Source organism: Nonomuraea sp. MTCD27, assembly GCF_041950495.1.
In the GTDB taxonomy this organism is placed as follows: domain Bacteria; phylum Actinomycetota; class Actinomycetes; order Streptosporangiales; family Streptosporangiaceae; genus Nonomuraea.
This window is the reverse complement of sequence record NZ_JBGNUW010000007.1, coordinates 1-54,784: the sequence shown is the minus strand read 5'-3', so window position 1 is coordinate 54,784 and position 54,784 is coordinate 1. Positions and strand designations below refer to the sequence as shown.

The 54,784-nt window shown below is 72.8% G+C and carries 56 protein-coding genes and 1 pseudogene (1 of these 57 cut by a window edge); 32 read left to right on the top strand and 25 right to left on the bottom strand.

Annotated features, from left to right (window positions below; translation table 11 throughout):
• The 5 genes from ACBJ59_RS21745 to ACBJ59_RS21725 form a co-directional block, all read left to right on the top strand.
• A protein-coding gene (locus ACBJ59_RS21745) for a MerR family transcriptional regulator (RefSeq protein ID WP_375112046.1) crosses the window boundary here: on the top strand, positions 1-371 show its 3' portion. 1 nt of this gene lie to the left of the window's left edge; 371 of the gene's 372 nt are visible here — the last part of the coding sequence; the start codon is cut by the window's left edge — 2 of its three bases fall inside, at positions 1-2; it ends in the stop codon at positions 369-371.
• A 22-nt stretch (positions 372-393) separates the two neighbouring features.
• Positions 394-1,017, top strand: coding sequence for a GNAT family N-acetyltransferase (locus ACBJ59_RS21740; protein ID WP_375112045.1), 624 nt, complete (start codon positions 394-396; stop codon positions 1,015-1,017).
• 247 nt (positions 1,018-1,264) lie between these two features.
• Positions 1,265-1,636 carry a hypothetical protein gene (locus tag ACBJ59_RS21735; RefSeq protein ID WP_375112044.1) on the top strand — a complete coding sequence of 124 codons (372 nt, stop codon included), beginning with the start codon at positions 1,265-1,267 and terminating at the stop codon, positions 1,634-1,636.
• Between the two features lie 108 nt (positions 1,637-1,744).
• Positions 1,745-2,587 (top strand): LLM class flavin-dependent oxidoreductase, encoded by an 843-nt coding sequence (locus tag ACBJ59_RS21730; protein ID WP_375112043.1) that lies wholly within the window; start codon positions 1,745-1,747, stop codon positions 2,585-2,587.
• A gap of 57 nt (positions 2,588-2,644) precedes the next feature.
• Complete coding sequence (locus tag ACBJ59_RS21725) at positions 2,645-3,424, top strand: TetR/AcrR family transcriptional regulator (protein ID WP_364133434.1); 780 nt, start codon at positions 2,645-2,647, stop codon at positions 3,422-3,424.
• 6 nt (positions 3,425-3,430) lie between these two features.
• Here the strand turns inward: ACBJ59_RS21725 and ACBJ59_RS21720 are convergent, their stop codons facing one another.
• The 3 genes from ACBJ59_RS21720 to ACBJ59_RS21710 form a co-directional block, all read right to left on the bottom strand.
• Positions 3,431-3,769 (bottom strand): DUF4180 domain-containing protein, encoded by a 339-nt coding sequence (locus ACBJ59_RS21720; protein ID WP_375112042.1) that lies wholly within the window; start codon positions 3,767-3,769, stop codon positions 3,431-3,433.
• 126 nt (positions 3,770-3,895) lie between these two features.
• A complete protein-coding gene (locus tag ACBJ59_RS21715) occupies positions 3,896-4,297 on the bottom strand; it encodes a helix-turn-helix domain-containing protein (RefSeq protein ID WP_375112041.1) in 402 nt (133 codons plus the stop codon).
• Positions 4,298-4,341: 44 nt separating this feature from the next.
• Positions 4,342-5,493: a winged helix DNA-binding domain-containing protein gene (locus ACBJ59_RS21710; protein WP_375112040.1), complete on the bottom strand. Its 1,152-nt coding sequence runs from the start codon at positions 5,491-5,493 to the stop codon at positions 4,342-4,344.
• A gap of 163 nt (positions 5,494-5,656) precedes the next feature.
• Between ACBJ59_RS21710 and ACBJ59_RS21705 the strand changes: the two genes are divergently transcribed.
• From ACBJ59_RS21705 to ACBJ59_RS21695, 3 genes are all read left to right on the top strand, one after another.
• On the top strand, positions 5,657-6,178 hold the full coding sequence (locus ACBJ59_RS21705) for a SigE family RNA polymerase sigma factor (protein ID WP_375112039.1): 522 nt from the start codon (positions 5,657-5,659) through the stop codon (positions 6,176-6,178).
• Entirely contained in the window at positions 6,175-7,347 is a 1,173-nt protein-coding gene (locus tag ACBJ59_RS21700; RefSeq protein WP_375112038.1) for a hypothetical protein, read from the top strand. Before ACBJ59_RS21705 ends, ACBJ59_RS21700 begins: the two co-directional genes overlap by 4 nt.
• 65 nt (positions 7,348-7,412) lie before the next feature.
• Complete coding sequence (locus ACBJ59_RS21695; RefSeq protein ID WP_375112037.1) at positions 7,413-8,897, top strand: dolichyl-phosphate-mannose--protein mannosyltransferase; 1,485 nt, start codon at positions 7,413-7,415, stop codon at positions 8,895-8,897.
• 3 nt (positions 8,898-8,900) lie between these two features.
• On the opposite strand, the gene ACBJ59_RS21690 is transcribed toward ACBJ59_RS21695, so the two are convergent.
• The 5 genes from ACBJ59_RS21690 to ACBJ59_RS21670 form a co-directional block, all read right to left on the bottom strand.
• The gene (locus ACBJ59_RS21690; RefSeq protein WP_375112036.1) at positions 8,901-9,368 is read right to left on the bottom strand and encodes an NUDIX hydrolase; all 468 of its coding nucleotides are present in this window, start codon (positions 9,366-9,368) and stop codon (positions 8,901-8,903) included.
• Between the two features lie 28 nt (positions 9,369-9,396).
• Positions 9,397-9,924, bottom strand: a complete 528-nt coding sequence (locus tag ACBJ59_RS21685; protein ID WP_375112035.1) for an SRPBCC domain-containing protein — start codon at positions 9,922-9,924, stop codon at positions 9,397-9,399.
• Positions 9,921-10,223, bottom strand: coding sequence for an ArsR/SmtB family transcription factor (locus ACBJ59_RS21680; protein ID WP_375112034.1), 303 nt, complete (start codon positions 10,221-10,223; stop codon positions 9,921-9,923). Before ACBJ59_RS21680 ends, ACBJ59_RS21685 begins: the two co-directional genes overlap by 4 nt.
• Before the next feature lie 88 nt (positions 10,224-10,311).
• The gene (locus tag ACBJ59_RS21675; RefSeq protein ID WP_375112033.1) at positions 10,312-11,196 is read right to left on the bottom strand and encodes an ABC transporter ATP-binding protein; all 885 of its coding nucleotides are present in this window, start codon (positions 11,194-11,196) and stop codon (positions 10,312-10,314) included.
• A 189-nt stretch (positions 11,197-11,385) separates the two neighbouring features.
• Entirely contained in the window at positions 11,386-12,204 is an 819-nt protein-coding gene (locus tag ACBJ59_RS21670) for a nucleotidyltransferase domain-containing protein (protein ID WP_375112032.1), read from the bottom strand.
• Between the two features lie 107 nt (positions 12,205-12,311).
• On the opposite strand from ACBJ59_RS21670, the gene ACBJ59_RS21665 reads away from it, so the two are divergent.
• From ACBJ59_RS21665 to ACBJ59_RS21635, 7 genes are read left to right on the top strand one after another with little or no spacing between them, the layout of a single operon-like run.
• Complete coding sequence (locus ACBJ59_RS21665) at positions 12,312-12,641, top strand: YciI family protein (protein ID WP_375112420.1); 330 nt, start codon at positions 12,312-12,314, stop codon at positions 12,639-12,641.
• Entirely contained in the window at positions 12,638-13,870 is a 1,233-nt protein-coding gene (locus ACBJ59_RS21660) for an RNA polymerase sigma factor (protein ID WP_375112031.1), read from the top strand. The genes ACBJ59_RS21665 and ACBJ59_RS21660 overlap by 4 nt, the downstream gene beginning before the upstream one ends.
• Positions 13,871-13,901: 31 nt before the next feature.
• The gene (locus ACBJ59_RS21655) at positions 13,902-14,486 is read left to right on the top strand and encodes an ArsR/SmtB family transcription factor (RefSeq protein WP_375112030.1); all 585 of its coding nucleotides are present in this window, start codon (positions 13,902-13,904) and stop codon (positions 14,484-14,486) included.
• 1 nt (position 14,487) lies between these two features.
• A complete protein-coding gene (locus ACBJ59_RS21650; protein ID WP_375112029.1) occupies positions 14,488-15,207 on the top strand; it encodes an SRPBCC domain-containing protein in 720 nt (239 codons plus the stop codon).
• Positions 15,183-15,563, top strand: a complete 381-nt coding sequence (locus ACBJ59_RS21645) for a GNAT family N-acetyltransferase (RefSeq protein ID WP_375112028.1) — start codon at positions 15,183-15,185, stop codon at positions 15,561-15,563. The genes ACBJ59_RS21650 and ACBJ59_RS21645 overlap by 25 nt, the downstream gene beginning before the upstream one ends.
• The gene (locus tag ACBJ59_RS21640) at positions 15,560-16,183 is read left to right on the top strand and encodes a hypothetical protein (protein ID WP_375112027.1); all 624 of its coding nucleotides are present in this window, start codon (positions 15,560-15,562) and stop codon (positions 16,181-16,183) included. The genes ACBJ59_RS21645 and ACBJ59_RS21640 overlap by 4 nt, the downstream gene beginning before the upstream one ends.
• Positions 16,089-16,556, top strand: coding sequence for a metallophosphoesterase family protein (locus tag ACBJ59_RS21635; RefSeq protein WP_375112026.1), 468 nt, complete (start codon positions 16,089-16,091; stop codon positions 16,554-16,556). Before ACBJ59_RS21640 ends, ACBJ59_RS21635 begins: the two co-directional genes overlap by 95 nt.
• Before the next feature lie 22 nt (positions 16,557-16,578).
• Here ACBJ59_RS21635 and ACBJ59_RS21630 read toward each other — a convergent pair whose 3' ends face one another.
• A complete protein-coding gene (locus ACBJ59_RS21630) occupies positions 16,579-17,622 on the bottom strand; it encodes an ABC transporter substrate-binding protein (RefSeq protein WP_375112025.1) in 1,044 nt (347 codons plus the stop codon).
• Between the two features lie 276 nt (positions 17,623-17,898).
• Between ACBJ59_RS21630 and ACBJ59_RS21625 the strand changes: the two genes are divergently transcribed.
• Positions 17,899-19,197 carry an FAD-binding oxidoreductase gene (locus tag ACBJ59_RS21625; protein ID WP_375112024.1) on the top strand — a complete coding sequence of 433 codons (1,299 nt, stop codon included), beginning with the start codon at positions 17,899-17,901 and terminating at the stop codon, positions 19,195-19,197.
• 124 nt (positions 19,198-19,321) lie between these two features.
• Here the strand turns inward: ACBJ59_RS21625 and ACBJ59_RS21620 are convergent, their stop codons facing one another.
• Positions 19,322-20,119: an endonuclease/exonuclease/phosphatase family protein gene (locus tag ACBJ59_RS21620; RefSeq protein ID WP_375112023.1), complete on the bottom strand. Its 798-nt coding sequence runs from the start codon at positions 20,117-20,119 to the stop codon at positions 19,322-19,324.
• Positions 20,120-20,272: 153 nt separating this feature from the next.
• Here ACBJ59_RS21620 and ACBJ59_RS21615 point away from each other — a divergent pair, with 153 nt between their 5' ends.
• Together ACBJ59_RS21615 and ACBJ59_RS21610 are read left to right on the top strand one after the other, a co-directional pair.
• Positions 20,273-20,761 carry a sigma-70 family RNA polymerase sigma factor gene (locus ACBJ59_RS21615; protein WP_375112022.1) on the top strand — a complete coding sequence of 163 codons (489 nt, stop codon included), beginning with the start codon at positions 20,273-20,275 and terminating at the stop codon, positions 20,759-20,761.
• Positions 20,758-21,342: a hypothetical protein gene (locus tag ACBJ59_RS21610; RefSeq protein WP_375112021.1), complete on the top strand. Its 585-nt coding sequence runs from the start codon at positions 20,758-20,760 to the stop codon at positions 21,340-21,342. The genes ACBJ59_RS21615 and ACBJ59_RS21610 overlap by 4 nt, the downstream gene beginning before the upstream one ends.
• Positions 21,343-21,366: 24 nt before the next feature.
• On the opposite strand, the gene ACBJ59_RS21605 is transcribed toward ACBJ59_RS21610, so the two are convergent.
• The gene (locus ACBJ59_RS21605) at positions 21,367-22,278 is read right to left on the bottom strand and encodes a LysR family transcriptional regulator (RefSeq protein ID WP_375112020.1); all 912 of its coding nucleotides are present in this window, start codon (positions 22,276-22,278) and stop codon (positions 21,367-21,369) included.
• 171 nt (positions 22,279-22,449) lie between these two features.
• Between ACBJ59_RS21605 and ACBJ59_RS21600 the strand changes: the two genes are divergently transcribed.
• A complete protein-coding gene (locus ACBJ59_RS21600) occupies positions 22,450-23,346 on the top strand; it encodes an SDR family oxidoreductase (protein WP_375112019.1) in 897 nt (298 codons plus the stop codon).
• 158 nt (positions 23,347-23,504) lie between these two features.
• Entirely contained in the window at positions 23,505-23,639 is a 135-nt protein-coding gene (locus ACBJ59_RS21595; protein WP_375112018.1) for a hypothetical protein, read from the top strand.
• Between the two features lie 262 nt (positions 23,640-23,901).
• Here ACBJ59_RS21595 and ACBJ59_RS21590 read toward each other — a convergent pair whose 3' ends face one another.
• The 3 genes from ACBJ59_RS21590 to ACBJ59_RS21580 all read right to left on the bottom strand — a co-directional run bounded on the left by ACBJ59_RS21590 (position 23,902) and on the right by ACBJ59_RS21580 (position 26,456).
• Positions 23,902-24,174, bottom strand: a complete 273-nt coding sequence (locus tag ACBJ59_RS21590) for a WGxxGxxG family protein (protein WP_375112017.1) — start codon at positions 24,172-24,174, stop codon at positions 23,902-23,904.
• Positions 24,175-24,306: 132 nt separating this feature from the next.
• Positions 24,307-25,683, bottom strand: a complete 1,377-nt coding sequence (locus ACBJ59_RS21585) for a lysophospholipid acyltransferase family protein (protein ID WP_375112016.1) — start codon at positions 25,681-25,683, stop codon at positions 24,307-24,309.
• Positions 25,680-26,456 (bottom strand): GNAT family N-acetyltransferase, encoded by a 777-nt coding sequence (locus ACBJ59_RS21580; RefSeq protein WP_375112015.1) that lies wholly within the window; start codon positions 26,454-26,456, stop codon positions 25,680-25,682. Before ACBJ59_RS21580 ends, ACBJ59_RS21585 begins: the two co-directional genes overlap by 4 nt.
• 388 nt (positions 26,457-26,844) lie before the next feature.
• Between ACBJ59_RS21580 and fusA the strand changes: the two genes are divergently transcribed.
• The 3 genes from fusA (at position 26,845) to ACBJ59_RS21565 (ending at position 31,116) form a co-directional block, all read left to right on the top strand.
• Positions 26,845-28,932: an elongation factor G gene (fusA, locus tag ACBJ59_RS21575; RefSeq protein ID WP_375112014.1), complete on the top strand. Its 2,088-nt coding sequence runs from the start codon at positions 26,845-26,847 to the stop codon at positions 28,930-28,932.
• Between the two features lie 445 nt (positions 28,933-29,377).
• Positions 29,378-29,998 (top strand): RNA polymerase sigma factor, encoded by a 621-nt coding sequence (locus ACBJ59_RS21570; protein WP_375112013.1) that lies wholly within the window; start codon positions 29,378-29,380, stop codon positions 29,996-29,998.
• Positions 29,995-31,116, top strand: a complete 1,122-nt coding sequence (locus ACBJ59_RS21565; RefSeq protein ID WP_375112012.1) for a CU044_5270 family protein — start codon at positions 29,995-29,997, stop codon at positions 31,114-31,116. The genes ACBJ59_RS21570 and ACBJ59_RS21565 overlap by 4 nt, the downstream gene beginning before the upstream one ends.
• A gap of 77 nt (positions 31,117-31,193) precedes the next feature.
• Here ACBJ59_RS21565 and ACBJ59_RS21560 read toward each other — a convergent pair whose 3' ends face one another.
• From ACBJ59_RS21560 to ACBJ59_RS21535, 6 genes are all read right to left on the bottom strand, one after another.
• The gene (locus ACBJ59_RS21560) at positions 31,194-31,697 is read right to left on the bottom strand and encodes a GNAT family N-acetyltransferase (protein ID WP_375112011.1); all 504 of its coding nucleotides are present in this window, start codon (positions 31,695-31,697) and stop codon (positions 31,194-31,196) included.
• A gap of 59 nt (positions 31,698-31,756) precedes the next feature.
• Positions 31,757-34,336 carry a M14 family zinc carboxypeptidase gene (locus ACBJ59_RS21555; RefSeq protein ID WP_375112010.1) on the bottom strand — a complete coding sequence of 860 codons (2,580 nt, stop codon included), beginning with the start codon at positions 34,334-34,336 and terminating at the stop codon, positions 31,757-31,759.
• A gap of 113 nt (positions 34,337-34,449) precedes the next feature.
• Positions 34,450-36,420 (bottom strand): M14 family zinc carboxypeptidase, encoded by a 1,971-nt coding sequence (locus tag ACBJ59_RS21550; protein ID WP_375112009.1) that lies wholly within the window; start codon positions 36,418-36,420, stop codon positions 34,450-34,452.
• A gap of 110 nt (positions 36,421-36,530) precedes the next feature.
• On the bottom strand, positions 36,531-37,586 hold the full coding sequence (locus ACBJ59_RS21545; RefSeq protein WP_375112008.1) for an alpha/beta fold hydrolase: 1,056 nt from the start codon (positions 37,584-37,586) through the stop codon (positions 36,531-36,533).
• A gap of 120 nt (positions 37,587-37,706) precedes the next feature.
• Entirely contained in the window at positions 37,707-38,507 is an 801-nt protein-coding gene (locus tag ACBJ59_RS21540; protein ID WP_375112007.1) for an IclR family transcriptional regulator C-terminal domain-containing protein, read from the bottom strand.
• 69 nt (positions 38,508-38,576) lie between these two features.
• A complete protein-coding gene (locus ACBJ59_RS21535) occupies positions 38,577-40,010 on the bottom strand; it encodes an amidohydrolase family protein (RefSeq protein ID WP_375112006.1) in 1,434 nt (477 codons plus the stop codon).
• A gap of 158 nt (positions 40,011-40,168) precedes the next feature.
• On the opposite strand from ACBJ59_RS21535, the gene ACBJ59_RS21530 reads away from it, so the two are divergent.
• The 5 genes from ACBJ59_RS21530 (at position 40,169) to ACBJ59_RS21510 (ending at position 44,424) form a co-directional block, all read left to right on the top strand.
• On the top strand, positions 40,169-41,329 hold the full coding sequence (locus tag ACBJ59_RS21530) for a CaiB/BaiF CoA transferase family protein (protein ID WP_375112005.1): 1,161 nt from the start codon (positions 40,169-40,171) through the stop codon (positions 41,327-41,329).
• A complete protein-coding gene (locus ACBJ59_RS21525) occupies positions 41,322-42,128 on the top strand; it encodes a citryl-CoA lyase (protein WP_375112004.1) in 807 nt (268 codons plus the stop codon). Before ACBJ59_RS21530 ends, ACBJ59_RS21525 begins: the two co-directional genes overlap by 8 nt.
• Positions 42,121-42,987 carry an extradiol ring-cleavage dioxygenase gene (locus tag ACBJ59_RS21520; RefSeq protein ID WP_375112003.1) on the top strand — a complete coding sequence of 289 codons (867 nt, stop codon included), beginning with the start codon at positions 42,121-42,123 and terminating at the stop codon, positions 42,985-42,987. The genes ACBJ59_RS21525 and ACBJ59_RS21520 overlap by 8 nt, the downstream gene beginning before the upstream one ends.
• Positions 42,984-43,346 carry a hypothetical protein gene (locus ACBJ59_RS21515; protein ID WP_375112002.1) on the top strand — a complete coding sequence of 121 codons (363 nt, stop codon included), beginning with the start codon at positions 42,984-42,986 and terminating at the stop codon, positions 43,344-43,346. The genes ACBJ59_RS21520 and ACBJ59_RS21515 overlap by 4 nt, the downstream gene beginning before the upstream one ends.
• A gap of 88 nt (positions 43,347-43,434) precedes the next feature.
• The gene (locus tag ACBJ59_RS21510; RefSeq protein ID WP_375112001.1) at positions 43,435-44,424 is read left to right on the top strand and encodes a zinc-binding alcohol dehydrogenase family protein; all 990 of its coding nucleotides are present in this window, start codon (positions 43,435-43,437) and stop codon (positions 44,422-44,424) included.
• An 83-nt stretch (positions 44,425-44,507) separates the two neighbouring features.
• On the opposite strand, the gene ACBJ59_RS21505 is transcribed toward ACBJ59_RS21510, so the two are convergent.
• The 3 genes from ACBJ59_RS21505 to ACBJ59_RS21495 are packed head-to-tail and all read right to left on the bottom strand — an operon-like array spanning position 44,508 to position 47,625.
• Entirely contained in the window at positions 44,508-45,155 is a 648-nt protein-coding gene (locus ACBJ59_RS21505; protein ID WP_375112000.1) for an aspartate/glutamate racemase family protein, read from the bottom strand.
• The gene (locus ACBJ59_RS21500) at positions 45,152-46,072 is read right to left on the bottom strand and encodes a hypothetical protein (protein ID WP_375111999.1); all 921 of its coding nucleotides are present in this window, start codon (positions 46,070-46,072) and stop codon (positions 45,152-45,154) included. The genes ACBJ59_RS21505 and ACBJ59_RS21500 overlap by 4 nt, the downstream gene beginning before the upstream one ends.
• Positions 46,073-46,104: 32 nt before the next feature.
• Positions 46,105-47,625: an L-fuculokinase gene (locus ACBJ59_RS21495; protein ID WP_375111998.1), complete on the bottom strand. Its 1,521-nt coding sequence runs from the start codon at positions 47,623-47,625 to the stop codon at positions 46,105-46,107.
• 61 nt (positions 47,626-47,686) lie between these two features.
• Between ACBJ59_RS21495 and ACBJ59_RS21490 the strand changes: the two genes are divergently transcribed.
• The gene (locus ACBJ59_RS21490) at positions 47,687-48,457 is read left to right on the top strand and encodes a DeoR/GlpR family DNA-binding transcription regulator (RefSeq protein WP_375111997.1); all 771 of its coding nucleotides are present in this window, start codon (positions 47,687-47,689) and stop codon (positions 48,455-48,457) included.
• Positions 48,458-48,633: 176 nt separating this feature from the next.
• Positions 48,634-50,946, top strand: a complete 2,313-nt coding sequence (locus ACBJ59_RS21485) for a rhamnogalacturonan lyase (RefSeq protein ID WP_375111996.1) — start codon at positions 48,634-48,636, stop codon at positions 50,944-50,946.
• Positions 50,947-51,003: 57 nt separating this feature from the next.
• On the opposite strand, the gene ACBJ59_RS21480 is transcribed toward ACBJ59_RS21485, so the two are convergent.
• Positions 51,004-51,573, bottom strand: a complete 570-nt coding sequence (locus ACBJ59_RS21480) for a hypothetical protein (RefSeq protein ID WP_375111995.1) — start codon at positions 51,571-51,573, stop codon at positions 51,004-51,006.
• A 326-nt stretch (positions 51,574-51,899) separates the two neighbouring features.
• Here ACBJ59_RS21480 and ACBJ59_RS21475 point away from each other — a divergent pair, with 326 nt between their 5' ends.
• Positions 51,900-52,799 (top strand): phosphotransferase enzyme family protein, encoded by a 900-nt coding sequence (locus ACBJ59_RS21475; RefSeq protein ID WP_375111993.1) that lies wholly within the window; start codon positions 51,900-51,902, stop codon positions 52,797-52,799.
• A gap of 929 nt (positions 52,800-53,728) precedes the next feature.
• Here ACBJ59_RS21475 and ACBJ59_RS21470 read toward each other — a convergent pair.
• Positions 53,729-54,187: a hypothetical protein gene (locus ACBJ59_RS21470; RefSeq protein WP_375111992.1), complete on the bottom strand. Its 459-nt coding sequence runs from the start codon at positions 54,185-54,187 to the stop codon at positions 53,729-53,731.
• A 396-nt stretch (positions 54,188-54,583) separates the two neighbouring features.
• On the opposite strand from ACBJ59_RS21470, the pseudogene ACBJ59_RS21465 reads away from it, so the two are divergent.
• Positions 54,584-54,784 (top strand): annotated as a pseudogene (locus ACBJ59_RS21465) (IS1380 family transposase); the annotation flags it as partial.

Sequence of the window (54,784 nt, the reverse complement as noted above, 5' to 3'; positions counted from 1 at the left end):
TGAGGATCGGGCAGCTGTCGCAGCGCACGGGCGTACCCACCCGCATGCTGCGCTACTACGAGGAGCAGGACCTCCTGCACCCCGAACGCGCCGGCAACGGCTATCGCCACTACCCCGAGTCGGCGGTCTACCGGGTCCAGCAGATCCGCGGCCTGCTCGACTCGGGCCTCACCACGGAGATCATCCGCCGGATCCTGCCGTTCCTGGAGCGGCCCGACGAGATCCACCTCCACCCGCAGTGCCTCACGCCGGAGCTGGCCGACCTGCTGGAGGCGGAGGCGGCCCGGATCCAGCAGCGCATCGACTGCCTGGCACGCAACCGCGACGCCATCCACGCCTACCTCGCCGCCGTACGCGCGCTGCGGACCTGAGCCCTTTACAATGTAGATCTATATGACATCCCTGACGGAGCTCCTCACCGACGCCCAGCACGGCCACTTCCCCCCGGCGGACGGCGGCCTGACGATCCTGCCCCAGCCCTCACCCCGCGACATGGGCGTCATCGCCTTCACCGCGCACACGGTGGTCTTCGCCGACGTCGAGCCGGCCTGGGTCCGCGAGCGGCTGCCGCCCGGCGACCTGTCCGCCCCCCTCTGCCCGCCCTTCCTCCAGGCCCTGGCCGGCCGGACCGGGCGCCGGGTCGGTGGTGTCGACCTCATCGCCCTGGCCGGGCCGCTGCCCGGCCCTCCCCCGGCCGGGCTGGAGGAGGTCACGGACAGCGACCATCCGCGGGTGGCGCGGGCCCGCCGCTACCGCGACGCCGTCCGCGTGTGGACCACCGGGGACGGCGACCTGCTGGCCGTGGGGCGCGGGGTGGCGGGGCGGTGGGAGGCGGCGGTCGAGGTCGACCCGTCGCGCCGCGGGCGCGGGCTGGGCCGGCTGCTGGCCGGGGCGGCCAGGCAGCTCGTCCCCGGACCCGTGTGGGCGCAGGTCGCGCCGGGGAACGCGGCCAGCGTACGGGCCTTCCTCGCGGCCGGGTACGTCCCCATGGGTGCCGAGGTGCTCCTCGCGTCGTGAGTCCCCGGAACCCGGCACGCCTTCACCGCGGACGCGGCCGGGGCGGGCACCGCAGCCTGCCCGAGTCCCCTGAACCAAGCAGGGCCAATGCGGCCGGTCTCCGCGTACGGCCGCGACCGGTGACAGCTGCGAGTTTGCCGGTCAACGGGCGCCTGTTGGACGAAAGCGGGCGTGGCGCTGTCTTGCTACCACAAGATCGCTACGTATAGTGATGGCCGATGTCACTTCGTGATTACAGGGGGAGATCATGAGAAGTAGCCTCATCGCCGCCGGCGGTGCGCTGCTCACCGCGGCCGCGCTGTTCGGAACAGCCGGCACTGCGGCCGCCGACATCTGGATCGACTGGACGCACACCTACCCGAGGCACTGCGCCCTCGGGGTGAACGACGACACGACCTACCACCACGTCACCGACCACGGGGTCTTCGCAGGCACCCGCGACGCCGACGGCTGCAAGGGCAACCACCACGCAGGCTGGGGCTGGAAGTGGGGCGGACACCACGATCACGGGCGCAACGAGGTCGAGAGGTGGGAGCGGGGTAACTGGCCCAACAGCGGCAACGGCAACTGGGTCGGCCACGGGTACGGCCCGGGAGCCGGCGTGGGCGTCGGCGGCTGACCTCACGCCATGAACCTGTCCCGGTGCCCGCACGGGCGCCGGGACCGGCGCGCGTCCGGCCCACGCCTGGGCTTCCCCCGCCGGGTGATCGCTGGATAGCCTGGCCGGGTGCGACTAGGCGTGAACGTCCCCAACTTCGGCCCCGGCACCGACCCCGGCGTCCTGCGGCAATGGGCCCTGACGGTCGAAGGGCTCGGCTTCGACCTGCTCATGGTCTCCGACCACGTGGTGATCACCCCCGACGTCGCCGCGAAATATCCCGCGCCGTTCTACGAGCCGTTCACCACGCTCGCCTGGCTGGCCGGCGCCACCTCCACGATCTCGCTGGGCACCACGGTGGTGATCGTCCCCTACCGGCACCCGCTGCTCACCGCCCGCATGGCGGCCAACCTCAACGATCTCAGCGGCGGCCGGCTGGTGCTGGGCGTCGGCGTGGGCTGGGCGCGGGAGGAGTTCGAGGCGCTCGGCGTCGCGTACGAGCGGCGTGGCCGGCTGACCGACGAGCACCTGGCCGCCATCCTCGCCGCCTGGGCCGACGAGCGCGACTACCGCTCCGGCGGCGTGCCGATCTGGGTGGGCGGCGGCAGCGACGCGGCCCTGCGCCGGGCGGTGCGGTTCGGCCAGGCGTGGCACCCGCTCAGGAACACCGTGTCGTGGCTGCGCGAGACGTGGCCCCGGGTGACGGCCCTGGCCGAGGAGCAGGGGCGGCCCGCACCGGCGCTGGCACCGCGGATCGTGCTGCGGATCACTCCGGAGCCCGTGACGGGCCCGGACCGGCTCGCCGGCGAGGGCACGATCGGGCAGGTCATGGAGGACCTCGAACAGCTCCGCCTGCTCGGCGCGGAGACCGTCGTCCTCGATCCGTTCCTCGGCGACCCGGAGGAGACCCTCCGCCCCGAGTCCGCCTGGGAGCACCTCGCCGCCGTGGCCGCCCGTAGATCCGCGAAGTAGCCGCAGGCTGATAGCCTTTATGCCGTAAAGAATTGTCCGGCACGGGGAGTTTCCGCGTTGGTCGTCTACGCAGGCCAGGGTGACGCGCGACGGTCGATGGCGCTGCTGTGGCGCAGCGGCGAGCCGGGCGAGGTCCGGCCGGGTCCCAAACCCGGGCTGAGCGTGGACGTCATCGTCGACGCCGCGATCGCGGTGGCCGACCGCGAGGGCATGGCGGCGCTGTCCATGCGGAAGGTCGGCGAGCGGCTGGGCCGCACGGGGATGGCGCTGTACACGTACGTGCCGAGCAAGGGCGAGCTGGTCGACCTCATGTACGACCGGGCCCTGGCCGAGCTGCCCGCCGGCTACGACCTGAGCGACGGCTGGCGCCCCGCCGTGGCCTCGTGGGCCGAGCACACGCTGGCCTTCTACCTGCGGCATCCGTGGGTGCTGCAGGTGTCGCAGGCGCGGCCGGTGCTGGGGCCCAACGAGTTCGCGATGCTGGAGAGCGTGGTGGCGATCCTGCGCACCACCGGGCTCGGGCCGCGCCGGCTGCGCGGGGTGGTGGCGCTGCTGTTCGACTTCGTACGGGGGGCGGCGAAGACCGTCTCGGAGTCGCGCCTGGCCCCGTCCGAGACCGGGGTGTCGGACGAGGAGTGGTGGCAGGCGCGCTCGTTCTTGCTGGAGGAGGTGGCGCCGGGGTTCGCCGACCGGTTCCCGATGGTGACGTGGATCGAGTCGGACGACGACGGGCCCGGCGCGGGCGAGCCCTACCTGGAGCATCGGGTCAGCGAGACGTTCTCGGTGGGCCTGGCCGTGCTGCTGGACGGCATCGAGGCGGCCGTGCGGGCGGGCTGACCGCCGTCAGTGGCGGGCCGCCAGCTCCGCCTCGTCCCGCAGGAACGCGATGTGGCGCCCGCGGTTGCATTCGAGCACCCAGGCGGCCAGGGCGGAGCTGGCCTCGGTGTGGCGGGCGATGTCGCCCACGATGGCCAGGCCGACGCCGTAGTTGACGAACTTCTGCGCGATCTCGCCCGCCACGCCGGTGCTCAGCGTAAAGAAGCCGTCCGGGAGGCTGTCGGCCGGGACGACCACCCAGGTGGCACTGCTCGACCACGCCTCGCCGATGAGGTCGAGGACGTCGCGGACCTCGCGCAGAGGTCCATGTCGCGGGTCGTAGCGGTGGATGCGGTGGTCAGGCATGCGGGGTCTCCAGGAAGTCCATGATCTGTCGGGTCCGGGCGGGGAGCAGGAGCTGCACATCGGCAGCGGGTGTCGCGGGGGTCGGGCAGGCTGTCGCGCCCGCCGACGAGGGGTGGGTCCCGCTCATCAGTCCCTCACCAGGGCGTCGATGATGCGCAGGACCTGGGCGCTGTCCTCCAGCCCGCCCAGCACGATGACCTTGAGGTGCTCGCGCTCCTCGTCGTAGACGAACTCCACGCGCAGGCCGTGCGGCCGGCCGGCCAGCGAGCCCAGGACCATCGTGCTGACCCGGTCCAGGTCGGCCCTGGCGATGCCGTCGACCTGCACGATGCTCGACACCTCGGCACGCCGGGGCCGGGCGGGCGCGCCGACCGGCCGGCCGGTGAACGCCGCGAGGTCCTCCTTGGCGATCCGGTACCGCTTGCCGATCCGGACGGCGGGCAGCCGCCCGTCACGCACATAGTTGCGCACGGTCTTGACGTGCAGGCCCAGCAGGGTCGCCACCTGCTCCACGGTGTATTGCTCCATATCGCTCCCTATCATGCACCATGCCAGGGAGTGCTAGGGAACTTTCAGGCGTGCGCTCCCACGGTGACCGGGCCGATGGTCAGGCGGGGCCTGCCCTCCATCACCTCGCCCAGCCGCCGCACCTGCTCGTCCAGCTCGCGCGACTGGGCTGAGGTGAGCTCGCGCAGCGGCTCCACCGTGACGTCGATCCGGCTCCCCGAGCGCCGCTGGTGCCAGACGCCGCCGACGTTCCCGTCCACGAGCAGCACGGGGAAGTTCCCCGCCTGCCCGCCGGCCAGCGCCCGCGCCGCCGCCTCACCCGGGTACAGGAGTTCGCGGGGCCGCCCCGCCACCACGTACGCGTCGAAGTACGGCAGCAGCCGCACCCCGCGCGGCGGCTCCCCGGGCACCGCCGTGTCGCCCGCGAGCACCCGGGCCCGCTTCCCCACGAACAGCACCTCCTCCGTCTCCACCCCCTCGAACGCCTTCGCCGCCCAGGTGACGGGCCCGCCCGCCCAGGTGGCGAAGTCGGCCGGGGTGGCAGGCCCGTACGCCGCCAGGTAGCTCCTGACCAGCCCGTGCAGCCCGTCGTCCACCGGCGGCGCGTCCGGCGGGGCGGTGTAGGTGACCTTGCGGCCCCGTACGGGACCGAAGACGAGCGCGCCGCGGTGCGCCGCCAGGTGCAACGCCTGCCGCCACCGCGGCCACCAGCCCTGGAACGCGGGCATGACCAGGTCTCCCGCCCACGGCCCGGTGGCCTCGACCACCGCCTCGCTCAGCTCGTCGATCGTCAGCTCGGCCCCGGCGAGCGCCTCCCGGACGGCCGCCACCACCTGCTCGGTCTGCTCGGCGGTCATCCGCACGGTCTCGGGCGCGCGGTTCACCACCGGCACCGAGGACATCGCGCTCACCCACATCGGCAGGTCACGGGCGGGCAGCAGGTGCACGGTGCCGCGCGGCCCGTGCGTCTTGACCAGGCTGCGCGAGCCCCACAGCGCATCACGGACATGGGAGCGCGTGACGCCGTCGAGCCGCAGCCCGATGGACGCCTCGGCGGCCGACATGACCTGGGCGTGCGCGCCGCACATGGCCGCCACCATCTCGTCCGGCCTCCCCGGGCCGGGCGATCCCGCCAGCCCGGCGCGTTCCAGCCTCCTGGCACTGACCTGCGGCCACGACAGCTCGATCATCACGTCCTCCTCCTTCGGCACGACCACAGTAGGAGACAATGCGGAAGGTTTCGTGCCGCAATGACGCCCGGAATGATGCCCGGAATGCCGCGACGCCTGCATGGCCTGGCGCCCGGGGGGTCCGGCGCACAAGGGAGAATTCACCCCGCATGATGCAACCTTTCCGGTGAGCGGCGGCATCTGGGAGGTTGTGGATCTCTTGAGTGCGGACGAGGAGTACACCGCGTACGTCCGCGGGCGCCTGCTCTGGTTACGCCGGATCGCCTATTCGCTGTGCCAGGACTGGCATCGCGCCGACGATCTGGTGCAGGCGTCGATCACCCGGCTGTACGTCAAATGGCGCCACGCCCGCCAGGCGGCCGACCTGGACGCGTACGTACGGGTGATCCTGGTCCGGATCTTCCTGAGGGAGCAGCGGGGCGGCTGGTTCTCGCGTACCAGGCTGAGCGCCGTCCCTCCCGAGCCCGACCCTCCCGAGGCCGCCGTGCACGGGTGGGACGCCGACCTGGCCATGGACCTGCGCCGGGCGCTGGCCCTGGTGCCGCCGCGCCAGCGGGCCGCCCTGGTGCTGCGCTTCCACTGCGACCTGAGTGTCGAGCAGACCGCGGCGGCGCTCGGCTGCTCGGCCGGGACCGTCAAGAGCCAGACCGCGCGCGGGCTCGCGACCCTGCGCGCGCTCCTCGAGGTGACGCCGACCAAGGAGGACCGATGAGGGATCTCAAGCCGTTGTTCGAGAACCTGGTGCCGGACGAGCAACCGCCGTCGGGGGTGGACGTGGGCGCGGCCGTGCGGGCCGGCCGCCGGCTGCGCCGCCGCCGCCGGGCTCTGACGGCCTCGGTGCCGCTCGCCGCCGCGGCCGTCACCGCGCTGGTGCTGGCGACGGGATCGCTGGCCGATCTCGGCCGCCGCGACGCCTCCGCCACCCCTTCGCCCTCCGCCGTCTCCATCGGGAACATCTGGTCGCCCGCGATGACCACCATCCCCGCCGCGGCCTCCGACGGCTTGGCGTACACGCCGGTGACCGCGCTGAGCGCCACCGAGCTGCTGCTGCGCGCCGGCACGTCCTCCGGCGGGGGCGGGAGGCTGGAGGTGTACGACACCGCGGCGGGCAGGGCCAGGGTCCTCGGCGACCTGCCCCGGCCGGACGGCGCCCGCGGCTACCACCCGCAGGCCGTCGAGCCCGGCCCGGAGCACATCGCCTGGTGGGCCCGGGACGTACGCGCCCAGCGGGCCACGGACGTGTGGGTGCTGCCCCAGGCCGGCGGGCGGGCCGCCCTCCTGGCGCGCCTCAGCGGGCCGGCGGCGGCGGTGGAACGCCTCGGCGTGCTGCGCGACCGCGTCGTCTGGTCGGTCCGCCAGGGCGGGTTGTACGCCGTCCCGATCACCGGTGGCGCACCCCAGGCCCTGCCGGGCACCGGCGGCCTGCACCTGGTGTCCTGGCCGTGGGCGTCCGACGTCCGCCGGCACGACACCGGCCGCAACCAGAGCGTGCTCGTCAACCTGGAAACCGGCGAACGCACCTCCCTGCCGGCGCCGCGCGGGGCGACGGGCATGCGCTGCAGCCCGAACTGGTGCGTGGCCACGCTGGACGGCCGTACCGTGGTGTGGGGTCAGGGCGGTGGCGAGCCCCGGGCCGTACGCGGCAGTCTCTCGCCGTCGTCGCAGATCCGCGCCGATCGCTTCATCGACCTCGGCACGACCGTGCACGACCTCGTCACCGGGCAGGACGCCGAGCTCGGCCCGAAGACGTCATCGGGTGGGGTCGCCTGGCACGGCGGCGGGTCCTCCTCCCCCGGGCTGGTGCTCAGCCGGCAGGCCTGCGACTCCTCCTCCTGCGGGCCCGAACTGGCCGTGCTCAACCTGGCGGCGGTTCAAGGGTGAACCTGCCTGCTCAGAGATTTGCCCAGAGCCCTGCCCGGAGCACGGCGCGCCGGCTGGTTCCGCCCATGCCGGCCGACGGGTGGTGGGGATGGGCAGGGCCACTCTTCGTCACCGTGCTCGGCGGCGCCCTGCGGTTCCTCCGGCTGGGCGAACCGCACGCGGTGGTCTTCGACGAGACCCACTACATCAAGGGCGCCTATTCGCTGCTGACGTTCGGTGTCGAGCGCATGACGCTGGGCACCAGCGAGGACCCGGTCGCCGACCGGATGATCATGGCAGGTGACCTCGGCATCTGGCGGCGCTGCCCGACCGTCGAGGAATGCGCCGAGTACGTCGCGCACCCGCCGCTCGGCAAGTGGATGATCGCCATCGGCGAGTGGTTGTTCGGCATGACGCCCTTCGGCTGGCGGTTCGCGGGCGCGGTGGCGGGCACGTTGTCGATCCTGATCATGGCGAGGGTGGCCCGGCGGATGACCCGGTCCACGTTGCTGGGCTGCCTGGCCGGTCTGCTGCTCGCTCTCGACGGCCTGCACTTCGTGCTCTCGCGGACGGCGCTGCTGGACGTCTTCCTGATGTTCTGGGTGCTGGCCGCCTTCGCCTGCGTCGTGGCGGACAGGGACTGGACCAGGCGACGGCTCCCGTCAGCCGGGCCCCGGCCGGGCTTGAGGCCGTGGCGGCCGGCCGCGGGGGCGTGCCTGGGAGCCGCGTGCGCCGTCAAGTGGTCGGGGGTCTTCTTCCTGCTCGCCTTCGCCGCGCTCTCACTGATGTGGGACGCGGGCGCGGGGCGGGCACTGGGCCGGCGGGCGCGTCCGGTGGCCGCCCTGCAAGGTCTGGCGGGCGCGTTCGCCCTGGTCCCCGCGACGGTGTACGTGCTGAGCTGGAGCGGCTGGTTCCTGCGGGCGGAGGGCTGGGGACGCGGCTGGGAGCAGGCCACCCGGTCCGGGCCCGGCTTCTTCGTGCTGGACTCGCTGCGCTCGTGGCTCGGCTACCAGTTCCAGGTGCTCGGCTTCCACACCGGCCTGGACGCCCGGCATCCGTACATGTCGGAGCCGTGGCAGTGGCCGCTGCTGCAACGTCCCGTCGCCTTCCACTACGTGAGCCCACCGGACGCCTGCGCCGCCCAGGACTGCTCGCAGGCCGTCCTGGGCGTCGGCACGCCGGCGCTGTGGTACCTCGCGCTGCTCGCCCTCGTCGTGCTCGTCGCCCGGTACACGGCCGTCCGGGACTGGCGGGCCGGGGCGGTGCTGCTCGGATACGGGGCCGGGTGGCTGCCGTGGTTCTATTACGCCGTCGCCGACAACCGCACCATGTACCTGTTCTACATGCTCCCCGTCGTGCCCTTCATGGTGCTGGCGCTGGTGATCGCCGCGGGGCTCGTGCTCGGGCCCGGGGGAACGGCGTCGGTCAGGAGAGCGGCGGGGGCGGCCGTCGTCGGCGCGGTCGCGCTCATCGTCCTGGTCAACTTCTGGTGGCTTCATCCGATCGTGTCCGGCGAGACGATCACGCACGCGGCGTGGTGGGCTCGGATGCTGATGCGCTCGTGGGTATGACGCTCAGTGCTGGATCAGGCCGCCGACCGGGACCGGAGCGACGTGGCCGGTCGCCGGAACGGTCTGCGCCAGGGCGAGGCCGATGTCGACCAGCGACGCTCGGCGCAGGCCGGCGACGTCGGCGATCGGAGTCCACGCCGACTCGGCGATCTCGCCGTCCGGCTCGGGCCGGAGCCGGCCGCCGGTGATGCGGATCCGGTAGAAGACGCCGACGTTCTGGTGCGTGGCACCGGCACGGGCGACGGCGGCGGGGATCACCCGCGAGTCCACGCCGAGCAGGCGCTCGACCACAGCGTCACAGCCGGTCTCCTCGGCGACCTCCCGGATCACCGTGTCGAACGGATCCTCCCCGTGCTCGACCCCTCCGCCGGGAAGAGTCCAGCTGTGTTCGCCCACGGGTGGTACGTGACGAGCGAGCAGCACCCGCCCGTCCTCGACGCACACGCCGTACGCCGCCAGCCGGAAACTCACCCGCACCTCCTCCCCCGGGAGAAGCGGCTCATGACGCGGCGCCCGCGCCGTCGTCCCCGCGCAGAGCAGCCGCGAAGCGCCGGCCCGGCGCCGGGTCGACCCCGAAGCGCTCGGCGTAGCGTTCGTGCATCTCCGCCCACCCCTCGTGCGCGTCCTCTTCGGAGACGTCCTTGCCCGCGAGGTGCGGTTCGAGGCGGGAGAAGTAGGCCTCCCAGCCGGTGGCGGTCTGCGCGGAGAGGTCGCGGTCGTCGACGACGTGGATGAAGACCAGGCGGCAGCCGTCCTCGTGCGGGGACAGATCGAAGCTGTACAGCTGGCCGGCGAAGGTCCACGCCAGGCGGTGGGGTGGATCGACCTCGGTCACCTCGCCGGTCGCGCCGGCGGCCTCGAAGGTCTCGCCCGGCGCCGGTGTCCAGTCGGCGGCTGCGGGAAACCACTTCTCGAGCTCCGCCGGCACGCTGACGGCTCGCCACACGCGCTCGATCGGGTAGGGGAGCGTGCGCTCGAAGCGCAGCGCCGGGCGGCCGTCGATCGTTTCCAGGGTTCCGTGCATCATGGGTTGTCCTCCAGGTGTCGTTCCAGGGCGTCGAGGCGCCTCGACCAGTAGACGCGGTAGGGCTCCAGCCACTGGTCGACCTCGGCGAGGGGCTCGGGGCGCAGCGCGTACATCCGCTGCTTGCCCTCCGTGCGCACCACGACGAGCCCGGCCTCGCGCAGCACCTTGAGGTGCTTGGACACGCCGGGCTGGCTGAGATCGAGGTGTTGCACCAGCTCTCCGACGGGCCGCTCGCCGTCACGCAGCAGGTCGAGAATCTGCCTGCGGTGCGGCTCGGCCAGGGCTGCGTAGGCGCTCACGTGCTCATATTGCCAGATGGAAATATGTTCCGGCAACCCGGGGCCGAGCCCTCACTCCGGCCGTGGCGGCGGGTCCGGCCGCGGGGCGTCAGGCTGCGGGGGTGGTCGCGGCGGAGGGCGGTGGGGGCGGGTCCGCCGGGTCGCCGGGCATGGTGACGGGGACGGGCTCGGCGCGGGCGGCCCAGCGGCCGTCGTCGCTGCGGACGAGGCGTACCGGGTGGTCGAAGCACGCGCTGACCAGGTCGCTGGTCAGGACCTCGGCCACCGGGCCGCCGGCCAGGCACAGGCCGCCGCGCAGCAGCATGGCGTGTGTGGTGGTGGCCGGGAGTTCCTCGAGGTGGTGGGTGACCAGGACGGTGGCCAGCGACGGGTGCCGGGCGCGCAGGGCGTCGATGCTGGCCAGCAGTTGCTCGCGGGCGGCCAGGTCGAGTCCGGTGGCCGGTTCGTCGAGCAGCAGGAGCCGGGGCTGCGGCATGAGGGCGCGGGCTATCAGCGCTCGCCCGCGTTCGCCCTGGGACAGGGTGGGCCAGGTCGCCTCGGCCCGATGGCCCATCCCGAGCATGGCGATCAGCCCGTCGGCCCGTCGCGCCTCCAGCGGGGTGGGCGTCCAGCGGGGCACGAGTGCGGCGGTGTTCGTCAGGCCGGTCAGCACCACGTCGCGCACCCGCAGCGGCCCGTCCGGGGCGTGGCGCGGGTTGACGTGCCCCAGGTAGGAGCGCAGCTCGCGGACGTCCACCCGGCCCATCGTGCGCCCGAGCACCTCGACCGTGCCACGGCTGGGGTGGGTGACGGCGCCCAGCAGCCCGAGCAGGGTGCTCTTGCCGGCGCCGTTGGCCCCGAGCAGTGCCCAGTGCTCGCCCGGGTGCACGGTCAGCGAGACCTCCCGCAGCAGATGGCGGCCGTCGCGAACGAGGTCCACGCCGTCGGCCCGCAGTACGGGCCCGGTGTCGGCGGGACGTGAGACCACCGTCATCGGCCCGCCTCCCGCCCGCTCGCCCCAGCCCGATCCCGCACGGCCGCGGCACCGTGCCACAGCCCGAACATCTCCGTCACCACGCGCTCCCTTCCAGGCTCGTGGTAACGAACATATCGACTCATCAGATGTCTGATGTATTCGGGCTTGCGTCCCGTGTTCAGGACCGGCGCTCGGCGGACCAGGGGCTCACGCGCCGCAGGCGGTGCGGACGTCCGCGACGAGCCGGGCCGCCGCGTCGACGGTGCGGCCGATCTCCTCCGGCGTGTGCCCGACCCCGGCCAGCAGCGCCCGTGCCCGCTCGCCGAACCCCTCCGGCGCCGACGGCAGCCGGTCGGCCGAGGCGACCATGCCTTTCTCGTTGATCAGCCAGGCCCCGTCCGCCGCGTGCAGCGCCTGGCAGGCGACCCCGACCGCCCGGAAGACGGCCCCCGCCGCGTACGCCGGATCGTTCCCGGCGGCCCCGTACCGGGCGGTCATCAGCGCGAAGTCGCACTCCCACAGCCCCCTGACCAGCGCCTCCCGCAACGCGGGCGGATAGTGCGCGACCTGCTCGCGCAGGGCGGTGAGCTCGCCCCCGGGGTCGGCGAGCACGCGGCACAGCGCCACCTCGCCCGCGTAGGCGCAGGAGTAGAAGCCGAGCGGGTGCCCGACCTGGAAGCCGATCTCGTAGCGGCCGTCGAGGCAGTCCCGCCAGACCCGGTGCACGCGGTCGAGGTCGCGGTAGATCCAGTCCACCCGCCACCCGTCCACGGTCAGCCAGCCGCCCCCGTCGACCCAGGGCCCCCACCCGCCGGGCTCCGTCACCTCGGTGTCCTCGCCCGTCACGTCCCGCGCGAGCGCGCGCAGCTCCGCCACGGCGAGCCGGCCCCGGTAGTAGAGGCCGAGGTCGATGTCGGAGTCCGGGCGGTGGGTGCCGCGGGCCCGGCTGCCGCCCAGGACGACGGCCACCACGCCGGGGACCGTGACCAGCCGCGAGGCTATGCCGTGAAGATCCGGTTCTCGCACGGGTCGAGCCTAGACCGCCCGGCGTACAGCCGGACGCCCGGCCGCTGAGCTGGGGCTTTCCTGGATGGACTGGTTCGTGGACCCCTAGGATGAGTCGTGTGAAGTACATGCTGATGATCTACGCCAACCCCGGGTCGCCGGTGGGCGACGAGGTGATGGCCGAGGTCGACGCGCTGATGGCGGAGCTCGTCGAGAGCGGCGAGCTCGTCGGCGGGCAGGCGCTGGACGGGCCCGCGAGCGCGCGGACCGTGAAGGTGCGCGACGGCGTGCCCGCCGTCACCGACGGCCCCTTCCCGGAGGCCAAGGAATACCTGGCCGGCTACCTGGTCGTCGAGTGCGACGGGCTCGACCGGGCCACCGAGATCGCCGCGCGCTGGCCGGACGCGCGGCTGTGCGCGATGGAGGTGCGGCCGGTCATCGACGAGGTGAACGGGTGAGCGACGTCGAGGGGCTGCTGCGGGAGCTGGCGCCGCAGGTCCTGGGCGCGCTCGTACGACGTTACGAGCAGTTCGACACGTGCGAGGACGCCGTGCAGGAGGCGCTGCTCGACGCCTCCCAGCAGTGGCCGGAGCAGGGGCTGCCGGACAACCCGCGGGCCTGGCTGATCACGGTCGCGGCGCGCCGGGTCATCGACCAGATGCGCAGCGAGCACGCGCGCCGGCGCAGGGAGGAGAGCGTGGCCGTCAGCGTGCCGGCCGACGAGTTCACCGCTCCGGCGCCGGGCGAGGAGCGGGCGGCGGACCAGGACGACACGCTGACGCTGCTGTTCCTGTGCTGCCATCCGTCGCTGTCGCAGCCCTCCCAGCTCGCGCTCACGCTGCGGGCCGTGGGCGGGCTGACGACGGCGCAGATCGCCAGCGCGTTCCTGGTGCCCGAGGCGACGATGGCGCAGCGCATCAGCCGCGCCAAGCAGCGCATCAAGGCCACCGGCCTGGAGTTCCGGATGCCGCCGGAGGGCGAGCGGGCCGACCGGCTGCGGGTGGTGCTGCACGTGCTGTACCTGATCTTCAACGAGGGCTACACCGCCACCTCCGGGCCGGAGCTGCTCCGGGCGGACCTGACGGGTGAGGCGATCCGGCTGGCCAGGGCCGTGCACCGGCTGCTGCCCGGGAACGGGGAGGTCTCGGGGCTGCTGGCGCTCATGCTGCTCACGGAGGCGCGCCGCCCCGCCCGTACGGACGGGGACGGGCGGCTGATCCCGCTGGCCGAGCAGGATCGCGGCCTGTGGGACCGCGCGCTGATCGAGGAGGGCGTCGAGCTGGTCACCAAGGCGCTGTCCACCACGGTTGTCGGCCCCTACCAGGTCCAGGCGGCCATCGCGGCCGTTCACGACGAGGCGCCGAGCGCCGAGGAGACGGACTGGCCGCAGATCCTGGCGTTGTACGGGGTGCTGGCGGGCGTCGATGACAACCCGGTGGTGCGGCTCAACCACGCGGTGGCGGCGGCCATGGTGCGGGGGCCGCGGGCTGGGCTCGACCTGCTCGACGACCTGACGGGCGACGACCGGATGGCGGGGCATCACCGCCTGGCCGCCGTACGCGCCCACCTGCTGGAGATGGAGGGCGACGCGGAGGCGGCGCTGGCCGCGTACCGGGAGGCGGCCCGCCTGACCACCAGCCTGCCGGAGCAGCGGTACCTGGAGGACCGAGCAGCCCGGCTGTCTTGACAATGATTTTTTTCGGTGCCATCGTGCTCCCATGTACGAAGTGGCGGTGATCGAAGACCCCGCGGCGGCCGAGGCGTCGCTCGACCCCATGCGGTCGAAACTGCTGGCGGAGCTGGTGGAGCCCGGCTCGGCGACGTCGCTGGCGGCCAAGGTGGGCCTGGCCAGGCAGAAGGTCAACTACCACCTGCGCACGCTGGAGCGGCACGGCCTGGTGGAGCTGGTCGAGGAGCGCAGGAAGGGCAACGTCACCGAGCGCGTGATGCAGGCCACGGCCGCGTCCTTCGTGATCTCCCCCGTCGCGCTGGCCTCCGTGCAGCCCGACCCCGCCAGGTCGCCGGACCGGCTGTCGGCGCGCTGGCTGCTGGCGCTGGCCGCGCAGCTCGTCCGCGATGTCGGCACCCTGATCACCGGGGCGGCGAAGGCGCAGAAGCGGGTGGCGACGTTCGCCATCGACGGCGAGGTGCGCTTCGCGTCGGCGGCCGACCGGGCGGCGTTCGCGGAGGAGCTGGCACAGTGCGTGACCTCCCTGGTCAGCAAATATCATGACGAGTCCGCCGAGGGCGGGCGCGAGCATCGGCTGATCGTGGCCGTCCACCCCACCGTGAAGGAGCGCTGACGTGGGGCACGAGTTCGAGCTCCCCCACGAGGCGACGGTCGGGGCGACGCCGGAGGAGGTCTGGGAGGCGATCTCGACCGGGCCGGGCATCGACTCGTGGTTCATGGGGCGCAACGAGGTGGCCGACGGCGTCGTACGCACCGCGTTCGGCCCGTTCGACATGCCGCCGTCGACCGTGACCGGCGCCGAGCCACTGCGGCGCTTCGCGCACGCCAGCGACAAGGGCGACGACGGGCGCTTCGTGGCCTACGAGTTCATGATCGAGGGCCGGGAGCGGGGCAGCACGCTGATTCGCATGGTGACCAGCGGGTTCCTGCCGGGCGACGACTGGCAGGACGAGTTCGAGGCCATGTCCAGGGGTCTGGAGCTGTACGTGGCGACGCTGGCCGAATACCTGGGCCACTTCGCGGGGCGGGCGGCGACGCCGCTGACGGAGTTCGGCCCGCCGGTCACGGACTGGCCGGACGCGTGGAAGCGGCTGAACGCGGCCCTGGGCGGGCCGCCCTCCCCCGGCGACCGGGTCCGTTTCGGCCCCGGCGACCGTTTCGAGGGCGTCGTCTACCACCGCAACTCCCAGACGGTCGGCATCCGCTCCGGCGAGGCGATGTACCGCTTCCTCCAGGGGTTCGGCGGCTCCATGATCGCCTCCCACCTGCTGTTCGCGAGCGCGGACGACCAGGGGCCGGCGTGGCGGGCGTGGCTGGCGGACCTGTACGCCTGATCTCGGCGGGCCGGCTGGAGTTCCTGGCCGCGGACGCCGCCACCGGCGAGCGGCTCGGCCGCGTGGGCCTGGGCCCGCGGGGCGACGGCACGGCCGAGATCGGCTACTGGGTCGACCCGCGGGCCCGGGGGCGCGGCGTGGCGACGGACGCGGTCCGCGCCGCCTGCCGGTGGGCCTTCGCCACCCAGGGTCTGGAGCTGATCGAATGGCGGGCCGAGGCCGGTAACGTGGCCTCGCGCCGGGTCGCGGAGCGGGCGGGTTTCCTGATCGAGGGGACGCTCAGGAAGCGGCTCCGGCATCGGGGCGTCCGGGTGGACGCCTGGGTCGGCTCGCTGCTCAAGGAGGGGATGCCGTGAAGCTCGACGTCCAGGTCGGCTCGGGGCTGGACGGCCTGCGGTTCGGCATGGACGAAACGCAGGTCAGAGCCGGGCTGGCCGCTTACGGGGAGGTCGTGGACGCGACGGCTCCCGGAGGCGCGCTCTGCCTTCGCACGCGGGGGCTCGACGCCTCGTTCTCGGTGTACGCCTCCTTCACGGCCGACGGCCTGCTGTTCACCCTCGAGATCTGGCGGCCGGATGACGCGAGCTCGATCGAGGTGAGCCTGTACGGCATCCCGGTCTTCGCCGCCCCCGCCGACATCGTCCTGGCCCGGCTGGCCGAGCTGGGGCAGCCGGTCGACCTCGCGGACCGGTGGCATCCGCTGCTGCCCGAGGCGTCGATCGGCCTGGACCGTGAGGGCGGCGACGACTGCGACGACGACGGGCTCGCCCGCCACTTCCAGTCGATGTTCATCGCCCCGCCCGGCTATTACGCGGGGCCGCCCGGGTCCGGGATGGGTGGTGTGCGGAGCGGGCAGGAGTGGCGGGGTGAGAGTCGTCGCCTTGTCCGACACGCATGCGCCCAGGCGGTGGCGGTCGTCCCCGCCCCGGGTCGCCGAGCAGTTGCGGGGTGCGGACGCCATCCTGCACGCCGGTGACGTCTGCGTGCCGTCCGTCCTGGAGGAGCTGGCCGCGTACGCGCCCGTGCACGTCGTGAAGGGGAACAACGACGGGCCCGACGTGGTGGCGCCGGAGACGCTGGAGCTGACGCTGGACGGGCTGCGGGTCGGCATGATCCACGACAGCGGCCCGGCCAAGGGGCGTCTGGCCCGCATGCGGCGCCGTTTCCCGCACGCGGACCTGGTGGTGTTCGGTCACTCGCACATCCCGCTCGACGAGTCGGGGGAAGGGCTGCGGATCTTCAATCCGGGCTCCCCCACCGACCGCCGCCGCCAGCCGCACGGCACGGTGGGGCTGCTCACCATCGAGCGGGGCGTCCTGACGCGGGCCGAGATCGTGCCCGTCACCTGACGGCGGCCTACTTGACGGCGGCCTACTTGACGACGTCGTCGCGGGACTTGTCGAGGTTGGTCTTCAGTTCCTCCATGACCTTGGCGTACCCGAGGTAGCTGTAGCGCTCGGCCGCGTGCCACGGGTAGAGCTGGCCGGCCTTGACCGCGGGCAGCTTGGCCCAGGTGGGCTTCTTGGCCATCTCCTCGATCTTCATGGACTGGGAGCGGGCGTCCACGAGGATCACGTCGGCCTGGTACTTGTCGGCGTTCTCCCAGCTCAGCACCTCCCAGAAGCCGCCCTCGCTCTCCGTCGGCCGCTCGGGATAGACGATGTTCAGGCCGAGCTCGCCCCAGTACTTGAGGTCGGGGTGGTCCGGCAGGTACGCGACGTACAGGGACTCGGGGGTGGCGGTGACGATCATGACCTTGAGGTCGGGCTTCTCGGCGGCGAGGGTCTTCAGCGCGGCACTGGCGGCGTCGAAGCGGTTCTTGGCCTCGACCACGGCCGGGGCCTCGGGGTCCGCGCCGAGGGCGGCGGCGAGCTGGCCGTACTTCTCGATGATCTGCACCAGCGGCTTGCCGCTGAGCTGTACGCCGACCGTCGGCGCGACCGCCTCGACCGCCTCGAGCGACTGCTCGGGGACGTACCAGAGGGTGTCCTTCAGGTACATGCCCGACACCAGCAGGTCAGGCTGCACCGCGGCGTACTTCTCGACGTTGAACTCGCCCCACACGTTCCCGATCGACTCCACCTTGGAGATGTCGACCTCGCCGACCTCCGGGTCGCGGCCGCCGTCCTTGAGCTTGTGCGGGCCGAACACGGCGACCGGCTGCACGCCGAAGTCCCAGAGCGCGGCCGCCGCGGCCGACTGGGCGACGACGCGCTGCGGCCGCTGCGGGAGCGAGACGTTCTTGCCACGGTCGTCGCTCCAGGTCCAGGGGCCCTGCGCCGGCGCGGAGCCGGAGGCGGCGGCCGTCGCGGACGACCCGGCGGCGGGCGGCGCGGCCGTCCCGCCACAGGCACCGACGCCGAGCAGGGCGGCGGCGCCGAGGGCGACGAGGGCACGTCGCGGGACTGTGGCCATGGATTCTCCTCTTTGCACATGCTTTACCGTTGTCGTTCGGCGATTAGCTTAGCCTTACCTAACCAAGATGTCCCCCTGGGGTAGGCCCCTGCCGTCGCCGTACGACCCCGGGGGTAGGCGGGGCGGCGACGGGCGGCGGATTCGGGAACCCGCGTCCCGCCCGGATCCTGGAGCCCTCAAGAGACTTAAGGGGCGACGTAAGTCGACGGGAACGCGGCCGTAAGCGCCCTCGAGCACAGTGATCACACGAGATCACCGCAGAGAAGGGCCGAAGAGATGAGCCAGCCGTACAGCATCCAGGACGAGATCCGCCTCCCCGGGTTCACCGGCACGGCGCACCTGCCGGGCGAGGCCGGTTACGACGAGGGCCGCCGGTCCATGAACCCCTCCGTGGACGCCCGCCCGGCGCTGGTCGCCGAGGCGTACGGGGCCGGCGACGTACGGGCCGCGCTGCTGGCGGCGCGCGGGCACGGGGTGCCGTTCGCGGTGCAGGCCACCGGGCACGGCACGCACGCCGCGTGCGACGACGGCATCCTGGTCAGGACCTCCCCGATGGCGTCGGTGCTGGTGGACCCGGCCCGCCGGATCGCCCGTGTGGGGCCCGGCGCGCGCTGGGGCGAGGTGATCGCCGCCGCCGCGCCGTTCGGCCTGGCTCCGCTGTCGGGCTCGTCCCCCACGGTCGGCGTCACCGGTTACACGCTCGGCGGCGGGCTGGGCTGGCTCGGGCGCAAGCACGGCTTCGCCTCCGACAGCGTGCTGCGGGCCGAGGTGCTGCTGGCGGACGGCCGGCACGTCACGGCCAGCGCGGACAGCCACCCCGAGCTGTTCTGGGCGCTGCGGGGCGGCGGGGGCGGGTTCGGCGTGGTGACCTCGCTGGAGTTCCGGCTGTACCCGGTGGCCGAGGTGTTCTCGGGGTTCGCGTACTTCCCGATCGAGGCGGCGGCCCCGATGCTGGCGGCGTACCGGAGCTGGATCGACGACGCCCCCGACGAGATCAGCACCGCGCTCGTGCTCAGGCGGATGCCCGGCGACGAGCAGGTGCCGGCGGCGGTGCGCGGCAGGCACGTCGTGCAGCTCAAGGTCGTGCACGCCGGGACGGCCGAACAGGCCAGGCGGCTGCTCGCGCCGCTGTGGCGGGCCGCGGGCCCGGCGCTGCTGGACGAGACCCGGACCACCACGTACGCCGCCACGGCCATGGGCGGCACGCCGGCCCGGCAGCTGGACCTGCTCGACACGGTGACCGACGAGGTGGTCGGCGCGCTGGTGCGGGCGGCCGAGCACGCGCAGACCATCGAGATCCGGCACTGGGGCGGCGCCATGGGCCGCCCGGGCCCGGACGCGGGGCCGGTCACGCACCGCTCCACGAAGCTGTCGGTGATCGTGGACACGGTGGTGCCCGAGCTGGCCGGGGAGCTGCGGCCGTACGCCAACGGGGGGACCTTCCTGAACTTCCTGGCGGACACCTCGCGAACCGCGGCGGCGTACACGGCGGCCGACCTCGGGCGGCTGCGAGCGGTCAAGCGGGCCTACGACCCGGACGGGTTCTTCCGCGTCGGCCACGTCGTCCCGGCCTGACCGCCGCCGGCGGCCGGCGCGAGGGCGTCCATGACGGGCCCAGGGGCCGGTCGGCTGCTCACGACAGCCCAGCTCGGAATCAGGAGCGTCTGAAGAAGGCGGTGAGCCGGGGGCCGTCCGAGCGTCACCGGGCCGCTTCCAGATCCGCCACAAGGCCGAAGTGGTCGCTGGCCCAGATGCCGTTGACCGGCCGGTCGAAGATCTGCCGGCAGTTCTCCGGGCGCAGCGTCGGGCCGTTTCCGTGGCAGCGCACGAAGAGGTAGTCAATGCGCCTGCCCGCCTCCAGGGGCCAGTTCCCGTTCTTCACGAGAGGATTGACCGGGGTGAAGGTGTGCCCCGGATCGTGTGGATGGGTCCACTGCCAGACGTCGCGGTAGGCCACGCTGGTTCCCCGCAGGGATTGCAGGCCGCTCCAGAAGCGGACGCTGGCCGCCTCCGGCGGGGCATCGAAGTCCCCGGCCACCACCACGTGCAGACCCCGCTCACCCAGCACCTCCTCGATCAGCCTCGTCGCATGGACGGCTTGCAGCTCACGCTCGTGCTCGTGAGCGAGGCGGAAGGAGGGTTTGTGGTTGACGAACAGCAGCGGCTCCGGCGCCAGAACCTCGGCGAGACCGATCCAGCCGGCGAACTCCGACAGGTTCACGCGGGTGGTGACGGCCAGTCTCCTCTGCCGGATCTCGCCCAGGGGCCAGCGGCTGGCGATCGAGGCCCGGGTGCCGTCGGCTTCGCCCTGCTCCTGGTGAACGACGTGGTAGCCGGGGCCCAGCAGGTCGGCGACCTGGTCGTAGTCGTCTGTCACGACCGACTCCTGGAAGGCGATTAGATCCGGGCACAGGTCACGCAAACCGGCGATCAGCACTTCCCTGCGCTCGCTCCAGGAGCCGTGCCTGGCCCAGAGGTTCAGCGTGGCAACGCGCATATCCGGGCGCTACCCCCGTGTGCGGCACCGGCACATCTCCGACGTCGCCGGAGATGTGCGGCGGTACGGCGGGGGTCGCCGCCTCCATCGACAGGCGACACAATCGTGGAGGTTTCCGGTAAGTGTGATGGCGCTCCCAAGCGTGTAGAGGGTGTGGAGCAACTGGAGTTCGAGGAGTTCTACCGGGACAGCAGGGACGCGTGCCTGCGGGCCGTACTGGTCGGTACCGGGGATCCGCAGCTGGCCGAGGACCTGGTCGCCGAGGCCTACGTGCAGGCGTGGAGCGGCTGGCGCAAGGTGCGGGCGCATCCCGCGCCGCGCGCCTGGATCGTGCGCACCGCGCTCAACACCCGCGTCTCGTGGTGGCGCAGGCGCCGCCGCGAGGTCGCCCTGGCCGGCCATGACGCCGAAGGACACCAGCAGACGCAGGGCATCGACCCCGCGCTGATGGCCGCCCTGCGGCGCCTGCCCAGGCGGCAGCGGGAGGTGGTGGCGCTGCGGGTCTTCCTCGACCTGGACACCGAGGCCACCGCCAAGACCCTCGGCATCGCTCCGGGCACCGTAACCGCACACCTGGCACGGGCCGTCGCCACGCTGCGCGGCGACCTCGCCACCGCCATCACCCAGGAGGGCCAAACATGAACGACGTCTTCGACACCATGAGGGAGTCGATGGAGGGCGTGCACATGCGCACCCCCGTCGAGCGGATCGTCGCGGCGGGCCGGGCGCGCCGCCGCAGGAAGGTCACGGCGATCGCGGCGGGCTCCGCCGTCGCCGGGGGGCTGTCGCTGGTGGTCATGACCGGTGGGGCGCAGGTCAACGCGCCTCCCGCGGGCGTGCATGTCCAGCTCGCCGCCTTCTCCGTCGACAGCAACGCCGACGGTACGGTCACCGTCAAGCTCACCAAGGAGCAGACCCTCGACCCGGCCATCCTGGAGAGCACCCTGGCGCAGGCGGGCATCCCGGCCGACATCCGGATCAACGAGTTCTGCACGTCCCCGACCGACATCCCGGGCTTCGACAAGGTCATGGACAGCAGCAAGGAGGCGGGCGGGCAGGTCCTGATCACCATCGATCCGGCGGCCATGCCCGCCGGGACGAAGATCATCGCCGGCATCAGGACGCCCGACTACCTGCCGGACAACCCGAGCAAGCTGGGCGCCGTGTTCGGCCTGGCCCGCGACGGCGACACCCTCCGGTGCAGCACCGAGCTTCCTCGGTAGCGCCGACGCGGGAACCTCGCTCGGTCAGGCCGGTGTGGCGCCCCCCGGCTGACCGGTGAGGTGGGCCTGGGCGTACTTGCGGAAGGCCGCCACCAGGCGACCGCGGTCGCCGGCGCGGGTCACCAGCGCCACGTGGCTCGGCTCGACGCCGTCCAGGGGAACCGTGGTGAGGTCCGGCCGCAGGCCGGTGAAGTTGGCGCCGGCCGGGACGATGACCACGGCCTGCCCGCCCGCGACGAGCTCGAACTTGTCCTCCACGGCCTCGAGGAAGGGGCCGTCGGGAGCCGGGCTTCCGTCGGGCCGGGGGTCGATGCGCCAGAAGGCGTCCCAGACGGGGTCGGGCGCGCGGGGCAGGGGCTCGTCGGCGATGTCGTCGAGGGTGATCGACTCCTTGCCGGCCAGGCGGTGGTCGCGCGGCACCAGCAGGGCCCGGGGCTCGTCGTAGAGGACCGTCACGCGGAGCCCGTCGGTGGGGAACGGCAGCCGGGCCACCGCCACGTCCACCCGGTGGGAGAGCAGCGCGGTGTGCGGCTCGTTCCAGGCCACGTGCAGGGTGCGTACGTCGGCGTCGGGGTGCCGGTGGCGCAGCTCGCGCACGGCGGGCGTGACGATCAGGTTGGCGGTGTAGCCGACGGTGATCCGGTTGGGCCGGGCGGCGGCGCGGGCGCTCGCCGCCGCCTGCGCCGACGACCGCAGGACCGCCCTGGCGAGCGGCAGGAAGACCTCCCCCGCCTCGGTGAGCCGGCTGCCCTGCGGGGTGCGGTCCACCAGGCGGGCGCCGAGCTGCTGTTCGAGGCGGGCGATCTGCCGGCTCAGCGACGACTGGGTGAGGTGGAGGGTCTCGGCGGCGCGGCCGAAGTGCCGGTGCTCGGCGAGGACGGTGAAGCTCCGTACGAGGTGCAGGTCGAGGTCCGGCGGCGATGGCGACTCGGGCATGCGCCCAGCCTAATGGCCGAACCCCTTGAGCTGTGGTGATGCGCGAAACGCGATGCGGCTTGCGGAACATTCATTGGACCTGGGACGCTCCGCGGGCGCAAGGTGGAAGCACCGGCCCCCTGCGACGTGCGGCCGGTTCTCACCTGCCCTTGCCAAGGAGTGCGTTTCATCATGCGCGTATTCGTCACGGGTGCGACCGGGTTCATCGGGAGCGCCATCGTCCGCGAACTGCTCGGCGCCGGGCATCAGGTCGTCGGGCTCGCCCGCTCCGAGGGGGCCGTCGCCTCGCTGGCGGCCGCCGGGGCCGAGGCGCACCGCGGCTCCCTCGACGACCTGGACAGCCTGCGCGGTGGCGCGGCCGCCGCCGACGGCGTGATCCACACCGCGTTCGTCCACGACTTCACCGACTTCGAGGCCGCCGTCCGGACCGACCGGCGGGCCATCGAGGCACTCGGGGAGGCGCTCGTGGGGACCGGCCGGCCCTTCGTCATCGCCTCCGGAACCGCCGGCCTCGCGGCGGGCCGCGTCGCGACCGAGGACAGCGCGCCCGACCCGGGATCGTTCGGGGCGCCCCGGTACGACTCCGAGGTGGCGGCGCTGTCGTTCGCCGAGCGCGGCGTGCGGACGTCTGCGGTGCGGCTGCCGCCGACGGTGCACGGCGAGGGTGATCACGGCTTCGTCCCGGGCCTGATCGCCACCGCGCGGGCCAAGGGGGTCTCCGCCTACCCGGGCGACGGATCGAACCGCTGGCCCGCCGTGCACCGGCTGGACGCCGCGCGGCTGTTCCGGCTGGCGCTGGAGGGCGCGCCCGCGGGCGCGCGCCTGCACGGGGTCGCCGAGGAGGGGGTGCCGGTACGGGAGATCGCCGAGGTGATCGGCCGGCACCTGGGCCTGCCGGTGGCCTCCATCTCCCCCGAGGAGGCGATGGAGCACTTCGGCTTCCTCGGTATGGTCCTCTCCCTCGACGTCCCCGCCACCAGCGACCTGACCAGGAAGCTGCTGGACTGGTCCCCCGGCCGGCCCGCGCTCCTCCCGGACCTCGAGGCGGGACACTACTTCACCGCCTAACGCCTGGTCGTCGAAGAACGTCGAGCGCCGCCGGGACCGGGCCAGAAGCCACAGCAGCAGGGGCGCGCCGAGGGCGCCCGCGACCACGCCCACCGGGAGCTCCACGACCGGGATCAGCAGGCGGGCCCTCAGGTCGGCGCTCAGCACGATGAACGCCCATGAGCCCCGCGACCACGGGCGACCGCGACCTCGTCGCCGAGTTGCAGCACGCGGGTCCGAGGCCGGTGGGGAGCTGGAAGCCGAGCGAGCCGCGCAGGCGGGAGCGCGGGTCCTGGCTGCCGAAGACGAAGTAGCCCTCGTACAGGTCCAGGAGGCCGACGGTGACGACGCGCTGGGGCGCCGCGGTGATCGTGGTGCTGCCGTACGTGTGCGGCAGCGTGACGGGGAAGGCGCCCCCGCTCGCCGTCGGCGTGGCCGCGGCCGGGGGCGCCGGCGCGGTGGCGCCGCAGCTCCTAACCCACTTGATCCGCTTCGCGCCACCGCGTGACACGGCTGCTGTGCGGCAGCCGTGCCACCTCGGATGGTCACCCCGGCCGGCGGCCGGGGCCGGCCCTGTTACGGGCGCGTCGTGCGGTGCGGGATGTGTTCGGCGGTGCCGACGTGGTTACGGTGCTTGCGCATGCCCGCGAAGCCCAGCAGGCCGAGCAGGCCCAGCAGGCCCCACAGGCCGGCGTTGCCGCCGCCTTCATCCCTGGTCTCGTTCGGCTGCGGTGCGGGTGTCACCTGGCTCTGCGCGACCGGCGCGACCGGCGTGTCGGCCGTCGCAGCAGTTGCCGGGGCTAGCGTCAAGAAGAACGCCAGGCCCAGCCCGGTGAGGGTCTTGCGCATTGGGTTCCCCCGATCCGGCGGTCTCAGCGACCGCGGAGACCGCCTATCACGCCTTCTCCGTGGAAGGCTCCCGATAGCGGGGCGATCTCCATATCCCCTGCTAAATACGCCTCTACCATCGTCCCGGGGGCATCAAACGCCTTCTCCTCGCGACGGGGCGCCGTGGCGATCGGGGATGCCCTGGCGTACGCGGGTCTCGCAGATCCTGGCAAGTTCGGTCCGGGCCCGCTGACGGGGTGCGGTGGGGGCGAGGCGTACGGGGGCGAGCAGCCTCACCTCGGCGACCAGGCCCCGGGTGGCGGCCACCCGGAACATGGAGGCGAGCAGAGAGTCGTCGCCCACGTAGCAGGCGCGGGTGGAGGTGACCGTACCCTCGCGGTAACGCAGCGTGATCGGGCGGACGGCCGCGCCCGCGTCGACCGCTGCCTGGAACACCGCCGGGCGGAAGCTGCCCATGCCGCGCCCGCACCACGTGGTGCCCTCCGGGAAGGCGACCACCGTGTCCCCGGCCCGGAGAGCGTCGGCGACGGCCGCCACGGCCGACGGGAGCGCGGACAGGCGCTCCCGGTCGATGAACAGCCCGCCGGCGCCCGCCACCAGCGTGCGGATGACCGGCCAGCCGGCGATCTCGCGCTTGGCCAGGGGGCGTGAGGGCAGGGTGGCGGCGATGACGAGGGGGTCCAGCCAGGAGACGTGATTCGCCACGACGAGCGTCCCGCCTGACGGGTCGTCGCCCGCCGCCCCTCCGGCGGCCTCGACGACGACCTCCAGGCGGATGCCCAGCGCCCGCAGGAGCAGGCGGGCCCACATGCGGGTGACCTCACCCTGCCACCGCGACGCACAGTCACGGGAAGCGGCGGCGGTGCCAGCGGGGGCTGGGGTGCGGGCGGGGGCGGGGGTGCGGGCGGCGGTGCGGGCCCCGAGGTGCGGCGTGTGGGCGCGCAACGCCAGCACGCGCAGGAGCAGCGCCCGCAACGCGTAAACCCGCAGGATGAACGCCGCGAGACGGGCGGCGAGCGCGTGCGTGGCGGGTGAACTGGAGGTGCGGGGACGGGAGCCCGGCGGACGGTCGGCGGACGGAGCCGGGGCAAGCGATGGCAACGCCCGCGAAGCCGAGGCGGGTGAAGGGGGGCTGGCGGGACGGGAGGCAGCGGCGCCGCTGACAGGGGCGCTGGAAACGGCGGCGCGGGAGGCGAGGCTACGGGTGGTGATCGTGCGGGAGGCGAAGGTGCGGGTGGTGAGGGTGCGGGTGGTGAGGGTGCGGGTGGTAAGGGTGCGGGTGGTGAGGGTGCGGGTGGTGAGGGCTGTGGGGACGCCGGCGAGTACCACCGCGAGCGCTCCGAGGAGCCGGGCGGCGCGCTGGAGGCGGCCTGCGGCGGCGGCCGGGTCCCCCACACAGGTGTCGGGGGTGCAGGGGCCGAACGGTCGCCACGGGTTGTCCCGCGCTACGGCGGCGGGCGCCGGGGCGGCCTCCCGGGGCAGGTCAGCGGGTGGGAGGACGGCGCTCACAAGGGCTCCCCGAGCGGAGGCTTCCCGAGCCGCGGCTCACCGGCCGAAGACGGTCCCAGCGGGGACTCGCCGAGGAAGTACCGCAGGTAGCGGGCGTTCACGTTCGCCATCGACAGCAGCATGAAGAAGTCCGCCGTGCCGAAGTCCCGGTCGTGCGCGGGGGCCCCACACACCCACGACCCCAGCCGCAGGTACCCCCGCAGCAGCGCCGGCGGCACGAACCGGTCGGGCAGGGCGGCGCCCCGGGAGCGCCACGGCGTGCGGGGCGTCACCCGGTACTCCGCCGGACCCAGCGGCACCCGCTCCACCACGGCGGCGGCCAGCGCGCCGCGGTCGTCGAGCGGCACCGAGCAGCAGCCCGCCAGCCACCGGTGACCGCCGGTCACCATGTACCGGGCGATCCCCGCCCACATCAGGGCGACCACCGTGCCGTCCCGGTGGTCGGGGTGCACGCAGGTGCGGCCGGCCTCCACCAGGTCCTTGCGGAGGTGCGCCAGGCCGGTGAGGTCGAACTCGGCGTCGGAGTAGAGCCGTTCGGTACGTCCCGGCGGCAGCAGCCGGTAGGTGCCGACGACCTCGGAGCCGTCGCGGACGAGGAGGTGGTCGCAGTAGGCGTCGAACCGGTCGGCGTCGAGGCCGGAGACCGGGCTGTCGAGCCGCGCCCCCATCTCCTCGGCGAAGACCGCGTACCGGAGTCTCTGAGCGGCCTGTACGTCGGCGGCACTGGTGGCCATCCCGACCGTGTAGCGACCGGTGTCAAGAGAGATCGTCATGGGCGCGCGTCCTTCCCTGAAAGCGTCTCGCGCCTATGTCGACATGCCGAAATGACGTCCGAGTCTCACACCGGGGGCACTCAGGCGTCCGCGTGGTGACGTTCCGGGGGAGACTTCGCAAAGAAAATGAATTCCCCCGCCGCGACCGGCGTCACTACACTCTCGCCTGAGATCACGACAGGGATCATGACGTGACGAGCGAAGGGAGCCGGCCGTGCGCCACAGCACCGCTGCCGTCATCCCCCCGTCGCGTTACGAGGTGATCCTGGTGTCTTCGTCGCCCCGGTGCCGGCTGCGCGGCCGGCACTGGCTGCTGCCCTGACGAAGACCCCTTCGCCGGGGGAATTGCGCCGTCCTGTCAAGAAACGTCCCGAAAGGGTCATGGGCCGTGCGTGCTCACGTCTTCAACCCCCAGACCGTCCCCCTGACCGCCGTCCGCAATCTCGGCATCCTCGCGCACGTCGACGCCGGCAAGACCACCGTCACCGAGCGGATGCTCTACCTGACCGGCGCCACCTACAAGCGCGGTGAGGTGCACGACGGCACGACCGTCACCGACTTCGACTCCCAGGAGCGCGACCGCGGCATCACGATCTTCGCCGCGGCCGTGAGCTGCGAGTGGGACGGGCACCGGATCAACCTGATCGACACCCCCGGCCACGTCGACTTCTCCGACGAGGTGGAGCGGTCGCTGCGGGTGCTCGACGGCGCTATCGCGGTGTTCGACGGCGTCGCCGGGGTCGAGCCGCAGAGCGAGTCGGTGTGGCGGCGGGCCGACCGGCACGGCGTGCCGCGCCTGGCGTTCGTCAACAAGCTGGACCGGGCGGGCGCCGACCTCGACGCGGCGGTCGAGTCGATCCGCCGGCGGCTGCATCCGGCGCCGCTGGTGGTGCAGCTGCCGATCGGGCGCGAGGACGCCTTCACCGGCGTGATCGACCTGATCGGCCTGCGGGCGCTGGTCTGGGACGGCGACGCCTGCCAGGCGCGGCCGGTGCCGGACGACCTGCTGGAGGAGGCGCTGCGGCGGCGCCGGCTGCTGGAGGAGGCGGTGGCCGAGCTGCATCCGGGCGCGCTGGAGGAGTTCTGCGCCGGGCCGTCACCCGCCGAACCGTCGCCCGCCGAACCGTCGCTCTCCGGGACGTCGCTCTCCGGGACGTCGCTCTCCGGGGCGACGCTGGTCGCCGCGCTGCGCGATCTCACCCGTACCGGTGAGGGTGTCGTGGTGCTGTGCGGCTCGGCGTACCGCAACCGCGGGATCGAGCCGCTGCTGGACGCCGTCGTGCGCTACCTGCCCTCGCCGCTGGACGTGCCCGCGGTGCGCGGGCAGGACGGCGAGGTACGGGCCGCCGACCCGGACGCGCCGCTGGCCGCGCTGGCGTTCAAGGTGAGCTCGACGGCGACCGGGCGGCTCACGTACGTGCGGGTGTACTCGGGGACGATGCGGAAGGGGGACACGGTGCTGGACGCGGGCGCGGGCCGTACCGAGCGGATCGGCCGGATCCTGCGCGTGCAGGCCGACCGGCACGCCGAGGCGGACCTGGCGGTGGCCGGGGACATCGTCGCGGTGGTCGGGCCGAAGGCGGCCCGCACCGGCACGACCCTGTGCGCGCCGGGCGCGCCGCTGCTGCTGGAGCCGCCGGGGGCGACCGAGCCGGTGGTGTCCGTGGCCGTCGAGGCGCGCAGGAGCACCGACGGCGACCGGCTGGCGGCGGCGCTGGCCCGGCTGGCCGAGGAGGACCCCTCGCTGGCCGTGCGCACCGACGCCGAGACCGGGCAGACCGTGCTGTCCGGGATGGGCGAGCTGCACCTGGAGGTGGCGGCGGAGAAGCTCCGGCGCGACCACCGCCTGGAGGTGAGCGTCGGCCGGCCGCAGGTCTCCTTCAGGGAGACGGTCGGGCGCGGGGTGTCGGGGCTGCTCTACCGGCACGTCAAGCAGGACGGCGGCGCCGGGCAGTTCGCCCACGTCGTGCTGGACGTCGAGCCGCTGGCGGAGGGCTTCGTGTTCGCCTCGACGGTGGTGGGCGGCCGGGTGCCGCGCGAGTACGTGCGCGCGGTCGAGGCCGGCTGCCGGGACGCGCTGTCCGACGGCCCGCTGGGCGGCCACCCGGTGACCGGCCTGCGGGTCACGCTCACCGACGGGGCCACCCACGTGAAGGACTCCTCGGAGATGGCGTTCCGCACGGCGGGGCGGCTGGGGCTGCGCGAGGCGCTGCGCCAGTGCGCGATGGTGCTGCTGGAGCCGGTGGTGGAGGTGACGGTGACGGTGCCGGACGACATGGCCGGCGGGGTGCTGGGCGACCTGTCGGCCCGGCGCGGCCGCGTCTCGGGCTCGGCGGCGCGGGCCGGCACGGTGGTGATCACCGCGGTCGTGCCGCTGGCCGAGGTGTTCGGGTACGCGACCAGCCTGCGCAGCCGTACCCAGGGCCGGGGCACGTTCACCACCCGCCCGACCGGCTACGCCCCCGCGGCCCGCTGACCCGGGCCGGGCGGCCCCGCTCCCCCGGTACGCCGGGGGGCGCTGTTGGCGAATTGGTCCCCGTGGCGGTTGTCACGCGGCGGGGGCCAGGGCTGCGACGTGGGAGATCCGGGTTGGTGCACGGAGAAGTCGAGGCCCAGAGTGTGCTTCCAATCGATGCGCGCCCGTACCGCCTCGCGGCCTGCCGGTCAGGCGTCCTGGAGACAGCGCGGGCTGCCCTCTCGACGTGAGCAGGTCCTCGAACTGCTCGTCTTCGTAGATCACTCCGGAGGAGCGGATTCGGATGGCCGGAGAGCTTTCAACGGTGCACCCACGCGCTGCGGGCCTATGGGAGGGGCCACGCTGAGACTGCTCCGCAGCCGGTGCGCCGAAATTCAGGGGAAGGCGAAAGCGGCCTGCGGACAACAACAGGTGACCGATGTCCCGCCGACCTCAAGGCCTGTGAATGAATGAGCCCTATCTGGCCGATTCCCCGGGCGACGCCCCACCGTCGCAGGACGACGCCGTGGTGATCGAGCGGTCCTGGCACGAACCCGAGCGTTTCGGCGCCGTCTTCGACGCGCACTACGCGGAGATTCACCGGTACGTATCCCGCCGGCTCGGTCCGCACGCCGCCGACGACGTCTCCGCTGAGACGTTCGCCCTCGCCTTCCGTCAGCGTCGCCGGTACGACACGAGCCACCGCAGCGCCCGCCCCTGGCTCTACGGCATCGCGACCAACCTCATCAGCCGGCACCGCCGCAACGAGGTGCGCCTCCTTCGTGCCGTGGACCGGCTGCATCCGGAGGCGAACTCGGCCCGAGGTCACGAGGACGACGTGACGGCGAAGGTGAGCGCGCAAGCCGTCAAAGGCACGCTGGCCAGGGCCATCGCCGCCCTGCCCGCGGACCAGCGTGACGTGCTGCTCCTGGTGGCGCTTTCGGGGCTGAGCTACGACGAGGTGGCGCAGGCTCTGGACGTGCCCTTCGGCACGGTGTCCTCGCGGCTCAACCGGGCTCGCAAGAAGCTGCGCAAGGCGCTGGGCGGAACGAATCCGCTGTTGGACGAGGAGGAGACACATCGATGAACGAGCTGCATCTCGTACGTGGGGTGTACGACGACCCGGCCCCGCCTTCCGCAGAGGCCGCGGCGGCCGCCCGTACCCGGATGTTGGGCCAGGACGACACCGCACGGCCGCGCTCTCGCCGTACGTGGCGCATGCCGCTCGGCTTGGTGGCCGCTGCCACGGCCGCGGCCGTGGCAGCGGGTATGACGCTCGCTCACGACGATCCCGCACGACCACCGGCAGGCGTGCAGGCCATCCCTCACTCTCTGTCGCCTCGCGACATGATGCTGGCCGCCGCCTCTCAGGCGGAGCTGCAGCAGCAGGGCCGCTACTGGTACACCCATCAGCGCTCCGCCTTCGCGGCGCTCGCGCTCGGCAGGACCGGTGGCTACGTCGTGGAAGAGCGCCGCGAGATCCTCAGATGGACGGGGCGCGCCCGCGGCGACGGCGAGTCCTTCCACGGCCGCTCCTTCGCGGGTAAGCCCCAGACCGGCGCCGACGCCGATGCCTGGCGCGCGGCGGGTTCCCCTTCGAGCTGGACGGTGGGCTCGTCGGGCATGCGCAGGACCGTCAGGACGAAGTCTGGTGCCTGGCAGGAGGAACATCCGAACGACCAGGGCGGCGGCACATTCCTCATCGGCGGCGTCGGCCAGTTCACCTATCAGGAGCTCCAAGAGCTGCCTACCGACCCCGGAGAGCTGCGCAAGCTGCTGTGTGAAGGCTCGGTCAAGTTCATAGCGGGCGGGTCTGGCGCGCCGAGGCGCTGCAACGGCCCTGCAGGGGTGCTCGGCCGGGTCTACTTCGCCCTGGCAGAGACGCCCGTGCCGCCCAAGGTGCGAGCCGGTCTCATGCGCCTGATCACCGATTATCCGGGCGTGCGGCGGCTGGGCGCCGTCACGGATCCGCTCGGCCGGTCGGCAGTCGGCCTCGCGGTCCCGATCGACAGCGCCGATGGCCGTGGGAAGATCCAGCGGGAGGTGCTCTTCGACCAGAAGACCGGCAAGCTCCTGGGCAGCCGCGACATCCAGCTTGAACCAGGCCCCAAAAGCCAGAAGTGGCAGGTTCCCGGCAGGACGCTGAGCTACCGGGCGGTCGTGGACACGGGCTGGAGCAACGCCAAGCCCACCCCTCCCGACTAGAGCAGCGGGGCCGTTTCTGTTTGGTCTGCTTCGCCAACAGTGTCCCGTTACGCCGGGAGGCGCGGGGCCGCCCGTGCTCAGGCGGTGGTGAAGGAGATCCACGCGTCCGGCGGCAGGTCGGGCCGGTTCGGCACGGGCCGGCGTTCCTCGGTCCAGGCATCGCCGGCGATCTCCTCCGCCACCCGCCGCCAGAAGGCCACCGCGCCCGCGTTGGCGTCCTGGAAGGCGATCTCCCACGGGCCCGGGTGCCGGGCGACCACCTCCCGGACGGCACGCAGCCCCAGACCGGACCGGCGCGCGCCGCGTACGACGAAGAAGCTGTTGAGCACGCGCGCCGGGCCGGACAGGCTGCGCACGAAGGCGAACCCGGCGGGCCGGTCGCCGCTGGTGAACAGGTAGGCCGCCCAGTCGTCGCGCTCGAACGCCGACCGGAGCCGGGAGTCGTTCTTGAACGTGGCGTCGGGGTTGGGCAGCTCGCCGTCGAACTCCGACATGTCGTGGCGGAACATGAGCCAGAGCCGTTCGACCGCGGGACGGTCGGCCGCGGTAGCCGGGCGCACGATGGCGTGAAGTGAGGTCATACAGAAAGCTTCCGGCCGGAAGCGAATCCGGCCGGAAGCGTGAATCTAGCACATCCCGATCATGGGGTCGTGACGGCCGCGCCCGTCACCGCGGCCGACCAGTACAGTCCCCTGGCCACCTGCGGGAACAACCCCTTGGGGTGGTTGCGGAACATCGGCTCGGTGCCGAAGAGCACCACCGCCGCGCCCCGCTCGTCCCGGCCGCTGACCACGGCCGCCTGGCCCCTGGCCGCCTCCGGGCCGCCCAGCCCCTGCTCGTCGGCCCGCCAGTGGCCGGAGACCAGGGGCCCGTCGGCCGCGTACGACTGCTCGACCGTGACCTCGGGCCCGAGCCCGGTGAACCACAGCGGCGAGTACACGAACGAGTGGGCCGGCGAGCCGCTGCCGACCGGTCCGTTCGTGGCGACGGTGCGGACCACGCCGTTGGCGTCGTCGCGGCCGGCCACCGTGGTCGCGGTGAGCAGGCCGGCGGCGGTGTTGAACGCGGCGCCGGTGTCACCGCGGGTGATCACGCCGCCGGTGGTGAGGAACGCGTCGAGGGCTGTCCTGGCGGCCGGGTTGAGCGCGGCGTGGTTGAGCCCGCTGGAGACGTACAGGACGTCGGTCCCGCTCCAGTCGAAGCCGCTGTTGAGCACGGCGGTGGAGACGGGGGTGACGGTGAAGCCGAGCTCGCGCAGGGTGAACAGCTCGTCGGCGGACGCCGCGGCGGCGACGCGCACCTGCGCGAGCGGGGTTCCGGAGGTCGAGCCCGCGCGGGTGAAGGTGACGCCGTACCGGTCGGAGACGGTCCTGGCCGCCTGGCGGGCGGCGGAGGGGACGATCGCCGTGCCGCCGTCGCCCCAGGTCACCGCGACGCCCTGGGCCAGCAGGTCGTTGAGCGCCCTGACCTCCTTGGCGTCGGTGACCTTGAGCGCGAGCGGGCCCGGGCTGTGCGGGACGGAGCCGGTCGGGGCGGCGGCCTTGACCGGGGTGGTGTGCGCGCGCAGCGAGTCGGCGGACTCCACGGTGGCGCCCCAGAGCAGGCCGAGGCTCCAGCCGGAGATGTCGTACATGGCGTTCACCCGGGGCGAGATGTCCTCGCCGCGCTCCAGCATGACGTTGGCCAGGCCGCGCTTGGGCTGGCGCATGTCCACGACGTACGTGCCGGCCGGGTACGTCCGGCCGCCCGAGCGGAACGCGGACCTGGCCCGCTCGACCCGGACGTCGTTGGCGATCAGGTGGTCCACCAGGCGCGCGGCGGCCGGGGAGCCGGCCGGGATGACGTACGCGCGGGGGAAGGTGGTGGTGTAGACGTCCTCGGGGCCGAAGCCGGGCACGATGCCGAGCGGGACCACCTTCGACGGCTCGCCCGCCGCGCCGCGCCGGAACACCTCGATCTGGTCGGCGATCAGCCGGTCGTGCCCGGACTGGACGAAGCCGTAGGTGGCGCGGATGGCGGCGGCGGCCACGTCGGTGTTGATCGCCGAGCGGCGGCGCAGCTCCTCGACGGGCTGCCGGCTGTACTCGGGCTCGTTGACCCGCAGCGGGATCTCCACCGTGTGCGCGGCGACGGTGCCGTGGAAGGGCGCGTACTGCGGCGTGAAGATCGGCGGCCAGTCGTCCCAGCCCTCCTGGTCGTCCCGGAACGGGATCTGCACGGGCCGCACGCCGTCCTTCGGGAAGGTGTAGCCGAGCCCGTTGACCGCGGCCTCCATGCCGAGGCCGTTGGCGTAGGTGTTGGTGATGAACAGGTCGTACTCGTAGTTGGCGCCGTGCGGCGGCGTGGTGGGCTCGATGAGCGTGCCGTTGACGTACCCGTGCAGGTCGATCATGGCGACCGGCTGGGTGTCGATCATCAGCTGGCGCATCGCGCGGACCTCGGGCTGCGAGGCGGTGATGAAGTCGCGGTTCAGGTCGAAGCCGCCGCCGTTCTGGCGCACGCCGTTGACGCGGCCGTCGGGGTTGGCGGTGACGTTGAAGTACAGCCTGGTGCGCTTGAGCAGGTCGGTGATCGCCGGGTCGGTGCTGGTGGCGAGCTGCTCGATGGTGCGCAGGGCGGCGTCGGTGCCCTCCCACTCGTTGCCGTGGATGTTGGCGTTGACGAACACCGGCGCCTTGTAGCGCTTGGCGAGGCCGCGGTCGCGGGCGGCGCCGGCCGGGTCGTTCTCGATGCGCTCGCGGATGCGCGCCTGCTCGCGCACCTCGGCGGCGCTCTCGGGCGCGGTGACGGTGACGAGGTAGAGGTCGCGGCCCTGGTACGAGCGGCCCATGATCTCGGCGCTCACCCGGTCGCTGCGCTGCTGCAGGTCGTTGAGCTTGGGCGCGATGCCGTGGTACGGCACCAGGCCCAGCTTGATCGAGGCGTCGGCCGGGTTCTCGGCCGGGAGCGGGAGCCGCGTCTGCCGGGGGTAGCCGCGGTCGCGGGACGGCCCGTACTCCTGCGTCTCGCCCTGGCCGGTGTCCGGCTGCGCGCGGAGCGCGGAGGCCTGCTCGGGCACGCCGGCCGCGATCTCGTTGCGCTCGGGGCCGTTGCCGAAGTCGCGCACGGCCGGTGGCTGCGGCTCCGCGGGGTCGGCCAGCGCGGCCGTGGGGACGGACTGCGGGATGACGAGGAGGGCGGCCGTGACGGCCACGCCGAGGAGGGTGGTGGGTAAGCGCAAGGAAGGTCTCCTGCCAGGAATTTCGGTGGATCAAGGTCGAGGGCGGCCGGACGGGGTGCCCGGCCGCCCGGATTCGGCTCCCGGGCGGCCGGGCGGGCCGCCGCACCGGCGGATCAGGGTTCGCGGTAGTCGGCGGCGATGCCGATCAGGGAGATCAGGCCCGTGGCGAACTCCAGCGCCTCGGCGTGCCCCTCGCTGAACGGCGGCTGGAAGCCCACTCCCTCCCACGTGCGGGTCGCGGGGTTCCACAGGTCGGCGCCGACCTCGAAGTCCCAGCCGTAGATGCCGAAGTCGTACCAGAGCTCGTCGGCGGAGTTGCCGGCCGCCGAGTACAGCACGTCCGTCACGGGGCCGGTCTGCTGCGGCCAGATCACGGTGCCCCGCTCGGCGGCGATGGCCTCCTCGATCGTGCGGGCCGAGCGCAGGAAGTACGCCTCCTCGCGCGGCGTGGGCCGGGGCAGGGTGACGCGGCCGTCGAGCTTGTACGCGCCGGGAGGCCACATGAAGTAGCCGCCGTAGCTGTGCACGTTCATGGCGAACTTGATGTTGCGGTACTTCTGCGCCAGCCAGATGACGTTGCGGCTCTCCGGCTCGGAGTGCTCGCCCGGCCCGGCGTACGTGCCGCTCTGGCAGTTGGCCGAGGCGCCGAAGTACCCGTCGGTCAGAGAGCCGACGGCGTAGTTGCGGTTGACGTCCACGCCCCAGGTGTTGCGCAGCGCCGGGTCGGACTGCTGCGCGGGGCAGTGGTTGGTCATGTTCTTCCGCTGGGAGTTGAAGTCGTAGAAGCTGTAGTTCGCCCCGTCGGGGTTGACGGTCGGCACGATGAAGATGTCGGTGCGCTCCAGCAGCCGGCGGGTGGCCTGGTCGCGGCTGGAGTTGCGGAGCAGCCGCTCGGCGGCCTCGATGGTGACCAGCGGCGTCACCCACTCCCTGGCGTGCTCCTGCGAGTAGGCGAGCACGCCGGTGCGCGAGCCGTTGCGGTGCACGCCGATGCGCAGGGCCAGCACCTGCGCGGGCGCGCGGGAGACGTCGGCCGGGGCGTTGAGGAAGTCGTCGAGCTGGGTGAGCGGCGCGGGCGCCATGACGCCCGCCCCCGGGTCGGTGCGGTAGACACTGGCCCGGACGGGCAGGCCGGCCGTGGCGTTGATCGCCGCGACGACCTGGGCGGCGGTGCTGACCGGCGCGCCGGAGTCGTCGGTGGCCAGGCTGACGGTGATGTTCTTGCCGTTGAGGGTGACCTGCAGCGGCCGGCCGGGCGCGCCGGGGTCGACCAGCTCGACGGACAGGTCGTTGCCGCCCTCGGAGCCGTACGCGGACGAGGTGATCACCACGGCGGCGCCGGGCGGGGTGCCGATCAGCGCCTGGGCGTGCCGCCGGTAGCCGTTGGTCTTGTACGGCAGCGCGATGAGCTCGGTGAGCTTGGGGAACTGCCGGTGCAGGGCCTTGATCCGCTCGTTGAGCTGCGCCGGCGGCATGTACTGGGTGATGAAGTCCTTCTGGTAGCCGCGCCCGTTGTGGTCGGGCCGCTCGCCGTCGGGCCACTCACCGACCCGGGCCTCGGCCTTGCCGCCGCCCGCCGAGGTGACGGTGACCCACTGCGGCCGGTCCTCCGCCGGGACTGGGGTGGCGAACTGGTGGCCCAGGTACGCGCCCGCGTCCACGTACGCGACCATCTCCGCCTGCCCGCTCGTGCCCCGCCTGCCCTTCCAGGCGACGGTGAGCGTGGCCGCCTGCGCGGCGCTGCTGGAGGCTTCGACCGACAGGAAGTACCCGTCGCGGGACTTGTACCAGACTGCCCGCTCGATGACGATCTGGTCCTGCGCGGCCGTGGCCTTCGCGCGGGCCTGGGGCTGGGCCTCGTCGGCCGGGGTGGCGCCGAGCTGCCGCAGGGACTCCAGCTGGCCGGCCGTGACGACGGCGTCGACCTGGACGCTGCCGTCCGGCTGGGGGCGTACCCGTTCGGTGAGGTCGGCGCCGGAGGCCACCAGCCGCTCCATCGCGGCCCGGTCCGGGACGGAGAGCGTGACGAGCGAGACCGGCTCGGGATCGGTCGGCCCCGCGACCGCCGGAGTGGATGGTTGCACCCCGAGTAACGTCGTGGCGACAACTGACAGAACAACTACGGACGTCCGTAAACCACGCATCTGCCCCTCCAGGATCACTGGTATGGGGCTCATTCAAAGCCGACAAGGGACTAACCGGCAAGACCCAGGAAGCTCGTGACCTCTCGCAGGAACCGGTCGCGGCCCCGCTCGGCGCGGTCGAGGTGGACGTAGTGCGTGGCCTCGGGCAGCTCCACGCTCCTGACCTCGCGGGCGTGCACCAGGTGATCGCGCAGCTTGGCGGCGTCCTCTGGGCGGCTCCAGAAGTCGCGCTCGCCGCGCAGGACGAGGGTGCGGGCGGTGATCGAACCGGCGTCCCAGAGCTGGCGGCCGGTGGCGAGGTAGAAGCTGTCCTCCATCGCGCCGGAGGGGGAGCGGAAGCTGGGCGGCGTGCGGGTGCCGCTGGTGGGGTCGGAGGCCAGCGCGGCCTTGGCGTACGCGGCCGCGACCGCCGGGTCCCGCCAGGCCGTCTTGTCCTCGACCGGGATGCTGCCGTCCCAGGACGGGAAAAGGCCGGCGCCGGTGTTGAAGCGGTAGGCGCCGTAGCGGGCGGCGTTGAACCGGCCGGGGTGCTCCGGGTCCTCGTTGTCGCTGCCGCGGCCCAGCGTGGGGTGGCCGTCGACCGGGCCGTACAGGGTGTTGTAGAGCACGAGGTGGCTGACCCGGCCGGGGTTGGCGGCGGCGTACTGGCCCAGCCAGTGCCCGCCGGTCGCCCAGCCGAGCAGGGCCACCTGGCCGCCGGGGGCGATCCGGTCCACGACGGCGGCGACATCGCGGACCACCTCGTCGGAGCGGACGGCGGGCCGGCCCTCCTGCGACGGGCGGGACAGGGCGGCCGGCCGGGTGGAGGCGCCGTACCCGCGGGCGTCCATCACGTAGACGCGGTGGCCGGCGCGCGCGAGGTCCTCGGCGAGGGAGCCGCCGGGCACCGGCAGGTCGAAGCTGCCCACGCCGGGGACGCGGGCGCCGTGCAGCAGCAGCACGGGCCGGCCGCGCCGGGCGCCGGGGACGCTGACCTCGCGAACCGCGATCTTCACGCCGGGGTCGCCGTTGACGTGGAAGTCCGTACGTCTGACCTGGTCGCGGGGCTCGGCCGTCAGGGAGACGGCGGCGACCAGGCTGACGACGGTGTTGAGGAGCAGGCGCATGTGGATCCCAAAGACGGTTCGGGGACGTGGACGGCAGGGCTCGATCCTGCCGCCGCCGCGCCCGCGGATCCCGATTTGCCGCCATATCCGCCGCTATTCATATGCGCCGGATATGAATGCTCACGAGGCCGTGACGTGCGGCACCGCCTCGTACGCCGCCCAGTCCGCGCTGATCGCGCCGGCCGTCTTGAGCAGCAGCGGAAGATGCTCCTCGGTCAGCTTCTCGATGGAGGTCTCGGCCGCGTGCGCGTTGACGTTGACCGCCGCGATGACGTTGCCGAGCCCGTCGCGCAGCGGCGCCGCCACCGACCTGATGCCCAGGGCGAGCTGCTCGTCGGTCAACGCCCACCCCTTGGCGCGCACCGAGCGCAGCACCGCCTCGCGCTCCTTGGCGTCCGGCCGCCAGCGCGGCTCGATGCCCGAGCGGCTCGGCTCGGCCAGCACCCGCTCCACCTCGGCCGGCGGCAGCGCGGCCAGCAGCACCTTGCCCAGGGAGGTCTGCAGCGCCGGGAAACGGGTGCCGATCTGCACCGACAGCGCGACGATCTTCGGCACGGCGACCCTGGCCACGTACACGATGTCGGAGCCGTCGAGCTGGGCGATCGACGACGACTCGCGGGTCTGCGTGACCAGCGCCTCCAGGTGCGGCCGGGCCACCTCCCACAGCCCCATCGACCGCACGTACGCCACCCCCAGCTCCAGCACGCGCGGTGTGAGCGCGAACCCGCCATGCTCGGCCCTGGCGTAGCCGAGCTCCTGCAGGGTGAGCAGGATGCGGCGGGCCGTCGGGCGGGCCAGCCCGGCGGCGGTCGCCACCTCGGTCAGCGACATGACCGGGCGTCCCGGCTGGAAGGCCCTGATGACGTCGAGGCCGCGGGCCAGCGCCTCGATGAAGTCAGGTCCGGTCTCACCACGTGCCATGTACGCCCTCACTCGCTCCGATCTCGACTGATCCGACTCTAGACGGTCGCCCGTCCGCACAGCGGCGACTCAAAGGCGGTGCGTGGAGTCGCTGCGGAAGTCGGTGTAGGTGTACGGGTTGTCGAGGATCTTGGTTGCGGGGATGTCCGGGTTCATGCCCTTCTCCCAGGCTTCCTCGCCCATCGTGCTCCTGAGGTACTCGACGGTGCGGTCGGCCTGGGCGCGGGCGGCGGCGAGGTCGATGCCGAGGAGGCGGTGCCGGTGCTTGACCACGCGTCCGTCGACCAGCACGGTGTGCACGTCGCCGCGCTGGGCCTGGAAGGCGACGTGGCCGAACGGGTGCAGCAGCGGGAACGACACGGGCGAGGCGTCGTTCTTGATGAGCACGAGGTCGGCCTTCTTGCCGGGCTCGATCGTGCCGAGGTCGTCGCGGCCGATCGCGCGGGCGCCGCCCCTGGTCGCCCAGTCCACGACCTGGTCGGCGCGCAGCGCGCAGTGCGTCACCGTCTCGCCCTTGGCGTGCGCCTCCAGGTGCTCGCGGGAGCGGTCGGCGCCGAGGGTGGCGCGCATGGCGGAGAACAGGTCGCCGCTCCACCAGACGCTGGTGTCCATGGACAGCGAGACCGGGATGCCGTGGGCGCGGACGGCCCAGGTGGGCGGGTAGCCCTGGCCGGCGCTCTGCTCGCTCTCGGTGGATACCGAGATGGAGCCGCCGGTGGCGGCGATGCGGTGGTAGGAGTCGGCCGACAGCGAGGCGGCGTGCACGTAGATGGTGCCGGGGGTCATGAAGCCGTGCTCGTACATCTGGCGGATGCCGTCGTCGCCGGTGGCGCCCCACACCCCGGCGTGCGTGGTGACCGGGACGCCGAGGTCGCGAGCCACCTCGAAGGCGGGCCCTTCGGGGAAGGACGGGTCGCCGAGGACGTCGAAGGCGAGTTGGAAGCCGAGCAGGTCGTTGCCGGTGATCCGGCGGCGGACGAAGTCGCGGAACTCGGGGGCGGTGGTCCATTCGGCGGGCGGTTGCTGGATGTTGCCGTAGGCGAGGACGTAGCGGCCGGGCACTGCCTGGAGGGCGTCGGCGGCGGCGTCGGCGTGGTCGGGCGTGCGCAGGCCGTGGGACCAGTCCACGACGGTGGTGACGCCGGCGTCCAGGGCCTCGATGGCGGCCAGGGTGTTGCCGGCGTGCACGTCCTCGGGGCGGAACAGCTTGCCGTGTTCGAGGTAGAACCAGACGAAGTACTGGGTGAGGGTCCAGTCGGCGCCGTAGCCGCGCAGCGCGGTCTGCCACATGTGCCGGTGGGTGTCGATCATGCCGGGCATGACGATGCCGCCGGAGGCGTCGATCTCGGCGGCGCCCGCGGGCGCCTCCAGCCCGGGGCCGACTGCGGCGATCCGGTCCCCGCTGACCAGGACGTCCGTCCCGGGCAGCACCCGCCTGCCGTCCATGGGCAGCACGGTGCCACCGCGCAGCACCACGGGGCGTCCGGCCTCGAACTCGTTCATGGCACGCTCCTCGCTTGCGAACGATTGTCCGCTCTACGGTCACCGCCACTGTGATGAGTGGGCGGACACCTGTCAAGACGGTTGACGAGAACACGTGTCAGTGCTGAGATCGGATCAGCGGACATACGTCCGTTGAACGGACGCGAGAATGGAGCCGGATGACTGACACCGTGCCGGGAGGGCCGCTGTCGGGCGTGCTGGTGGCCGATTTCTCCCGGATCCTGGCCGGGCCGTACGCCACGATGCTGCTGGCCGACCTGGGCGCCGACGTCGTCAAGGTCGAGGGGCCCGGCGGGGACGACACCCGGTCGTGGACGCCGCCCGCGCGGGGCGAGGCGTCGACCTACTACCTCGGGGTCAACCGGGGCAAGCGGTCGATCGCGCTGGACCTGCGGGACGAGGACGACGCGGCGGTCGCCCGGGAGCTGGCCCGGCGGGCGGATGTGCTGGTGGAGAACTTCCGGCCGGGCGGGCTGGCCAAGTACGGGCTGGACTATGCCGCCGCCAGCGCGGTCAACCCGGGGCTGGTGTACGCCTCGATCAGCGGGTTCGGGTCGGGGGCCGGAGCGCGGGTGCCCGGTTACGACCTGATGGTGCAGGCCATGTCGGGGTTGATGAGCCTGACCGGGGAGCCGGACGGGCCCCCGTACCGGGCCGGGATCTCGGTGTTCGACGTGATGGCGGGCAACCACGCCGTCATCGGGGTGCTGGCCGCGCTGCGGCATCGCGAGGCCACGGGGCGGGGGCAGCACGTCGAGGTGAACCTGATGTCATCGGCGCTGACGGGGCTGGTCAACCAGAGCTCGGCGTACGTGGCGGGGGGCGTGGTGCCCTACCGGATGGGGAACGCGCATCCGAGCGTGTTCCCGTACGAGCCGCTGCCGACCGCCGATCACGACCTGATCGTGGCCGCGGCCAACGACGGCCAGTTCCGCAAGCTGTGCGAAGTGCTCGGCATCCCCGAGATCGCCGACGACCCGCGCTTCGCCCGCAACGCCGACCGTACCGAGCGGCGGGAGGAGCTGCGGCCGATCCTGGTCGAGCGGCTCGTCCTGCGGCCCGCCGACGAGTGGTTCACGCTGCTGGTGGAGGCCGGCGTGCCGAGCGGGCCGATCAACACGATCGACGGCGGCTTCGCGGCGGCGGAGCGGTTCGGGCTGGACCCGGTCGTCGTGGTGGGCGAGGGCGAGCGGGCCGTGCCGACCACGCGGCATCCTATCCGCTTCTCCGAGACACCCGCCGGGTACGCCCTGCCGCCGCCCGAGCTGGACGAGCACGGCACCGAGCTGCGCAAGTGGCTGGAGGGCGGGCATGGCTGACTACCCGACCGCGCTGGGCGCGTCCTCCCCCACGTCGATCACGCTGCTGGGCCGCGACCTGGCCGCCGACGTGATGGGCGAGGTGAGCTTCGGTGAGCTGGCGTTCTGGCTGGCCACGCAGCGCCGTCCGGCGCCGGGCGAGGTGCGGGTGTTCGAGGCGGTGCTGGCGGCGCTGGCCGACCACGGGTTCACGCCGACCGCGATCGTGACGCGGCTGACGTACCTGTCGGCGCCGGACTCCGTCCAGGGCGCGCTGGCCGCCGGGCTGCTCGGCGGCGGCTCCCGCTTCCTCGGCGTCACCGAGGACTGCGGCCGGTTCCTGCACGAGGTGCTCGCCACCCGCGACCCGCTGCCCTGCGACGAGAAGGGCTGGGACGCGCTCGCCCTGGAGACCGTCCGCGCCCGGCGGGAGAGCCGGCAGCTCATCCCCGGGCTCGGCCACCACGTGCACAAGGACGGCGACCCGCGCACGCCCCGGCTGTTCGAGATCGCGGCCGAGGAGGGCCTGTTCGGGCCGCACCTGTCGCTGCTGGCGGCCGTCGGGCGCGTGCACCCCGAGGTGCTGGGCCGGACGCTGCCGGTCAACGGCGCCGGGGCCTGCGGGGCGGCGCTGGCCGACCTGGGGCTGCCGCTGGAGCTGCTGCGCGCCTTCGCGCTGCTGGCCAGGACCGCCGGGCTGATCGGGCAGCTCGCCGAGGAGCTGCGCCGGCCGGTGGCCAACGAGATCTTCCTGTCGGTGGACCTGAACAACCGGTCCATCCCGCCCGAGCCGTTCCCCGATGGAGGTTCGCATGGCTGAGGTCGTCGCCGTCATCGCATCCACCCACCACCCCTTCTACTACCGCGCCAGCACCTCCACCGGTGACGAGCGCCCGCCGTTCGCCGACGAGTGGGTGCGCAAGGTCGAGGCGTTCCGCGAGACCCTGACCAGGGCCCGGCCGGACGTGCTGGTCATGGTCGGCTCCGACCACTTCCACCAGTTCTGGCTGGACAACATGCCGCAGTTCCTGGTCGGCAAGGCGCCCTTCTACGACGCGAACTTCTACAACGAGGAACGCGAGTTCGGCCTGCCCCGGATGTTGTTCACCGGGCAGGAGGACCTGTCGGCGCACATCCTGCGCGAGGGCCTGGACGCCGGGTTCGACCTGGCCTTCTCCAACGAGCTGCGGATCGACCACTCGATCACGTGCCCGATCATCACCCTGCGCCCGCAGAACGACCTGCCGATCGTGCCCGTCTACACCAACATCTTCGCCCCGCCCCTGCCGCAGCCCAAGCGCTTCGTGCAGCTCGGGCGGACCATCAGGGAGCTGGTGGAGTCGTGGCCCGGCAACCAGCGGGTGGCCGTCATCGGCACCGGGCACCTGTCGCTCGAACTCGGCGGCCCCCGCCAGTTCGGGCCGCACGGCCCCGACCCGGAGTTCGACCGCAAGGCCGTGGAGTGGATCTCCTCCGGGGACATCGAGGGCTGCCTGGCCGAGGTGACCCTGGACAGCCTCTGGAACCCCGGCAACGCCACCCACGGGTTCATGGACTTCATGCTCATGATGGGCGTCGCCGGCGACGGCCGCAAAGCCGACTACGTCGACACCTACGACCTGTTCCACACCATGGAGGCGTACTTCACCTGGTACCCGGACGGAGGCGGCCGCTCGTGAGCAAATACCTGCTGAACAAGTTCCTGTTCACCGTCGATCGCGACCCCGAGCTGGTCGAACGCTACCGCGAGCAGCCGCGGGCGACGGTGGAGTGGTGGGAGGCCGAGTACGCCAACCGCATCCTCGGCTGCCACACCGCCGAGTCGTCCACCTGGCTGCGCTTCGACGACACCGAACGCGAGGCGCTGGCCGCCCACGACTACGCGAAGCTGTTCGCGCTGGGGGCGCACCCGTTCCTGACGCTGACGTTGTTCATCGCCATGTTCGAGCGCGACCACGCCGAGCCGTTGGGCTTCCAGCTCGAATACGCCCGCAGGCTGTCCCACCACAGCCTGCCCTATCCGGACATCGCCACCTGATGCGCGCCACCCACCCGGAGCCCGCCGCCCTCCGTGGCGGCACCGGCCGGCTCGCGAGCCCCGGCCGGTCGAGACCTGGGGCGGGCTGATGCGGGCCGCGCAGGTCGAGGTGTGCGGGCGGGCGCCCGTCGTCACCGAGCGTCCCGAGCCCGCGCCGGCGCCGGCTGAGGTGCTGGTGCGGGTGACCGCCGCGCCGATCACCCCGCTGGACCTGCTGTGCGCGACCGGTACGTCCTACTTCGGCGCGCCCGCCCTCCCCTACGTGCCCGGCGTCCAGGGCGTGGGCACGGCGGACGGGCGGCTCGTGTGGTTCCCGACCTCGGCCGGGATGGCGCCGGGTGACGGCAGCATGGCCGAGCTGGCACCGGCCCGGGCCGAGGACCTGGTCGAGCTGCCCGCCGGCGCCGACCCGTTCGCGGTGGCCGCGCTGGGCCTGTCCGCCGTGGCCGCCCACATGGCGCTGACCTGGCGGGGCGAGCTGGTGGCGGGCGAGCAGGTGCTGGTGCTCGGCGGGGGCGGCGTGGTGGGCCAGGCGGCGATCCAGCTCGCCCGCCTGGCGGGGGCCCGCCGCGTGGTGGCGGCCGCCCACTCCCCCGGCGGCCTCGACCGGGCCGGGCAGGCGGGCGCCGACGCCGTGGTCGCCCTCGGCCTGGAACCGGCCGGGCAGGCCGGGGCCTTGGGCGCCGCTGATGTGGCCGAGCTCGGGGAGCGGTTCGCCGCCGTCTGCGACGGGCCCGTGGACCTGGTGCTCGACCCGCTCTTCGGGGTCCCCGCCGCGGCGGCGGCGCGCGTGCTGCGCAAGGGCGGCAGGCTGGTCAACCTCGGCGGGTCGGCGTCGGAGACGTGCCCGCTCGACTCCGCCACGCTGCGCAGCCGCTCGCTCCGGGTGCTGGGGTACACCAACAACGAGCTCACCCGGGAGCAGCGGGCGGCGTCCGTCGCGTTCGTCGCCGAGCAGTCGGCCGCCGGGCGGCTGGCGGTGGCGCACGAGGTGGTGCCGCTCCAGGAGACCCCGGACGCCTGGCGCCGCCAGTCCGCGGGCACCACTGGCGGCCGCATCGTCCTGCGCCCCGGCTGAGCCGGCCGGTCCCGCACCCCGGCTGAGCCGGCCGCTCCTGCGCCCCGCTGAGCCGACCGCCCCGGCTGGGCCGGCCGCCTCCGTCAGGCGAGCTGGGCCACGCCGGAGCGTGGTGAGGACAGCACCGGGACGTCCCCGCCCGCCTCCCCCACGATCCGCGCCATGGACGCCTGGGCCAGCACCACCACGTCCACCTTCCCGGCCAGCTCCCGGAACCCGGCCAGGACCAGGGCGTCGTGGCGGGCCGGGTCGCCGCCGCGCAGGGCCTCGAAGGCCCCGTCGCACAGGTGCGGCACGACCTCCCGCGCCACCCCCTCCCGGTCGGCGGCCCGCTGGACGGCGCGGGTGGTGGGGCCGAGCGTGGTGGCGAGCGTGGCCAGCACGCCGACGCGGGCGCCCGCCCGTACGGCCTGCTCGGCCATCGGCTCGTCGATGCGCAGGATCGGCAGGTCCGCGAACGGGCGGGCCTGCTCGGCGGCCTCGCCGATGGAGGAGCAGGTGACCAGCAGCACGGCCGCCCCGGACTCCTTCGCGTACGCCGCGTACGACACCACCCGGCGCAGCACGTGCGGCGGCGGCCCGTCACCGGCGATGGTGTCCTGGAGCAGGCTCTCGTCGACGAAGTTCAGGATCCGGGCACCGGGGCGCACCTCGGCGGCGAGCTCGGTCAGTGGTCCGGCGAGGGCGGGCACGGTGTGCAGCATCGCGATCTTCGACTTGTCCCCGCTCATCGGGCCGCCCCCTCGCCTGAGGCGTGCCACGGGCGGGCGTGCTCGTCCACGATCGCGGCCAGGTGCCGCAGCCGGGGCACGGAGCGGGCCCGCAGCTCGCCCGGCACGTCCCCGGAGCCGACCACATCGCTCCAGATGGCCCGCCCCGCGAGCATGCCCGACGCGCCCGCGCGGCACGCGGCCCGTACGGCGGCGGGGAAGTCGTCCCGCTCCACCCCCTGCGACAGCACCACCCACGGCACGGGGATCACCTCGTCCAGGAGCGCGCACTCCTCGCGCAGGCGCTCCTCCGGGGCCGCCCCGCCGAGCGGCACCTGCGCCTTGTACAGGCTGGGCCGCAGCCCGGCCAGCTCCCGCGCCGCCTCCCTGATCGCGCCGGGCCCGTCGAAGGCCCCCTCGGGAACACCGGCGGCCGGCTTGGCCACGCCTTCCAGGACCGAGAGCAGCCCCGCGTCCGCGCAGCGCCGGACGAACTCGGCCGCCGTCTCCAGCCGCCGCCCCCTCTGCTCGTCGTCGCGCCAGATGAGCAGGAGCTTGGCCGCGACCGCACCCGCCTCCCGGGCGGCGGCCAGGTCGACGCGCTCGTCGATCGAGGTGTCCTCGACCGGCCCGTCGGGGTCCTGCTGGAGGGCGTCCACGGCGACGATCAGGCCGCCTCCGACGACGCCCTCCGCCGCGACCTGCCCGAACCCGTAGTCCTGGTCGATCAGGAAGCCGGAGGCGTGCGGCCCGACCTCCCGCGCCACCGCCAGCTTGAACGACGTCAGCCGCTCGTCGCCCACCCGCTCGCCCGTGGCCGCCGCGTACATCTGCCTGAGGCTCTCCCGCTGGTCCATCGCGACCATGGCGAACCCGCCGGACGGCCTGGCCAGCAGGTCGAGCGTGGGTGCGGAGGTGATCGTCTCGGGTCTGGTCATTCGTGCTCCTGTTCTGGTGTCTCTGCTGCTGGTCAGGCCCGTCCCCGGGCCAGGAAGCGCTCGTACTGGGGGAGGTAGGCGGCCCGGAGGGCGGGGTCGGGCGGGAGGTGTTCGCGGGGCAGCACGGGTACGTCGTCCAGCGAGCCCCCCGCCTGCCCGGCGATCAGGGCGGCCCCCGCGCAGACGGTGTCGTCCGCCAGCACCACCTCCACGGGCACGGGCGAGACGGCCGCCTTGACCCGCATCCAGAGCGGGATCCGGACCTGGCCGCCGAAGACCGCCAGGCGTCCGGGCGCGGTGCCGGTCACGGCGGTGAGCTCGTCGAGGATCCAGCGGGCGTGCAGGCACGTGCCCTCGATGGCGGCGGCCAGCAGGTCGCCCGGGGCGTGCCCGGCGTCCAGCCCCGACAGCGCCAGCCGCCGGTCCCGGTCGGGCGCGGGTGCCACCCGGCCCCTCAGGTACGGCTCCACCACGATCCCCGTCGGCAGCCGCACCCCGGCGAGCAGCCCGGGCAGGGCCGCATACCCGCCCGCCCGCCGCCGGGGCGGCGAAGCGGCCTCCGGGTCATGGCCGACGGCACCCGGGCCGGGGATATCGGGACCGACGGCACCCGAGGCGGGGACGTCTGGGCGCGCAGTGTCCGCGGTGTCGCCGGGGGCCAGCAGGCCGAGGAGCCAGTCGAGCAGGGCGCCGCTCGTCGGCAGCGCTCCGACCAGCACCGTACGGGCCCCGTCCAGGGACGGGTCCGCCGTCATCCCCAGGGCCAGCCCGGTGCGCGGGTCCGGCCGCCTCGCCGCGGGCGCCATCACCGCCTCCGCCGTGCCGAGCGAGTCCGCCACGTCCCCCGGACGCCGTACGCCCGCCGCCCACGCCCCCACCGCGTGATCGTGACCGGCGATCACCACCGGCACGCCCGGCCGCACCCCGCGCACCGGTGCCGTCAGCGGGCCGACCGGCTCCACCGCCCCGGCCGTGGGAGGCAGCCGGTCGGCGCTCAGCCCGGCCAGCGCGAGCAGGTCATCGTCGTAGTCCCCGCGCGCCACGTCGTAGGCGAGGGTGCGGGCGGCCAGGGTGGCATGGGTGCGCAGCGACCCCGTCAGCGCGTACGCCACCGCGTCCGGCACACTCGCCCACCACCGCATCGACGCGAGCACCTCGGGCGAGTGCGCCCGCAGCCACAACCATTTGGCCAGCGGCGCCTTGGCGTCCGCCCACCGCCCGGTCAGCGCGTACAGGGCCGCCGCGTCCCGCCCCAGCCCGGCGGCCTCGTCCGCGCCCCGGGGGTCGTTCCACCACAGCAGCGGGGTGAGCGGCCGGCCGGACACGTCGAGCGGCACGCCGGTCTCGGCCATGCCCGCGATCCCGATCGCCTCCGGCCCTCGCCCGGCGCGGCCGGCGCACTCGCCGAGCGCGTCCGTCACGGCGGCCACCAGGCTCGGCAGGTCGCGCGGCGTCGCGCGGCGGACGGCGGCGACGCAGGAGCCCCGCTCGTCGAACAGGCCCACCTTGACGTGGGTGGTCCCCACATCGATCCCCGCCAGCAGCCGCATCATGTTGTCACTATAAATCCAAAAGATGGCGTAAAAGTGCCAACTTTTGGAGCATCATGGTCATATGAGCAGCGACTCCGAGGCCGCCACCCTCCGCTACACCTCCGCCCCGACCCGCCGGGAGGCGATCCTGCGCCGGATCGAGCAGCACGGGTACGTCGCCGCCACCGACCTGGTCACCGAGCTGGGCGTCTCCCCCAACACCGTCCGCCGCGACCTGCGCAGGCTGGCCGGCGACGGCCTGATCCGGGCGGTGCGCGGCGGCGCCACGGCGGCGGAGGCGGCCGCCCCGCCGTTCGCCGACCGTTCGGAGCAGGCGGCCGGGGCCAAGCGCGCGATCGCCGCCGCCGCCGTGCGGCACGTCGAGCCGGGTACGGCCGTGGCGCTCGACTCGGGCACCACCACGCTGGAGATCGCCAAGCTGCTGCCCGCCGACGCCGGCCTCACGGTGATCACCCACTCGCTGCCCGCCATCGCCGCCCTGGCCCCCAGGGCGGACGTCACGCTCATCGGCATCGGCGGCCAGTACGGCAGGGAGACCCGCTCCTTCGGCGGCCCGGAGACCCTCGCGGCGCTGGAGCACCTGAGCGTGCGCACCCTGTTCCTGGCCGCCACCGCGCTGGACGGCTCGGGCGTGTACGGCGCGACGCCGTACGAGGCCGAGACCAAGCGCCGCCTCATCGCCATCGCCCGCAGCACGGTCGTCGTGGGCGACGCGCGCAAGTTCGCCCTGAGCGCCCCGATCCGGGTGTGCGGCTGGGACGCGGTCGAGTGCCTCGTGACCGATGCCGTTCCGGCCGGGTTCGCCGGGGCGCGGGTGGAGATCGCGTCATAGGCGATCCCGGACACGGGACGACGGAAAACCCTTTTCCCGAATGGCATTGAATTCGGAACGCCCCGCCATTTCGCCATGCCGGGAAATCGGTCCGAAACAATCTCTTGACAAACCTCACAGGAGCCCAATACTCTCCCACTAAAATTATATCGATTTAATCAGCGGAGCTCGTGACCATGAGACCCCCCAGCAGCATCCGCCGCGCTCTCGCCACCGGCCTGGCCGCCCTGCTCTGCGCGCCGCTGACCGCGTTACCCGTGGCCGCGGACGCCTCGCGCGGCCACGGCTCCGGCCCGCGGCTCGAGCACCTTGACCGCGGCCTGGTAGCGGCCTCGACCAGCGAAGGCGTCTTCCTGAGCTGGCGACTGCTCGGCGACGAGGTGTCCGGGCACGGCGCCTCGGGCATGACGGGCACCGACTTCCGCGTCTACCGCGACGGCCGCCCCATCGCCACGGTGACCGACAGCACCAACTACCGCGACGCCGCGGGAACGGCGGGGTCCGCGTATCGCGTGGCCCCGATCGTGCGGGGTCGCGAGGGCCGGCGCAGCTCCGTGGCCACGCCTTGGCTTAAAACGTTTTATGACCTGCCACTGAAGAAGCCGGCCGACGGCGTGACCCCGGCGGGCGAGGCGTACACCTACTCGGCCAACGACCTGAGCGTGGGCGACGTGGACGGCGACGGCCAGTACGAGTACGTGGTCAAGTGGGACCCGTCCAACTCCAAGGACGTCTCCCAGCGCGGCTACACCGGCAACACGTACGTGGACACGTACGAGCTCAACGGCACTTTGCGCTGGCGGCTGGACCTGGGCGTGAACATCCGCTCCGGCGCCCACTACACCCAGTTCCTGGTCTACGACTTCGACGGCGACGGCCGCTCGGAGATGATGCTCAAGACCGCCCCGGGCACGAAGATCCTGCGTTATGGGGCCGATGGCGAGGTCGTGTCAGAGCGCTATATCACGATGCCGCGCGCGGACCTCGAAGCCGGATACTCCAACACCGACGACTATCGAAAGAGTGCAGCAGACTTTTTCGACCACGTTGCTGACATGTTCGCGAAATGGCACGAGCACCCGGAGGTCGTCGCCGGCCGCTGGCCCGCGACCCTGGAAGCGGCCTTCGGCATCGAGAAGAAGTACACGTACCCGCTGTCCCGCGCGGACGCGACGGAGCTGGCCACGTACTTCGTCGACGTCTACGCCCCCGCCCGCAGCGGGAACAACCGCCTGCGGGAGTTCGCCGGGTACATCCTGACCGGCCCCGAATACCTGTCGGTCCTGGAGGGCGCCACCGGCCGCGAGCTGCAGACCATCCACTACAAGCCCGGACGCGGCGACGACGGGCTGCTGTGGGGCGACTACGCGATGGCCCGGATCGAGCCGGGCAACCGGGTGGACCGCTTCCTGTCCTCGGTCGCCTACCTGGACGGCAAGCGCCCCTCGGCCGTGTTCGCCCGCGGCTACTACACGCGCACCACGCTCGTGGCCTACGACTGGAACGGCCGGCGGCTCAAGGAGCGCTGGTACGTCGACAGCGGCCACGCCCCGATGGCCAACCCGTTCAACGCCTCCCCGCACGGCGTACCGGGCAGCAACCCGGAATATGCCGACCTGACCACGCAGGGCTTCCACTCGATGAGCGTGGCCGACGTGGACGACGACGGCAGGCAGGAGATCGTGTACGGCGCCGCGACCATCGACGACGACGGCGACCTGCTCTACTCCTCCTTCGCGGTGGCCCCGCCGCAGAGCAACGTCCCGGGCCAGAACGTCCGGCTCGGCCACGGCGACGCCATGCACGTCGGCGACTTCGACCCCGACCGCCCCGGCCTGGAGATCTGGACGGTGCACGAGGGCGGCTCCTGGGCCCCGTACGGCTGGGCGCTGCGCGAGGCGGCCACCGGCAAGGTGATCCACGGCGGCTACAGCGGCGTGGACACCGGCCGCGGCATGGTCGGCGACATCGACCCGTCGATCCGGGGCGTGGAGACGTGGTCGTCGATGCCGCCCAACCAGGCGATCGAGGCGGGCCTGTGGTCGGCGCGCGGCGAGTATCTGGGCCGGAACGCGCCCGGCACCAACATGAGCATCCGCTGGGCCGCCGACATGACGACCCAGCTGGTCAACGGCACCGCCACCACCGTCCTGCAGACGCCCACCATCGACGACCACAGGCGCGGCCGGCTGCTGAGCGCCGAGGGCACGCTGACCAACAACTGGACGAAGGGCAACCCCGGCCTGGTGGCCGACGTCTTCGGCGACTGGCGCGAGGAGCTGCTGGTCCGCACGGCCGACAGCACCGCGGTCCGGATGTACCTCAGCACCGAGGTGACCGACCGGAAGCTGTACACGCTGATGCACGACCCGCAGTACCGGGTGGAGGTAGCCAGGCAGCAGACGGGCTACAACCAGCCGGCGTACCCGAGCTTCCACCTCGGCTCGGACATCGACTGGTCGAAGGTGCCCATACCGAACGTCAGGTAGAGGCACGCGAAAAGGGCGCCCCCGCGGCGGGGGCGCCCTTTTTCACGATGTCCGGTCTCAGCCGGTCGGGTTCTTGACCGACACCGACTGGATCACCGGGCGGGTGTCCTTCTCGGACCAGGCGCCGGTGGAGAAGGCGACCGGGAAGCTCTTCTTGCCGACCCCGTCGCCCCACTTGGTGACGACGTAGTCGATCTTGATGTGGCCCTCGCCACCGACACCGTCCACGCCCAGGGTCTCCGGGTTGAACCTGCCGCCGGTGAGCTCGGCGAAGGTCTTGGCGTCGAGGTCCAGCATGACACCACGGCTGGAGGGGTCGCCGGGACCGCGGTCACCCACGAAGAACGGCATCTTCTTGCCCTTGTAGACGACGTAGCCCTCGGTCATGAGGGGCCAGCTGGGGCTGGCGACCAGGCCCTTCTGCATGGGCTTGCCCGCGGCCGGGAGGCCGGTGTCACCGGCGCGGCCGGAGGCGTCGTCCCAGAAGTAGGACGCGGTGGTCGAGCCCTTGAGCACGCCCCTCTGCTCGGTGTCGCCGGAGTCGGCGTGCGCCGCGGTCGAGCCGATGGTCAGGGCCGTCACAGCGGAGGCGGTGAGCAGGGCGAAGGAACGCAGGCGAGCAGACATGAAAGAATTCAGGTCCTTTGTTAGGGGACGGGATCTTTGCGCTCGCTTGAGCGAACGTAGCCGGGCATCACGCCACACAGACGCTACGTGGGAGCGCGGGAGAATCCGGAGAATCGCGGATCCGTTGTCCGGGAGGCCCTGCTTCCAAGAGGTCAGGGGCAGGCCACTCGCCGGCAACAGTCACTAACTTACCTAGCAAACCGGACAAAGGCAAACGAAACCCCATGAATCCGGCAAAGATCTACCCTGGGGGTAAAGCCCGACCGCACAACGCGCCAACGCGGGCGGTGTGATGATCCGGCCCCGGCGCAGGGCACATGGAGTGCATGGCGTCCATGAGTCACGACCGGTTGCTGTCCGCACTGGCCTGCTGGGGCCTGCCCGTGGCGGGTGCCGAGCCGCTGCCCGGCGGCTGGAACTCCACCACCTGGCTCGTCCGCTCCCCCACCGGCGAGAGGTACGTCGCCAAGCTCGCCGACACGGAGTCGGCCGGCCCCTTCGTCAGCGGGCTGCGGGTGGCCGCCCGCGCCCAGAGCCGCGGCCTGGTCAGCGGCGCCCCCGTCGCCCTGCCCGACGGCCGGACGGCGGCCGAGCTGGCCGAGGGGGTGCTGGCGCTGCTGGAACACGTCCCCGGCACGATACCCGATCCCGCCTCCCGCCAGGACCTGCGCCGGATGGGCGTCCTGCTGGCCAGGGCGCACCGCGCCCTCGGCAACGACACCGAGGACATCGGCGAGCCGCTCAGATGGCCCTGGGCGTGGGCCGGTGACGGCCTGCGGGACCTCGCCATGCCGCCGCACGTGCGGCAGGCGGCGGCACGGGTGCTGGACGAGGCGCGCGAGGCGGCGCCGCTGCTGCGCATCGGGGTGGTCCACGGCGACCCGGGCCTCGACAGCTTCCGCCTGAGCGAGCACTCCCCCGCCCAGGACGGCCTGGTCGACTGGGGCGCGATCCTCCAGGCGCCCCTCCTGTACGACCTGGCCTGCGTGGCCGTACTGACCCGCGACACGCCGCAGGCGCTGCGCCACGTCCTGGACGGCTACCGCATGGTGGACCCGGCCATCGCCCGCGACCTGGACCATCTCGACCTGTTCGTACGGGTGCGGTGGATGGCCCACGCCATCTACTTCGCCGACCGCATCGAGCGCGGCGTGCTCAGGGGCGTCAGCGGGCCGGCGGGCAACGAGGAGGGGCTGGCGGAGGCGTACGCGGGCTTGCGCGCCTAGATGTACGCGCGTACCGCCAAGCCGTGGCAGGAGGAAGCAGGGCGCCATGCGGCCACGGACGTCTCGACCTCGCCAAACGTCGAAGAGCCGCTATGAGACGACGTCGAAGGTGGCCACTTGAGGTTGGGCCCGCAGATGGAGCAGCCTGTGCGCGCGCTGACGTTCAACACGAGACCGTACACCAGCCCCTCTCTCTGAGCCTTGTACAGGCTGTCCATGTGCAACCCGAGGTCGGCCAGCATCGCCTGGTCCTCACTGCGCAGGAGAGAGAGCCGTTGCCGAAGCCGGCCGTGCGGTGAGGCCGGATCACAGTCGGGAAGCGTGCGTCCGCTCAGGTCTCTGCGGGCAAGCTGCCGGGCCCGCCTCGGAGACGGGGGCGAGAAGCCGACCGGCACGGTGGCCTCTTGATCGGCAGGCGTACCGCGGATGGCTTCCTCTTTGCCGGCCTTGCCTGGCCGCTCTGGAAGGACGTCAGATGGGAGGCCAGCCGGCACGCGTGCAACCATGACCGTGGTCCGGCAGTGCCGATGACGGAACGGGTGAGCCATAGGGACACGCCGAGCCCGGTGGAGGAGTAATTGACCAGGACGAGTTTGTCCGCGTGACACTCGCTTAGTTTAGCCGTGCATGGACATCGCCCCCAGATAGTGACTGCGATAAGCAGCGGTCAGGGCCGGTAGCTGCTGCATGCTTGGGGGCATATCGTTCGGCTCCTCTTTCGTCACGTGATCGGGCGGGACGGAGGAACTCTTCCAGCCCGGACAGCGCCACATACCCCGGCGTATCCCGCCGTCGGGAAGCCGCCAGGCGCCTGCACAGCCGGCAGGCGGGCGTGGCCAAGCTCATCGCCGCAGACGCCCTGGTGAAGGTGATCACGGGTACGCGCGGGAGTGCCGGGCGGAGCGGTACATGCGCGAACCCCTGGCGCGTCAACCCAACCCGCCAAAATCAATGATCTTCCAGGGTGCGTCATTCGACTGCCTCCCCGTCATAAAGCTGTACGGATAATGGGGATCATCGTTCGGGGGGTCTTCGTTGCACCGGCGCACCTCAATACGGACGTAGACCCGTTGCACTTGTCGATAACCGCCACGGCCGTACACGTCAGGGACCGGCCCGCTGACTTCGGAGACCTTCACGCTGGTCCAGGTGTCCATCGGATCCTCATCATTCAGCCAGCCATGGACGCGCCGGTAATAGGATGGCTCCGACAATGTACGAGCCGCTTCGGCATCACGGGCCGCGATGGCCGCGAGATACGCGCGGACCACTACATCGGCAGGCGAATCGGGCTTCGGTATGGTAACCGGCGACCCCTGCGAGACAGCGCAGGTCGCACAGCCGCCACCACAGCACATCCAGAACAGGGTGGCCAGCGTCGCGAGCACCCGTCTTATCGTCAACTCCTGATCCTTCACGCTTGGTACGGCTGAAACCAGGTGGTGAGTGGCTCCGCTGTCCGGAACCACCCACCACCTGGTTCGGAAGGGCTATGCCAGATCCATCAGTACAGGACCCTTATCGCATAGACCTTGACCTCGGGTATTCACCGCTGAAGCGCTTTGAAGATCGGTAGATGCAAGGAAGGTGCCTCCGACCTGCGATGATCGGATTGCCTAGATCACGAAATCGCAGAGAACGGATGCACCTTCAGGGTGAACGGTACGGCATGGGACCGCCGCTTGTCTGTCCGCGGGGACGGCAAAGGACTCATCGGCCACGCAGGAGCCGTCCTCCTGCGTAAATGCGCTGATCAGACGGGATTAACCGGGGGGCTGGGCGGCGTGTTCGCCCGGCTCGGCAACTCGCCGGTGTGGGACCGGGGCGTGGTGCTCGTCCAACTGGCGGTGGCGATCGCGCTGGGCGCGACCAGCATGCGGCAGATCGCGCTGCTCACCCACCAGCAAGGCGTGTTCGGCGCGCCGCCGTCGGACTCCACGGTGCGTCGCAGTCTGGAGCCCATCGGCGCCGATGAGCGGCTGCCG

Bases quoted from the DNA above. Each gene is read 5' to 3' on its own strand.
- ACBJ59_RS21740 (WP_375112045.1), top strand. From the start codon at position 394: ATGACATCCCTGACGGAGCTCCTCACCGACGCCCAGCACGGCCACTTC.
- ACBJ59_RS21735 (WP_375112044.1), top strand. From the start codon at position 1,265: ATGAGAAGTAGCCTCATCGCCGCCGGCGGTGCGCTGCTCACCGCGGCC.
- ACBJ59_RS21720 (WP_375112042.1), bottom strand. From the start codon at position 3,769: ATGCCTGACCACCGCATCCACCGCTACGACCCGCGACATGGACCTCTG.
- ACBJ59_RS21715 (WP_375112041.1), bottom strand. From the start codon at position 4,297: ATGGAGCAATACACCGTGGAGCAGGTGGCGACCCTGCTGGGCCTGCAC.
- ACBJ59_RS21700 (WP_375112038.1), top strand. From the start codon at position 6,175: ATGAGGGATCTCAAGCCGTTGTTCGAGAACCTGGTGCCGGACGAGCAA.
- ACBJ59_RS21695 (WP_375112037.1), top strand. From the start codon at position 7,413: ATGCCGGCCGACGGGTGGTGGGGATGGGCAGGGCCACTCTTCGTCACC.
- ACBJ59_RS21685 (WP_375112035.1), bottom strand. From the start codon at position 9,924: ATGATGCACGGAACCCTGGAAACGATCGACGGCCGCCCGGCGCTGCGC.
- ACBJ59_RS21675 (WP_375112033.1), bottom strand. From the start codon at position 11,196: ATGACGGTGGTCTCACGTCCCGCCGACACCGGGCCCGTACTGCGGGCC.
- ACBJ59_RS21665 (WP_375112420.1), top strand. From the start codon at position 12,312: ATGCTGATGATCTACGCCAACCCCGGGTCGCCGGTGGGCGACGAGGTG.
- ACBJ59_RS21655 (WP_375112030.1), top strand. From the start codon at position 13,902: ATGTACGAAGTGGCGGTGATCGAAGACCCCGCGGCGGCCGAGGCGTCG.
- ACBJ59_RS21630 (WP_375112025.1), bottom strand. From the start codon at position 17,622: ATGGCCACAGTCCCGCGACGTGCCCTCGTCGCCCTCGGCGCCGCCGCC.
- ACBJ59_RS21625 (WP_375112024.1), top strand. From the start codon at position 17,899: ATGAGCCAGCCGTACAGCATCCAGGACGAGATCCGCCTCCCCGGGTTC.
- ACBJ59_RS21620 (WP_375112023.1), bottom strand. From the start codon at position 20,119: ATGCGCGTTGCCACGCTGAACCTCTGGGCCAGGCACGGCTCCTGGAGC.
- ACBJ59_RS21610 (WP_375112021.1), top strand. From the start codon at position 20,758: ATGAACGACGTCTTCGACACCATGAGGGAGTCGATGGAGGGCGTGCAC.
- ACBJ59_RS21605 (WP_375112020.1), bottom strand. From the start codon at position 22,278: ATGCCCGAGTCGCCATCGCCGCCGGACCTCGACCTGCACCTCGTACGG.
- ACBJ59_RS21600 (WP_375112019.1), top strand. From the start codon at position 22,450: ATGCGCGTATTCGTCACGGGTGCGACCGGGTTCATCGGGAGCGCCATC.
- ACBJ59_RS21595 (WP_375112018.1), top strand. From the start codon at position 23,505: ATGAGCCCCGCGACCACGGGCGACCGCGACCTCGTCGCCGAGTTGCAG.
- ACBJ59_RS21590 (WP_375112017.1), bottom strand. From the start codon at position 24,174: ATGCGCAAGACCCTCACCGGGCTGGGCCTGGCGTTCTTCTTGACGCTA.
- ACBJ59_RS21580 (WP_375112015.1), bottom strand. From the start codon at position 26,456: ATGACGATCTCTCTTGACACCGGTCGCTACACGGTCGGGATGGCCACC.
- ACBJ59_RS21570 (WP_375112013.1), top strand. From the start codon at position 29,378: ATGAATGAGCCCTATCTGGCCGATTCCCCGGGCGACGCCCCACCGTCG.
- ACBJ59_RS21565 (WP_375112012.1), top strand. From the start codon at position 29,995: ATGAACGAGCTGCATCTCGTACGTGGGGTGTACGACGACCCGGCCCCG.
- ACBJ59_RS21560 (WP_375112011.1), bottom strand. From the start codon at position 31,697: ATGACCTCACTTCACGCCATCGTGCGCCCGGCTACCGCGGCCGACCGT.
- ACBJ59_RS21545 (WP_375112008.1), bottom strand. From the start codon at position 37,586: ATGCGCCTGCTCCTCAACACCGTCGTCAGCCTGGTCGCCGCCGTCTCC.
- ACBJ59_RS21540 (WP_375112007.1), bottom strand. From the start codon at position 38,507: ATGGCACGTGGTGAGACCGGACCTGACTTCATCGAGGCGCTGGCCCGC.
- ACBJ59_RS21535 (WP_375112006.1), bottom strand. From the start codon at position 40,010: ATGAACGAGTTCGAGGCCGGACGCCCCGTGGTGCTGCGCGGTGGCACC.
- ACBJ59_RS21530 (WP_375112005.1), top strand. From the start codon at position 40,169: ATGACTGACACCGTGCCGGGAGGGCCGCTGTCGGGCGTGCTGGTGGCC.
- ACBJ59_RS21525 (WP_375112004.1), top strand. From the start codon at position 41,322: ATGGCTGACTACCCGACCGCGCTGGGCGCGTCCTCCCCCACGTCGATC.
- ACBJ59_RS21520 (WP_375112003.1), top strand. From the start codon at position 42,121: ATGGCTGAGGTCGTCGCCGTCATCGCATCCACCCACCACCCCTTCTAC.
- ACBJ59_RS21510 (WP_375112001.1), top strand. From the start codon at position 43,435: ATGCGGGCCGCGCAGGTCGAGGTGTGCGGGCGGGCGCCCGTCGTCACC.
- ACBJ59_RS21505 (WP_375112000.1), bottom strand. From the start codon at position 45,155: ATGAGCGGGGACAAGTCGAAGATCGCGATGCTGCACACCGTGCCCGCC.
- ACBJ59_RS21500 (WP_375111999.1), bottom strand. From the start codon at position 46,072: ATGACCAGACCCGAGACGATCACCTCCGCACCCACGCTCGACCTGCTG.
- ACBJ59_RS21495 (WP_375111998.1), bottom strand. From the start codon at position 47,625: ATGATGCGGCTGCTGGCGGGGATCGATGTGGGGACCACCCACGTCAAG.
- ACBJ59_RS21490 (WP_375111997.1), top strand. From the start codon at position 47,687: ATGAGCAGCGACTCCGAGGCCGCCACCCTCCGCTACACCTCCGCCCCG.
- ACBJ59_RS21485 (WP_375111996.1), top strand. From the start codon at position 48,634: ATGAGACCCCCCAGCAGCATCCGCCGCGCTCTCGCCACCGGCCTGGCC.
- ACBJ59_RS21480 (WP_375111995.1), bottom strand. From the start codon at position 51,573: ATGTCTGCTCGCCTGCGTTCCTTCGCCCTGCTCACCGCCTCCGCTGTG.
- ACBJ59_RS21475 (WP_375111993.1), top strand. From the start codon at position 51,900: ATGGCGTCCATGAGTCACGACCGGTTGCTGTCCGCACTGGCCTGCTGG.